We start from the raw sequence: 57,671 nt of genomic DNA, 5'->3' as shown, positions 1-57,671 counted from the left end.
AATTTCAACGGTTCAGTGCCGACTTCAATCGTCGCTTCCACAACGGAATTTGGTTTTACGAACCGTTTCGTTTCTTTGCCTTGGGAAATTTGCCCCATGATTTTACTGAACAGCACTTGCGGCAGACGCCGTTCATCCCAGGTTGTAATCGGATCTTTCCGTTTTTCGTAACCGCTCCAAATGGCAATGGAATAATTCGTCGTATAACCGACAAACCAGGAATCCGGCACGGCCGTATTTGGCAAATTATATCGCCGAAATTCTTCGGCGCTATAGTTTGTGGTACCCGTTTTACCTGCGACATCCAGTCCTGGCACCCTGGCGGCCGTACCCGTTGCGTTTGGTTTGGAACCAACGACATCCCTGAGCATGTCGGTAATCATGTAGGCTGTATAGTCGTTCATGGCTACAACCGGTTCCGGTTTGTTTGTAATTTTGGAACCGTCCCGGAAAACAATCTCTTTAATAGTGTGCGGTTTGTTATAGACACCGTTGTTTCCGAATGCCGCATATGCACTGGCAAGCTGAATCGGAGATAATTCGATCGCACCGCCGCCAATAGCGTCCGATTCATAAATTTCTTTATTTTTAATGCCTAATTTTGATACAAATTCGCGCGCCCGATCCAATCCGACTTCTTGCAATGTTTTGACAGCCGGAATATTGCGGGAAGCATAAAGGGCTTCGCGTACGGTAATCGGGCCAAAATATTTTCCGTCCCAGTTTCCTAGACTTTTTCCATCGGAGTACGTATGCGGTTCATCCACAATCGTTTTTCCGGTGGACCATTTGAAATATTCAATTGCCGGACCATAGGCGATCAGCGGTTTCATCGTTGAACCAGGAGGTCTTTTCGAGTCATCGGCAAAGTTATATGCTCTTTGGCTTCCGTAATTCCGGCCTCCGCCGACGGCTCTTAAAGCGCCTGTTTTTGTGTCAACGACCGCGATACCGGATTGAATCGTTTGGGTAGGGAAGTTATTGGCGTTATTCAAGGCGTTTTCAACGACAGTTTGCGCTTTTGGATCCAGTGTCGTATATACTTTTATCCCCTCGGATAACAAACTTGGATCTCTTTCTTCGATTTCATTCAATACAACATCCAAAAAGGCATCGTATTTTGTGCCGGCCAGTTGTTTTCTCTGTTCTTCCGGAAGAAGCCGTGAAGTTACATCGATTTTTTTCGCTTCTTCCGCTTCGGCTTCAGTGATTTTTCCGTGCTGAACCATCAGATTTAATACGATGTCGCGGCGTTTTTGAGCCTGCTCCGGATTTTTAAACGGATTATAATTGTTTGGACTTTGCGGCATTCCCGCCAAAAGGGCAATTTCATCCAACTCCAATTCATCCAGGTCTTTTCCGAAGAAATACTCGGCTCCAGTAGCAAAACCGTAGACATTGCCGGATATCAACACTTTATTGAAATACATTTCAAAAATTTCTTCTTTGCTGTACAAACGTTCCAACTGTAAAGCTAACCAGGCTTCTTGTGCTTTCCGTTTTAATGTTTTCTCATTGCTCAGAAAAGAATTTTTTACTACTTGTTGGGTAATCGTACTTGCCCCTTGGGCCCCGAAGCCGCCTGTAACGTTAGCGATGACGGCTTTCACAAGGCGGAAGACGTCGATGCCGAAATGATCAAAAAATCTTGCGTCTTCCGTTGCAAGGATGGCGTCGATCATTTGTTGCGGTATATCTTCATATTCCACATATTTCCGGTTTTCAGCACCGAAAGTGGCAAACAGTTCCCCATTCATGTCGTAAAATTCAGCAGAAATCGGATCTTTCAATAAATCTTCATTCAGTTCAGGAGCAGAACTTGCATAATAAACGAACAGCCCCGCTCCGGAAACCACACCTGCCAGAAAAAGAGCCAGGATGGTGATAAGCCCCCATTTCAACCATTTTTTCATCGGTTTTTTCTGTTTCTTTTGTTGGGATTCCCGTATTTTTCTCAACTCTGTTCGAGAACGTCGTTTTTCGCTCAATGTGATCTCCTCGCTTTATTAAAACTATCAGTTTTCGCCGGAAATTAATTTTTTAATAGCGCTTATATAATCAATTCTAGGATTATATCCCGGTATAATTTCGTAGCTTTTGCTTTCAAAGGTTCCCAGAGGGATCGATTTTCTTCCCCCTTTTTTCATATTGCTCCACGCTTCGTATAAAACTGAAAAAGGAAGCAAAAAATACCGATTAAGTTTCGAAAATCTTACAATCGTAAATGCAATTCCTTGCTGATTGACGACATTTTTCATATGGGTGATTTGATGTTCATGGACGTTTTTTAACGGAAAAGATGTTGTACTTTCGGTTTCCTTTGCCTCGAAATCGATATAGTAACCGTTCCAAACACCATTATAATCCGTTGTTGATGGAGTGCGGAAATACGCTTCCCGAATGACTGCCGCACTTCTTTTCGGGTACTCTACTTTGACGATTTGGATTGGAACAGGTTTCTTATGAATGATGGCAATCTGCCTGCTTAAATAGTATGCATTTGTCTCATTGATTTCATCTTCAAGGGTTTTCCCGCGATTTCCAAAGGAGAAATCTTTACTTTTTTTATTCATCGTATTCTTGGAAGTTATATTTTTCGGATTATAAGGTTTTCCGTTTGGATATTTCAGCACCGCAAATCACCCTCTAAAAAAAATGATATCCAAATCTAGTAATAAGTTTAACATAAAAATTTATCGAAAAAATTGTTCTTTTAGCTAACGATGTCTAGTTTTGCCTGGCGAAAGGTATTTTCCTCCGTTTATGGAATTAACAAAGAAAAGGAGGTAACCGAATGAACAGATTTCAATTTCTTATATCCCAATTAGATTGTTTGGACGAATTGATGACTGCCAGGTTTGAAAACGAGCGGGCCATGATCAGTGACTACTTTTTTGGCCAGATTGTTTCCGCTCATCAGAAAGTAAGCTTAGCAGAAAAGAATATTCATGTAAAGAATACTTGTTCCCCTTTTAATAGTGAATTAGAATAGATTTTGATAAACTGGATATTTAGAAAGGTCTGTATTCTATGGAACTGTTGGAGTTGACAAAACGGCTGCTTGAAGAGTGTGATGCGTCAAGGAATCGTTTCTTGAAAATGAGAAAACTTGACGCCACACCTAATTTTTTTGAGGAAGTAAAGCCGTATGCCGATCACATCCATGAATTGCTTGAATCGTGGGAAGCATCAGCCATTCAATGGATAGAGGAACACCGGCCCAAATATTTGCGGAAACAACAAATTCAAAGTGCCGCCGAAACGATGGACAAGTTTGTGGTTGAATCCTTTTATAAAGAAACGGGCAAGAAAAGATTTTTCCAATCCGTCCATTCCGTCCGTTTCATTCTTTCTACATTGCTAAGATATTTGGAGGAGGACCATCGTGAAGAAAATCAGGACGATTGATGAATTGATCAACGAATGGCAGCAGGATGAGGAATTAAAACAAAATATTGTCCATATTGCCACGATTGAGGGTCGGGAGGGGGAATATGAGGATTTTCCCGATTGCCTTCATCCTTCTTTGAAAAAAGCGCTGTTAGAGCGGGGCATTGAAAAACTGTATTCCCACCAACGCCAGGCCTTTGATTTGGCCCTTGCCGGCAAATCCTTTACGGCCATCACTCCGACGGCCTCCGGGAAATCTTTATGTTATCATTTGCCGGTGCTGCAAAAAATTTTGGAGGATTCTTCCACAAGAGCGATTTATCTATTTCCGACCAAAGCGTTGGCGCAGGACCAAAAGGCCGATTTGAACGACTTGATTGATTCGATGAATGAGGAAATTTATTGCTATACATATGATGGAGATACAGCGCCGAATATTCGCCAAAAGGTGCGGAAAGCAGGACACATTGTGATGACGAATCCGGATATGCTGCATTCGGGCATTTTGCCGCATCATACGAAATGGGTATCCCTTTTTGAAAATTTAAAGTTTATCGTCATCGATGAACTGCATACTTATAAGGGAGTATTTGGAAGCCATGTTGCCCATGTGCTGCGCCGCCTGGTCCGCATTTGCGAATTTTACGGCAGCCAACCAATTTTTATATGCACTTCCGCAACCATCAAAAATCCAAAAGAGCTGGCGGAAAAATTGACGAACACAAAACATGTGCTGATCGAGAAATCGGGGGCGCCTGCAGGAAAAAAAACCTTCATTTTTTATAATCCTCCAATTGTCCATAAGACTTTTGGCGTCCGGAGAAGTGCTGTGCTGGAGGCCACAAACTTGGCTGCGCGGCTTTACAAAGCGGGCATCCAGACCATCGTGTTTGCCAAATCCAGAGTTACTGTGGAACGGCTTGTTACCTATTTAAAAGAATTGACAAAAAATAAAATCAATGACGGGTCCATTCAAGGCTACCGGGGAGGCTATCTGCCGTCAGAACGTCGAAGAATTGAGAAAGGGTTAAGGGATGGGTCCATTCAAATTGTCGTCAGCACAAATGCCCTTGAATTAGGGGTGGATATTGGCCAGCTGCAAGCCTGCATTATGACCGGATACCCAGGAAACATTGCCAGCGCCTGGCAGCAGGCGGGGCGGGCGGGAAGAAGACAAGATTCCGCTTTGATTATTTATGTGGCCAATTCTTCTGCCCTTGATCAATATATCGTCAACCATCCCGATTATTTATTGGGGAATTCCCCGGAAGAAGCGTTGATCAATCCGGAAAATATCCTTATTTTAATGAGCCATTTAAAATGTGCATCTTTTGAATTGCCTTTTTCAACGGATGATACGTATGGCGAATTTGAGGTGCAGGAATTGCTGGAATATTTGCAGGAGGAAGGCGTTTTAGTAAAAACGAATGCCCATTACTACTGGATGAGCGACCGTTTCCCGGCAAAAGACGTGAATTTGCGTTCCGCTGCCGAAGAGAATGTGGTCATCATTGACCAAACGGTTCCGGGAGGTACGAAAGTCATTGGAGAAATGGATACTTACTCCGCCATGACCCTTTTGCATGAAGAGGCAATCTACCTGCACCAAGGGGTCCAATACCAAGTGGAAAAACTTGATTGGGAAGAGAAAAAAGCCTATGTGCGGGAAGTGGATGTCAATTATTACACGGATGCCAATTTAGCGGTTGAGCTGAAAGTATTAAGTGAAGATAAAGCAGCGTCATACGAAGACGTGACGGTCAGTTACGGAGATGTAAGCCTGGTGGCTGTTCCTACAATTTTCAAAAAGATCCATATGACGACTCTCGACAATATCGGATCGGGAAAAGTCCATATTCCTCCGATGGAGATGCATACAAATGCAACGTGGATTTCTTTCAGCCTCCCTGAAAATTGGTCGGAAGAAATGCTAACGGATGCATTGACAGGTGCCGCCTATGCCATCGGATCTTTCATTCCGGTCTTTATTCAGTGCGACCGGAAAGATGTGACAGTCGTTCCCCAAGTGAAGGCCGTCCACAACGGAAGACCGACATTGTTTATTTACGACAGCTATCCCGGAGGAATCGGATTAAGCGAAAAAGTTTATGATCTCCTTGTACCGATTTTAGAATTGACGATCCAGCATGTACAATCTTGTCCATGCGAGCAAGGTTGTCCTTCCTGTATCGGGGCTCAAGATCATTTAACGGACGGGAAAGAAAAAGTATTGAAAATATTAAACATTTTATTAAATGAAGTGATGTGATTGCATGGGCTACGAAACGAAAATTTTGCAGCTGAAAAAAATGCTCGGAAAAAAGAAAACGGAACAACCTGAAAAAACCGTATACAAAAAACCGGAAAGGCCAGCTTATATTGATGAATGGAAAAAAGCTGGGCTTTCCATTGTGGAAAATGATTTCGGCGTCGTATGTAAAAGACAAGTACGCTATCCGTCGGACTATCGGCATGGAAAATATGAATTGAAGCAATTTTTTCATGCGGTGGAAAAGTGGGAGAAGGCGGAAATCGAACATCCTTTTTCCATCAATCAGGAAGAAAATGTACTGTTTTTTGATACGGAAACGACCGGACTGAAGGGTGCCGGAACTCACATTTTCCTCCTCGGATTTCTTGAAGCGGATGAAGAAGAATTTGTGCTGAATCAATACGTATTGGCCGATCCGGCAAACGAGGCGGCGTTTTTATTTGAATCAAAGTTGTGGCAACCGGGGAAAACAGTGGTCACTTATAATGGAAAAAGTTTTGATTGGCCGCAGCTCGAGACCAGATGGACTTTCAATAAAAACTATCTGCCTAAATTGCAATCGCCTAGACAAATCGATCTATTTCATAGTTCAAAAAGAATATGGAAAAATCAATTAGAAAGATTAAAATTAATTAAAGTGGAAGAAGAAAAATTGGGGATTAAACGGGATCATGATATTCCCGGTTTTCTTGCGCCGGTCATTTATTCGGATGCGGTAAAAAGCGGGAACGCCTCCGGATTGGTGAAAGTTCTGCAGCATAATGAGTGGGATATCCTATCCCTGTTAACCCTATATATTCATTCCACAAGCCTTCTGCTTGACCGCGTGTTGCAGGATGGGGCTGTCACTTATACAAATATCGGCAAATGGTACAACGATTTAAAGGAGCATAAACAGAGCGAGCAGGTTTTATCGGCTGTAACGAAACAATTTGATGAAGAAGAAGCGGGGCTGGCCTACTACTATTTGGCATTTCAACAAAAGCGGAACAAACAGTTCAAGGAATCGGCCGAATCTTTTCAAAAGGCCCTTCATACAATTGAGGGGAGAAAAAAATTAAATGCATTGGAACAGCTGGCCATGATGTTTGAACATCGAATGAAAGAGTATTCAAAAGCATTGCAGTATACAATCGAAGGTATAGAAATCATCCGGAAAGCTGATTTTTTGAATGAGGAGCAAAAGAAAAGACAATTGGAGCATTGGGATAAACGATTGCAGCGATTAAAAGGAAAGCTTCGGAAATATTCCGAAGCGCCCTAAGACTAATATTTCCCGGTGAAGCGCAAATGGCGACAAAACCATATCCAGGAATGGTGTCGAAATTTGTAAAAATCGCATTTTTGCAGTGCTTTCCTGTCCTTTTATAAGTTTATATGTGGTATAATATAAAATGCGTATGTATCGATGGAAGGGCGATGTGGATGGAAATCAAATTAAATTCCAAAATGATTTTGGAGAAAGAATTCAAACGGCAAATGAAGGGTTACAATATTGATGAAGTGGATCAATTTTTAGATATAATTATGGAAGATTACGACAACTTCAACAAAATGATCAAAGAATTGCAGGAAGAAAATGAGCGTTTGAAAAAAGAAATAGAAACGCTGAAAAAACAACAGACGCCACAATATGCGGGCAGCACGAATTTCGATATTTTGAAGAGATTATCCAATCTGGAAAAGCATGTTTTTGGCAATAAATTGTACGATTGATAATATGCACAAGTTGTTTTTAAGAAATTTGTCTAGTATAATGATAGATGCACCATAGTGGTTTCGAGTAATCGCTGCAAACGTTCAGACGTTTGTAGAGGAAAGTCCATGCTCACACGGCTCTGAGATGACCGTAGTGTTCGTGCTTACCGAAACCATAAGGTAAGGCAAAGCTTCCCACAGCTTTGACGGCGGAAGGAAGACCTAAGTCGCGCTATGCGATATGGTCGACACTTCCTGAAAAGTGCCACAGTGACGTAGCTTCACTGGAAACGGTGAAGGTGGAACGCGGTAAACCCCACGAGTGAGAAACCCAAATTATGGTAGGGGAGCCCTCCCGAAGGAAATGAACGGAGGGAGGGACGGGGAGAATTCTTCTTCCCGTAGATAGATGATTACTACCTGACAGTACGAGGCGAAAGCCGCTTGAGTACGCAGGGACAGAACATGGCTTACAGAAATCACTATGGTGCATAGTGGGCAACTTTAAAATAAAATGTTTATACATAAACTTGGCCGTACAGACTCTCCTGTGAAGGAGGGTTTTCTTTTTGTATAAATGGAAGTATCGTATAAGGAAAATGAAATTTTGAAAAAGCAGGAATATATGCTGGAAGGAAAATATTTCTTGTCAAACAGATTCATGGTATAATTAATTGTTTGGAAATATGTAATAATCAAGGATGGATGTTCATGACAAATTTTCAATTAGTGGCTACTTCGGCAATGGGATTAGAGTCTGTCGTTGCGGAAGAGGTAAAAGCATTAGGATATGAAACTCGCACGGAAAACGGAAAAATTTTTTTTGAAGGTGATGAAAGAGCGATTGCCAGAACAAATCTGTGGCTGAGAGTTGCCGATCGGGTAAAGATTGTCGTCGCCCAATTCCCGGCGACCACATTCGAAGAATTGTTTGAAAACACAAAAGCTGTAGAGTGGGAACAATACTTGCCTGTAGATGCAAATTTTCCTGTCAGCGGCAAGTCGGTTAAATCCAAATTATACAGTGTTCCGGATTGCCAGGCGATTGTAAAAAAAGCGGTTGTAGAAAGGTTAAAACAGGCTTATAAAAGGCTAGGGTTTTTAGATGAATCGGGAGCAACCTATAAAATTGAAGTATCAATTTTGAAAGATATGGCAACACTTACCATTGATACAAGCGGTGCAGGACTTCACAAACGCGGCTATCGGGTTGGACAAGGGGAAGCTCCTTTAAAAGAGACGTTGGCAGCTGCATTGGTAAAAATCTCCAAATGGTCGCCCCACCGTCCTTTTGTGGACCTGTTTTGCGGCTCGGGCACGATTCCGATTGAAGCGGCAATGATTGGCCAGAACATTGCCCCGGGATATAATAGAGATTTCATTTCCGAACAATGGGATTGGATGGATAAAAAAATATGGGACGATGCCCGCATAGAAGCGGAAGACTTGGCGAATTACGACCAGCCGCTTGATATTTTGGGAACAGATATTGATCATAGAATGATAAAAATTGCAAAGGAGAATGCATTGGAAGCAGGTTTCGGTGATTTGATCACCTTTAAGCAAATGCAAGCGACAGATTTCACTACGGATTTAACGGATGGCGTGATCATCTCCAATCCCCCATATGGTGAACGGATCGGGGAAAGGGAAGAAATTGAGAGAGTCATTCGGGAACTGGGGAAAATTATGAAAAATTATCCTACATGGTCCGTCTACATGCTGTCTTCCATGTCCAACTTTGAACAATTATACGGGAAGAAGGCAACAAAAAAACGCAAATTATATAACGGGTTCATCCGCACAGATTTTTATCAATTCTGGGGACAAAAATCAAACAAAAAAAATTATTGATTGTTGTTCTATAAACCTCGAATATTGTTATTTTATGTCGGGTTTTTTATAATTAAATTATTGCAATACATCGTTTAGGACAAGGTTTAGAACATGAAGTGTCTTGAATGATTTCGAGACACTTTCTTAATGTCTAAAAATAGGCATTGAAAAAGGAGATTTGAAAATGCAATCATCAATACCTTTTGAATTATCAAAGGAAAAAAGTTTTTTTGATTCGCTCGCGGATTGGATTGGCGACGTGTTTTATGATATTTTGCCCGAAAAGGGCTTCGAATGCCGCGATGAACAGATTTTTATGTGCTATCAAGTAATCAATGCGTTAAAAGAAAAGAATGTATTGTTTGCGGAAGCGGGAGTCGGCACGGGAAAAACCTTAGCATATTTATTGCCCGCCATTGCTTATGCCCGCTATAAAGGGAAGCCGGCGTTGATCGCTTGCGCAGATGAAACATTGATTGACCAGCTGGTAAAAGAAGAAGGGGATATCGCAAAAATCGAAAAGCATTTAGGGTTGAACATCGATGTAAGGCTTGCGAAATCCCGTGATCAATATTTATGTTTGAAACGTTTGGAAGAAGCGGAAGTATATGAAGAGGGCGAATGGATCGACGAAATAGCCTTCGCGATTCCGGAAGAAGTTTATTCGGAAAGTTCCGCTGTGCAGATCCCCCTTTACGGTGCGAGAAGTGATTTTCCGCAAATCAGCGATGAAAATTGGAAAAAGGTTAATTACAATTCGATCATGCAATGCAGTGTTTGCGAGAAACGAAACCGGTGCGGCCAAACATTGCATCGGTCCCATTATCGAAAAGCAAAGGATTTAATTATTTGTTCCCAAGACTTTTTAATGGAACATCTGGCAACGAAAGAATCCCGGAAACGCGAAGGACAGTTGACGTTGCTACCTGAAGTGTCGATGATAGTTCTGGATGAAGGACATTTATTGGAGTATGCAGCACAAAAGGCCATGACATATAAAGTGCAAAATTATACAATTATGAAATTATTGGATCGGATCATGGTGGACGATATCCGAGAAAGCACTTTATATGCAATGGAAAAATTGCAGGATGATCATGAACTGTTCTTCGATCAGCTCCAGGATGATGTCATTCCGTCTGATGATGACCGCAAAAAAATCCGCAAATCGGATCGGTTACTGGCTTTAGGAAAGCAGTTGATTGAAGATGTGGAACAATTATTAGAAGAATTTGTATTCGAATCGGAAATGTATGTCATTCCGGAATACGAACTGAATATCGTCGAGGAATTTTTAGAAGACTATGAAGAAGCGTTGAAAATATTCATTTCCAAAAGCGACGCCATTGACTGGCTGGAAGATACCGACGGGGAAGATACACTGGTCATCATGCCGAGATTAATAACGGAAGTATTGGAGGAAAAACTGTTCTCCAACAAAATTCCGATTATCTTTTCATCCGCAACGCTATCTGTGAACAAAGATTTCTCTTATATCGCTTCCAGCTTAGGAGTGAAAAAATATCAGCATTTCAGTGTGCCTTCTCCATTTGATTATGATGAAGTCATGAATATTTATTTACATGGGCTCTCCGATGAAGAAAAAGTGAAAAAAGTGGAAGAATTGCTGAACCAAAATAAGAAAACATTGGTATTGTTTAAATCCAGACAATCGATGTTGAAATTTAAGGAAAAATTGCCGCTAATGTCACGTTTAACAGTCGGCTTTGAAGGGGATAGAGAATTAACATCCATTATTAAAGATTTCCAAAACGGCGCCCTAAAAACTCTCTGTTCCTATCATTTATGGGAAGGGGTTGACTTGCCGGAGGAATCTTTGACCCAAATTATCATCTATGAATTGCCATTCCCGCCGAAGGATCCGCTTTTTGAAGCGAAAAGAAAATTTGCAGGAAAACCGTTCGAAGAAGTGGATTTGCCGTTTATGTTGCTGCGATTGCAGCAGGGAATTGGCCGGCTTATTCGGACTGAGAAGGATTATGGGGATATCCATATTTTCTTGAATGAAGAAGACAATGACGTCCGTTCCGAGTTTCTAAAAGTGTTGCCGGTGCAGCCTCAAAACGTATAATGTCTCATTACAGATATATGTAAAAAGTCTATATGGATTTTTTGCATATTTTTTTATTTTTGGGAATATAATTTTATCAAATTTGTTGAAACAGGTCGTGTCATCGGCGTAATATGTCAATGATTGTCTGTTTTGAAAAAATAAAAAGAAAAGGAGAGCGTCATGAGACTAAAGGGGAAAGTTGCGATAATTACTGGTGGGGCAAACGGGATTGGCAGGGCCGCTGTGAAAAGATTTTTGGAGGAAGGCGCAAAAATCGTTATCGCAGATATCCAAAAAGAAGCCGGGGAAGAGCTGGAAAAATCCTATCGGAATCAAGGATACGATGTGTTTTTTGTCCCGGTCAACGTGGCAGTGAAAGAAGAAGTGGAAAATATGGTCGAAAAAGCGAAAGAACGCTATGGTAAAATCGACATTTTGATCAATAATGCAGGAATTACGAGAGATGCAATGCTTGTCAAAATGACGGAAGAGCAGTTTAATGCAGTCATCGATGTCAATTTGAAAGGCGTATTTTATTGTACGCAAGCGGTTGCAAAAGTCATGATTGAGCAAGGATATGGAAAAATTATCAATACATCTTCTGTAAGCGGTGTCTATGGCAACATCGGTCAGACAAATTATGCGGCAGCCAAGGCCGCCATTGTGGGAATGACGAAAACTTGGGCAAAGGAACTCGGCAAAAAGGGAATCAATGTGAATGCGGTGGCTCCGGGATTTACGAAAACCACAATGGTGGAGAAAATGCCTGAAAAAATATTAAATTATATGGAATCGATTACAAGTTTAAAAAGGCTGGGAGAACCTGACGACATCGCAAATGCTTATTTATTCTTGGCGTCCGATGAATCAAATTACATTACAGGGCACATATTGCATGTGGATGGAGGCATCATGATGTAAAGTTATAAATTGGCTGTTGAAAAAAAGTTCACAATATTTTAATATTTAAAAGGTGCAGAAAAAAATCCCTCCCCGTTTGTTCGGGGAGGGAGTATGCATTCAGTTGCTTTTTTATTACCACAATTTGTAGCCGATAGAACCAAGAGGAGAGTTTTGGATGATATCGATGATTGGAATTGTGTATGCAAAGATGATCACCGCAATCATGATAATTCCCCAAAGTTTGAAGTTTTCAAGGGCTGCAGGTACTTTTTCTGCACCTGGTGCAACTTCCGCAACAGGGAATTCTTCTTCTCCTTTCGGTGCGAAGAATCCAAGGTAAATGATTAATCCAGTAATCACTAAGATGGCGATGAATAGGATTGAACCACCAATTGCTTGCGTAATTTGGTAAGAAATCCATTCAGCTGCTTGTTCTGAACCGCCATATTCGGAGTAAGCGGAACGACGTGGCGCACCGAGTAAACCTGCAATGTGCATGGCACTTGACATGATTGTCATACCGATAGCCCATAAAATACCTGCGCAGTTAGCCATGCTGTTTGCGCGTTTTGTTAATTTTCTGCCATTTAGGTGTGGTATTAACCAGAAGGCTGTTCCGAAGAATGTTAACGCAACAGCAGTTGCTACAGTCAAGTGGAAGTGACCTGTTACCCAAATTGTGTTGTGTACAAGTTCGTTCATTTGGTAAGATGCGTTAACGATACCGCCGGCACCACCAGGAATGAAGGCAACCATACCAATGAATGGCAATAAGAATCTTGAATCGCTCCAAGGCAATTTTTTGAACCAACCGAATACGCCTTTAGCGCCAAGTTCGCGACCACGCATTTCAAATGTTGCGAACATGGAGAAGGCAGTCATTAAAGATGGAACAACAACGAAGAACGTTAAGACTGTTTGAATAAATTTCCATAATGGATCGATACCTGGTTCAGTGAATTGGTGGTGTAGACCAACCGGCACTGAAAGGATCAAGAACAACATGAAAGCCAATTTTGCCAAAGATTCAGAGAAGATTTTTCCGCCAATGACTTTTGGAATGACAACATACCAAACCATGTAAGCAGGCAATAACCAGAAATAAACCAATGCGTGACCGAAGTACCAGAATAGAGTACGGGATAATAATACATCCACACGTTCAACCAAGCCCATGGACCAAGGAATCAATTGGAATAATACTTCTATTGCTACACCCAATGTAGCGATGAACCATAAGAGGTTGTTAACTACAGCCATAAAGGATAATAATGGTGTGCTTTGACCTTTATGTTCTTTTCTCCATTGAACAAAACGCATCGCTTGTGCTAAACCTGTAATCCATGAACCTACAACCACTAATGCCAAGCCAAGGTAGAATACCCAGTGAGCTTTCAATGGCGCATAGAATGTATAAAGGACAGAAGCTTGATTTGTTAAGACCATTGCCGCTGCTGCAACTAATCCGATTGTTGCAAGCCAGAAACCTACCCAGCCGATTGTGCGTTGTTTATTTGTGAATGTACCGCTAGTTCGGCTGACAGCAGCTGTTTGGAATCCCATAATGAAGAAAGTAGTCAATACAAGTCCGAGTAATACGCCGTGCACTGTCAATACTTGATAGTAGTTTAGGAAACTTGGAAGTTCAAATTTACCTGAACGAACTAAAACTTGTAATAGTCCGGCTGTACCACCTAAAAATACTGCTATGAATGCGACATAAATGTAAGCTAATGCCAATTTTCCATCTTTTTTATCAACAAATTCAAGCTGCTTTTTCAAGCTTGAAGTTGCAGTGCTTTGCACCGTTTCCTTAGTTGTTGTCATTATTGTCCACCACCTTTAATGTAGAGTACATCAATGCGTGACCTGTACCGCAGTACTCGTTACATACGATTGTATACGTTCCGGCTTTATCTAAAGTTGTAATTTTTTCAGATACATAACCAGGTTCAAGCATCATGTTGATGTTTGTTCCTGCAACCTCGAGTCCGTGAATAACGTCTTTTGTAGTAGCGATGAAACGAACTTTAGATCCTACCGGGATTTCAATTTCAGTTGGATTGTAAGCGAATGCTTGCGCAACAAGCACAACTTCGTAATCCCAGTCTTTTCCTTCAACTTTGTGTAATCCAGGATTGTTGAATGGTTCGATTTGATCGACATTTTCGTAGTTGATCGTCCATTTGGAATTGTTTGGATGAGTTCCTCCATGGAATGCGCTTACACCGAGGATGATAAGGAACACGATCAGCGTACCTGTTCCGAAAATCATCCACCATTTCTCATACTTGTGTATTTCCATTGTTTTCCCTCCTACTCAAGTTGTTAGAAGCGAGCTTAATAGTTTAGAAACGACCGATGTACAGATCGAATGCAAGTACCCAGAAGATGATGATGACCAGCCCCACTCCGAAGGTCGCTAATAGGGTACCTTTTAAATTTTCTTCTGACGAAGGCTTTTTGTGATTTGACATGTCTCTCCCTCCTAAATATTTCAATTGTGTTACTTCACGTTCATCATAATAAAAATAAATCCTCTTAGATGTGATAAAAATCACAGTTCTTGGATGGAAATGTGAAATTACTGTGAAAAGCTAAAGATGCACTTTCGTGTTGTTGTGTGTCGAACGGAATCGAACGGGCTGAATATCCGGCTGAAGATTCATGGATTTCCGGCAAAGAACAGCTTCATTTTTTATTCATGAAAGAACACCCCTTTCTTTAAAAAGAAGCAATCAACAATTTCCGGTAGCCTTGTTTGAATCCTTCGCCTCAGTTTGTCGACAGCCGATTTGCATCTTTTGTAATTTAATTACCTTTTTTTATAAAAGAAAAACTCGAAATAAATTGAAATTTGTATATTTCATCTGTTTTGATTATTATGTATAATTTTGATAAAGATTATCATTATTAATGAAGGGGATCTTTTGGATGGTGTACGTGTTTATTGCCATGACGATTGTTGCGTACTTTGGGATCGGTGCTTATATCCTGAAAAATGTTTCGAAATAGTGCCAATCATTGGCGCTTTTTTATTTGCCAAAAAAATCTTTTTATTTTCTAGCGATTTTCCTTGAAAAGCATGATAATATTATAATTGTGACAAAATTGAGGCAAAGGGGTATTTGTTGCATGAATACTTTCGACGAGAAAATTGAAGAGCTGCTACAACAGGCCGCAATTCAATACATAGTGTTCAAACATAATGAAGATGAAGAGCGGATGGAAAAGCTTCATTTGTTTGCGAAAAAACTGTTGCAAAAAGAATATGTAATTGGATTTGCGGGCCATTTTTCCGCCGGGAAATCCAGCATAATCAACGCATTATCAGGAGAAGATATTTTGGCGTCAAGCCCCATTCCTACGAGCGCAAATATTGTAAAAGTGCACAAATCGGATGAAGATTTTGCGATTTGTTATATGAAAGATGATAAACCTGTTAAATTCGAAGCAGGTTACGATATAAAAACAGTCAAAGAATTGAGCAAAAACGGGGAACTTGTCACGCAGATTGAAATCGGTCACAAAGATTCCAAATTGCCGGCCGGGGTGACGGTGATGGATACACCGGGGGTCGATTCGACGGATGATGCCCACCGGATGAGTACGGAATCCGCATTGCACATCGCGGATATTGTATTTTACACAATGGATTACAACCATGTTCAGTCCGAATTGAACTTCCAATTTACAAAACAGTTAATGAAATATAATCCAAATGTGTATTTAATTGTCAATCAAATTGATAAACATAATGAAAATGAACTTTCCTTCGAGGAATATAAACAATCCGTATACAATTCCTTTAAAGCGTGGGGAGTGGAACCGAAAGGGATCTTTTTCACTTCGCTGAAGCAGCATGATCATCCGCACAATGATTTTGAAAAGGTAAAAAGCATTGTGATGGATTCCATGGAGCATTGGCAGGAACGGCTTTTGGAAACCGCCGAAAACACGCTGAAAAAAATGCAAAGTGAACACTTGGCATTTTTGGAAGAAGAAAAAAATGCCCGTTTCGAAGAGTTCTCCGAAGTTTTATCGGCCGATGAATGGGAAAACCGTGAAGATTTATTGGAACAATATGAGAAATTAAAACTCCAAACGAATTTGTTCTCACTTGAAAATTGGGAAGAAAGTTTCAAAGTAAAACGCAATGACATATTGGAAAATGCGGCCATTATCCCTGCCGATTTCCGCGAAAAATTGCGTCTTTATTTGGAAAGCCAGCAAGAAGGATTTAAAGTGGGGGGCTTATTCGGTTGGAAAAAGAAAACGCAGGAAGAAATCGAGCGCCGCAAGAAAGATGTTTATGACCAATATCAATCCATTTTGCAATCACAAGTTATCGGCCACATGAAATCTTTGATGAAGCAGCAATTGAAAGATGTCGGTGCGTTAACGGATGATAGGGCAAGCCAAATTGACGCCATGGCCTTTGATGCGCCGTTCAGTCTGATTGAAGAATGCGTGCAGAAAAATGCCATTGTAACGGGAGATGCGGTATTGAACTTTGCCAATCGGGTAAGGGAGGCAACACGCCGCTATTTTATCCGTGAAACGGATGCCTGGAAAGAAAGCCAAATACCGTTATTGCAAGAAATCAGCGTAACATCCCAGGCGCCTGTCCGGCAAAAATTGAAACATTTAGAGAAGAAAGTGAAGGCGATTCAAAGCATTTCCGAAATGGACGAACGGAAATCCTTCCTGGAGCGGCAGCTTGTCCATGCTTCCAAAAATATTAGGGATGAAGCGAAAAAGAAAAAGGAACAATGGGAAAAACAATTTGAACAAGAACTGAAAGAAGTCCGATTATTTGATCCGTCCATGTTGAAGAAGGAGCAAAAAGAGGAGGAATACGCTGAACTTGCACCGGAGCAAGTCAACCTATCGGTGAAAGGTGAAGAAGTGGTTGAAAACGCCGTCCGCACCGCAAACCTTGTAAAGCGGGTTGAAGGCTTTGAAGAAGTGGCCGACTTCTTGTTGAAAAAGGTGGAAAGACTTGAACATAAAGATTTTACGATTGCCTTATTCGGCGCTTTCAGTGCAGGAAAATCCAGCTTTTCCAACGCATTGATGGGCGAAAAAGTATTGCCGGTGTCCCCAAACCCGACAACGGCGGCAATCAACAAAATCCGGCCTGTCGATGCAAACCATCCTCACGAAACAGCCGATGTGCAGCTGAAGACGAAGGAGCAATTATTGGAGGATATTCAGTTTGCCTATGAAGCGATTGGAATGACTGTGCAATCGTTGGAGGAGGCTTTCAACCGCGCTGAAGAAGCTTTGAATGTTGAATTGAAGGATGAGCGGTTGAATGTCCATAAATCCTTTATCCGCGCCTATCAGGAAGGCTATCCGGAATACATCGGAAAACTCGGCGAGGTGCTCCGTGTAAACAGGGAAGAGTTTGAACGTTTTGTTGCCGAGGAAAGACGCTCCTGCTTTGTGGATAACATCAATTTCTATTATGATTGCCCGCTGACCCGCATGGGCGTGACACTTGTCGACACGCCTGGGGCGGATTCCATCAACGCCCGGCATACAGGGGTTGCATTTGAATACATCCGCAACGCCGATGCCATTCTCTTTGTGACATATTACAACCATGCCTTCGCAAAGGCGGACCGGGAATTCCTGATCCAGTTGGGCCGCGTAAAAGATGCCTTTGAATTGGATAAAATGTTCTTTATTGTGAATGCCATCGACTTGGCAAAAAATGAAGAGGAAGCGGAAGAAGTGAAGGCATACGTCCGCAATGAATTGCAGCGTTTTGGCATCCGATTCCCTAAATTGTTTGGTGTGTCCAGTTTGCTTGCGTTGCGTGAAAAGCAGGAAAAAGCGGAATATGCTTCCGGCATGCAGCCATTTGAAGAAGCCTTTTACCGTTTCTTGAACGAAGACCTTGCATCCATCGCAATCCAAGCGCTTCATGAGGAAGTGGAAAAAACCCATCAACGCTTGTCCGATTTAATCACGCAAACAGAGGAAAACTTAAAACGGAAAGATGAGCGCCTGGAAGAACTCGCCCAATTAGAAAATTATGTGGAAAAGCATTACAGCAGTGCGTCTACCAGCATGATTGAAAGCGATACGAAACAAGAGCTCGATGAATTATTATATTACGTACTGCAACGGGTATATTACCGTTATCCTGACTTTTTCAGAGAAAGTTATAATCCATCGACTTTTGCGGCATTATCGCCTCAGGAAGCTTTAAGCAAAGCATTGAAAGAAACATTGAGTTCATTGAAATTCGACTTTGCCCAGGAGCTTCGGGTGACGAATTTCCGCATCGCCCAATTCATTCAAAAACAAATCAAAGAACGTTTCAAAGAAGAAAGCCGTTCTTTGAAAGAAATGAATCCGAGCTTCTCATTTATCGCTTATGAATTCGAAGATGCGGAATTATTGGATTTTGAAGGTCCATTTGAAGACTTCAATAAATATGCATCCGTGAAATCCTACTTCAAGAACACGAAATCCTTCTTTGAAAAGAATGAGAAGGAACAGTTGAAACAAGCGTTGGAAGATATGACAAAACCGGATGCGGAGCGTTATTTGGAAGAAGAAAAGCAGCGGATGATGGACTGGGCGAAAGAGCAAATTGCGAAGGAAGCGGAAGGATTGCGCAAGCATATTTACCACCAAGCGATGAATCAAATCCACACAGAGCGTCTGTTATTGCAGGAAGAAAGCCGTTTGGAGACTTGGAAAGAAATATATCAACAATTGCAGAAGGTGGAGTTGAAATAAGGAAGAGGGGGAGATATTCCCCCTTTTTATTTTGAAAAACAACCGGAAAAAGAAATTTTTGGGGAACTTTGTAACCTTTTCCGCTTCCATTCGACTAATTGAACGAAAACAAAAAAGAAAGGAGAGAAAGCATGAAAAAAACCTTGTCAACTCTTTGTGCATTGGCATTGCTCGGCAGCTTTGCAGTGCTCCCGGACGCGCGCGTACAAGCGAAAGAAAACGCTCCCAACGAGACTGTGGAAAAAAAGGCGGAGGTTCAATTCAACTATTTTCAGGTGAGCGGAACAATCAGTAAAATCTCGAAACAAGAGAACGGCCAATTCTTTGCCACAATTGATTCGGAACAAAATCCTTTTGGTTTTTACTTCGATGATGAAACTTTGGTATTTGATAATGCCGGAAATGCGGTTGAATTGAAAGAGGGCATGAAGATAACCGCCTTTGTCGATGGTACAAAGCCGATGATCATGATTTATCCGCCTCAATATTCGCCGGATGTGGTCATTGTTAATACGGACAATCCGGGCACGGTTCAGTTGGACAAATTCGACCAAAAGTTTTTAAATGCGGCCAAAGATTTGTACATTCACTTTGATGAAAAAACGGAAATTATCAATTTATCCGGCAAAAAATTAAAGAAAGACTCGGTGATCGATAAGGAAGTACTGATTTTCTATGAAGTTGTGCTTGAATCCTATCCGGCACAAACAGGCCCGTCAAAGGTCATCGTGTTGGAACGGGATGAGAATGGGCAACAAGCATCAAATATAGAGAAAGCATATAAAATTGCGGAACAGGATCACTATTATATCAACAATGTGAAAATGGTGCCGTTAAGATTGATAGCCGAACAGCTTGGATACAGGGTGGATTCCACCGGGAATGGAGCGGTTGTATCCAAGGGCTGCGTTTTCTATATCATTACGAGAGGCAAAACAAGCTACATCCAAAACCAAACAACGAAACAGTTCGCTAAGGCGCCTGCACTGTTGGAGCCACGTAAAACATACGTGCCATACGACTTTATCGAGGAACTTGCAGGGAATTAATTAGATACATCGGGTTACCAATCATGAATGGGACACTTCAAATCATTTGGGGTGTCTCTTATTTTTTTTGTTGAAATTATGAAAATTTTATGACAACTTCATTTTTTGATCAATTGAAGTATGTGAAAAATATCATATTTGGTTTAGTAAAATAGTGTGTTTTTATCTTCACAAATAAAACATTGATTTCACAAGATTTTATTTGTGAAAAATGCGCTTTTTATTATATTTATATAATAATTCGCTATTCAAAAATATAAAAAAAAGGTCATTATCAGAAAGATGAAAACGCTTTAAAAACATCGTATTATCAACATTTTTCGGCTTTCATCCAAATTTGTTATTGACTTTAATCAAGTAAAGTAATATTATACAAAAAACAATATTTATAAAAAGAGAAATAAGGGGATGAGAAAAATGGATGTTATGAAAGAATCGTTGGAAATGCATGGCAATTTTAAGGGGAAGATGGAAATTGTATCTAAGGTGCCTGTCAATGATGCGCGGGATTTGAGTTTGGCCTATTCTCCCGGGGTCGCGGCGCCTTGTCAGGAAATCGAAAAAAGCCCAATGCGGGTCTACGATTATACAATAAAAGGGAATTTTGTTGCGGTCATTTCCGATGGAACTGCGGTGCTCGGCTTGGGGGATATAGGTCCGGAAGCGGCACTTCCTGTAATGGAAGGAAAGGCTTTGCTATTAAAACGATTTGCGGATGTGGATGCGGTGCCAATTACATTGGGCACAAAAGATGTAGACGAAATCGTAAAAACAGTAAAGTTGCTTGAACCGACATTCGGTGCCATCAATTTGGAAGATATATCAGCCCCTCGCTGCTTCGAAATCGAAGAACGGTTAAAAGCCGAGTGCAATATTCCGGTTTTCCATGATGATCAACATGGAACGGCAATCGTGACTGCTGCCGGATTGGAAAATGCATTGAAAATTGTCGGGAAACGAAAAGAAGATGTAAAAGTGGTGATAAACGGTGCAGGTGCAGCCGGAATTGCTACGTTAAAACTCTTGAGAAACATCGGATACCAAAATATTGTGATTTGTGACTCGAAAGGCATCATCTATGAAGGCCGTCCATCAATGAACCCGATAAAAGATGAAATTGCAAAAATTTCGAATCCCGAAAAATTGACAGGAACTTTGGATGACGCCATTCAAGGGGCGGATATCTTCATCGGTGTATCCGTAGCAAACATATTGACGAAGGAACATATCGAAGCCATGAATCGCGATCCGATTGTTTTTGCATTGGCGAATCCAAATCCGGAAATCACATACGACAATGCAAAACGTTGGGGAGTGCGGATCATTGGAACTGGACGATCCGATTATCCAAACCAGGTCAATAACGTTTTAGCGTTCCCTGGCATTTTCAGAGGCGCATTGGATGTTTTGGCAACAGAAATCAACGAAGAAATGAAAATGGCAGCTGTAAAAGCGATTGCTTCGCTGGTTGACGAAAAGGATTTGCATGAAGATTATGTCATTCCAAAACCATTGGATGAAAGAGTGGTTCCGGCTGTGGCGAAAGCGGTGGCGGATGCGGCGGTAGAAACTGGGGTATCCAAACTGTACAGCTTGAATAAGTAATGTGATTTAATAGAAACGATGTTGGCTTGGTTTGAAAAGGCACTTCATCCCAAGCCATATTTTCTTATGCATGAAAATCTTTGATGATCAGGATGGTTTCAGAGAAATGCATCAAATTCAGATGGAAAAAAGAAGGACGATTGGCGCGGGAACAAATCCCGCCAACCGGCCGGAAAATCTTTATTTTTTACCCCCTTTTTGTTAGATGGAATCCCCAATTTATCGAATGATTAATAAACCCCTTCAGCAATCATCCCGTCTGCTACTTTAACAAATCCTGCGACATTTGCGCCAACCATCAGATTTCCAGGTGCACCGTATTTTTCAGCGCATTCTTTGGAAGTTCTATAAATATTTCTCATAATATCGCGGAGTTTTTCATCCACTTTTTCGAAAGACCAGTATGTGCGGCTGGAGTTTTGCGCCATTTCCAACGCAGATGTTGCCACACCGCCTGCATTGGCGGCTTTCGCAGGTCCGAATAATACGCCATTTGCCAAATATTCATTGATTGCTTCTGGAGTTGAAGGCATATTAGCCCCTTCAGCAACTACTTTTACGCCATTAGCGATTAAAATTTTTGCAGATTCTCCGTCAATTTCATTTTGTGTTGCACAAGGCAATGCAATATCGCATGGAATTGTCCAGATGCCTGTGCAGCCTTCTGTATAAGTTGCGTTTGGACGATATTCCACATATTTTTTGATTCGTTCGCCTTTTACTTCTTTGATTTCTTTTACAACATTCAAATCGATGCCGTCCGGATCATAAACATATCCGTTGGAATCGGAGCAGGCCACAACTTTTGCGCCTAAATGTTGGGCTTTTTCAATCGCATAAATGGCAACATTACCGGAACCGGAAACAACCACAGTTTTTCCTGATAAAGTATCATTCGCATCTTTCAACATTTCTTCTACAAAGTAGATTAATCCGTAACCAGTTGCTTCTTTGCGGACCAAAGAACCGCCGTAGCCAGGTTGTTTACCAGTAAGAACACCTGCTTCATGCATTGCTTTAATGCGTTTATATTGGCCCCATAAATAGCCGATTTCCCGGGCGCCTACACCGATATCCCCGGCAGGAACATCGACATCAGGACCGATATGGCGATACAATTCAGTCATAAACGCCTGGCAGAAGCGCATAATTTCTGCGTCGGATTTTCCTTTAGGGTCAAAGTCGGATCCGCCTTTGGCACCACCGATTGGAAGCCCTGTCAATGCGTTTTTAAAGATTTGCTCAAAGGCCAAGAATTTCATGATGGATTCGTTTACTGTAGGATGGAATCGTAATCCGCCTTTGTATGGACCCACTACGTTATTAAATTGAACGCGGTAACCGCGGTTTACATGAACGCGGTTTTGGTCATCCTGCCAAGTGACGCGGAAAGTGATGATGCGATCCGGTTCAACGATACGTGATAAAATGTTTTGTTCAATGTATTCTGGATGTTGTTCAAATACAGGAACTAAAGTGGAGAATACTTCTTCCACCGCTTGAAGGAATTCTGTTTGATAACCATATTTATTTTTAAGCTGATTATACACAGAATCGATGTACTCTTTTGCTTTGGATTGGTTTTTTACTTCAGTAGTCATTTGCATTTCCCTCCCAAAAATCTTATGAGAAAATGTTATTATGATTTTTCAAACAATTCAATATACGATTTTTTCCTCAAGGAAAATAAATTGTAAAAAAATTCTAAATAAAATTATGTTTATATAATATTTATTTCCTGAAATTAGTGAAAGGATTGGTGCTTATCATCAACGTTCTAATTGATGCGGATGCGTGCCCAGTCGTTGATATTGCTGTATTTGTTTCATCTCAATATGAGATAAAACCATTCTTGTTTTGCGATACTTCTCATCTTATTAATAGTAAGAATGCAATAACAATTCAAGTGCCGGAAGGGCGGGATTCCGTTGATTTTGCTATAGTGAATGCGGTTTCAAAATATGATGTGGTGATTACCCAGGACACTGGTTTGGCTGCCATGTGCCTGGCAAAAGGTGCCTTCGTATTGAATCAAAATGGAAAAGAATTTACAGAAGAAAATATCGAATTAATGCTGTTTTTCAGGCATGAAAATGCAAAATTTCGCCGTGCAGGAGGAAGAACAAAAGGGCCTAAAAAACGAACAGAGAAAAATAATTTGGACTTTGAAATAAAATTTCGACAAATTTGTGAACGTGCGATTTCATTGAAAAAGGAGAGTCAGAATGGTTGATTTTCAACGCAATCTTTCGGAAAAAGAACGATATATATTCGAAAAAGTGGAAAATTCCATTCCGGTTCTATGGATAAATCCGAACAAAACGGATCGTTTTCCTGAAAATCATTCCTATTCTTTTCAGGTAGTTCTGGAAGCGGAAAAACGTTTAAAAAGGTTTAGTAGTTATATAAAGTTAGTCTTTCCGGAAACAAAAAATTTACAAGGAATCATTGAATCAAAATTAATAGAAATACCGAATATGAAGCAATTGATTGAAAAACATGCAAATAAGCCGCTGGCCGGGAAGCTTCTATTAAAATGCGACCACGAACTTCCGGTTTCAGGATCCATCAAAGCGCGCGGAGGCATATATGAAGTATTGAAATTTGCGGAACATATCGCTTTTAAACATGGATTCATAAAAGAAACGGACGATTATGCCGCTTTTCAACGCAGTGAATTTAAAGAATTATTCAGCCGTTATAAAATTGCGGTCGGCTCGACGGGGAATCTGGGGCTCAGTATCGGCATTATGGCAGCAAAATTGGGGTTTCAGGTGACGGTGCATATGTCAATGGATGCCAAAGAATGGAAGAAGAAACTGCTTCGTGAAAAAGGGGTCCAAGTCATTGAATATGCATCAGATTACAGTCTGGCGGTGGAAGAAGGAAGAAGGCAGGCGGCGGATGATTCGATGTGCCATTTTGTCGATGATGAAAATTCAATTGACTTATTCAGCGGATATGCGGTCAGTGCACTGCGATTAAAAAATCAATTGGAACAACTCAATATTCGGGTCGATCAGGAGCATCCATTGTTTGTTTATTTGCCTTGCGGGGTAGGCGGTGGTCCGGGGGGCGTGGCATATGGCTTAAAGGCGATTTATAAAGAGCATGTGCACATATTCTTCGGAGAGCCGACCCAGTCCCCTTGCATGCTTTTGGGGATGATGACAGGATTGCACGACAACATTTCGGTGATGGACATAGGTTTGACGAACCGTACCGAAGCGGATGGGTTGGCGGTGGGACGGCCTTCCAAATTTGTAGGGAAGTTGATGGAGCCGATTTTAAGCGGCTGCTACACAGTAGCGGATGATTTTTTATTCGAAAGTTTGAAGGAAATGGCCCGGACGGAGGGCATTTTTATGGAGCCTTCAAGCCACGCAAGCGTATATGGGCCGATACAGTTGCTGAAAGAAGGGAAAACGTATTTGGAACATCATGGACTGCTGGATAAGCTCAATCAAGCAACCCATCTTTTATGGGGAACCGGCGGCAATATGGTGCCTCAGGAGGAAAGGGAAAAATACTTAAATAAGACCATCTAATAAGGTTCAACATAATGTTAATTTCTTCGGGCCGTCCTGCATATCAGCCGATTGGACCTCAATCATGGCAATTATGCCTGCGAAAGATAAAAAATAGGCTTATCCAAAAGGGGAAGATGTTCATTCCCTTTTGGATAAGCTTTTTATTCGGCCAATATTTCCTTTACCGTCTCTTCCACTTCGCTCCGGCTCATTTTTTCTTTTCCTTCTTTCAAAGCGTTCAACGTTTTATGGGCAAGGGCAAGCGGCAAACGGCAGAAAAGCATAATGGATCGTTTCGTGATATCTTTCATATAGAGATCGGCTTTGCGCAAATTTTCCTCCGAATAGTTGAACAAATCCTCCAATGTCCATCCATCCGGAATGAAGCTGACGCCCCGCTTTTCGAGATCTTCCTTTTTATTTCTTAGAATATTGACAGCCTGCAAGCCGCGTCCATATCCGATCGCAAGTTCCCGGTCCGTTTTGACTTTGCTGTCCCATTCCCATAAATCCGAAAGCATGACGCCGACAAGTCCTGCGACGTAATATGTATAATCGTCGAGATCTTCCTTTGTGCGGACTTGCCAGTTGGCTTTCGCCCATTTGGCCATTCCAAAAGCCATTTCACTTGCTGCATTGCAAACTATATTTTTGGCTCCTGAAGGCAGAAGGGAAATCCAGTCGTTCATGCGCAGCGTCACTTCAGGCAAGTATTGTCTAACCGGCTCCAACAATTCCAGATAGCGGCCGTTAGGAAAAGCTTCTTCTTTTAATAAACTTCCGGTTTCCATTAAAATGTCATGCTTCAAGCCATTCGTTACTTCCGGATGTTCATTGTCCTCGATTTCATCCAGGGCGCGCATGATCAAATAGGCATTGGCAACAGCCTTTTTTAAATCTTTTTTTAGAAATGTGATGGGAATATAGAAGGTGCGGCTCGTTTCTTTCAATACTCTCATCGCATCTTTTTCAAGCGCTTTTTGGTTCATTTGTCCGATTATCCTCCGATCCGTTACTCTTCCTATCTATCCTAACATTCATTTTCCCAAAAGGAAAAACAAAACTCCTAAAAACTATTATAGACAAGGAAAAACCATTATTTGCACATCAAAATAACGATCATTGGAAAGGTATGTTATGCAAAAAAGCGTGTTTTTATCGCTGCTTTTCGATACAATGGGGTGGGACAGTTTAATAGATAAAGGTGGATTCATTCGTGCGAAAGGAAACGTATATATTTTTGGATATAGAGGCAGATGTAGTGCGCGGAAAACAACATATCATTGAAATCGGAGCCGTGAAATGGCTTCCGAATGATCGAGTGGAGTTTTTTTCCGAATTCATCCAGCCATATAAATTTAAAAAATTAAATAACCGGATTCACGAGTTGACGGGCATACATACTGAAGATCTCCTTTCAGCTCCCCCCTTTAAACAGGTCATAAAGCGCTTTAAGGAGTGGACTCAAGGGAATACCATATTCGTTACTTTCGGGGAATTTGACCGTAAATTATTGGAAGAGGAACTCCTCCGCAACCGTATCAAACGGCGTTTCATTTATCCGATCGTTGATTTTCAACAAAAATATATGATTGACAATCAGATTAAGGTGCAGCCAAGTCTAAGCGATTTAATGGCAAAATTTGATGTCGTTGCCGCAACACAACATCGGGCATTGGATGATGCCATTTCCCTTTTTCAAATTTTTAAAGCCGCCGATGGCCACGGGATGATTGAAAAGCAAAAGACGAATCAATTCGCCCTTTTGTTAAACGAAAGCCATCATGGGGAGAATGGGGCCGAAGTCTATTTTACATACGTAACCGGCGAGGTTTTTCCTTCCGATATCAAAATCCATTCGATGGATTCCATTCATCAATCCTTATCATGTATAAAAAAAGAACGGGAAGAGGTTCAAGAAGACGGCAGCATCATCAAAACGGAATGTCATGAAATTCTCCCAAGCGAAGAATTGGCAAAATTTTTGCGCTCAATCGTAAACGACTTGGATCGGAAAGTGCTGATCACCCGTTCCGGTTTAAGGCAGATTTCGCGCCTCAGCCGCCTGCACCAATGCGTCTTTCCGAAAACGGAAGTCATGACATTGCAAAATTTATTGATGGAACCTGATGCAGTAAATCAATTCACGATGAACGGCCAAACATTGGATACATATGAAAGAAAAATTTATAAATTATTATTCAAATATAAATACAAACTAATAAAAGAGTTTAAAAGGAGAAATTTAATTACGGGACAGGTAGTAAAAGTTTAATTTTATTCATAAAAATTATATAATTTTACTATAATGAATTTCTGTTTTGAATTTTAATAAAATTTTAAAAAATATTGAAATGAAAAAGGAATACGGTTAAAGTGTAGAGAGTGGATTAATAAAAGGAGAGCGTTTATGCGGAAAACAATAGGAATTGATGCAGGAGGCACTTTAACAAAAGTCGCTTACTTGAATGATCAAAATGAATTCCAATTTAAAGCGTTCCCTTCAAAAGACTTATCTATGGTGAAGGAATGGATTGAATCCTTTCCTGAAATCGAAGAAATCGGTATTACCGGCGGCAGGACTGAACAGCTATTATCCAAGCTGAAAATCAATAAGCCCATTGATTATGTTGTGGAATTTGATGCAACGATCAAAGGGGTAAAATATTTGTTAAAAAAGGAAGGCCACAATATCCAAAAAAGCATCATTACAAATGTAGGCACAGGCACAAGCATCCATTATATGGACAATGAGAAGCATGTGCGCGTCGGCGGGACAGGCATCGGAGGAGGCACATTAACGGGACTGGCCACTATCATAACAGGCCTTTCCGATTTTAAGGAAATAACGGAGATTGCAAAGCAAGGGAAAAGGGAATTCATTGATCTGTTTGTAAAGGATATTTTTGAAGGAATGGAACCTCCGATCGAAGGACATTTGACGGCAAGCAATTTTGGGAAAGTCAATTTATTGAACAATACGTCCTACAAAATCCCTGATTTGTTGGCCACAATCCAGGCGCTGGTTGGCGAAGTCATCACGACATTGAGCATCCAGTATGCGGATATGAAAAATTCCGAAACGATTATCTATATTGGATCGACATTGGCGAATAACGAACATTTAAAAGAAGTGATTGCCAATTATACGATTCTGAAAAAGCACACGCCGGTCTTTTTGAAAGATTGCGGTTTTTCAGGAGCCATCGGTGCGCTATTAAACAAAGTCGAACAAAGAGAAATCGCCAAAACATAAAAATGGGATTCTTCAAGCGGAAGAATCCCATTTGTTTTTAAACCGCTGATTACATCCCTTTGCGGATGGCTTGCCGCGCCAGTGCATCAGCGGCTTTATTTTGTTGTTCCGGTATCCATTTGATGAAAAAGAGTTCAAATTCTTCGGCCAGTTTCAGAGCGGTTTCCAAATAAGGCTTAAATTGTTCGCTTTTTACATACCGCTTTTCAATGGAATTTACTACAATTTTTGAATCCGAGCGGACAGAAACGAAAGAGGTGCCAAGTTTTTTGGCTTCTTCCAGCCCGCGGATCAGTGCGATAAATTCCGCAACATGATTGTTTGATTCGCCGATATATTCGCCGATTTGGATGGAATGTCCTTCCCCTTTAATAAATAATCCGATTCCGCTCGGACCAGGATTGCCGCTACTGGCCCCATCAATATAGACTTCCAGCATAGTTCCCCCATTTTCTTTTCACAATAAAATATATTCTAATCTTATTATAGCGCGAATATGAAAAAACGGTGAAAGGATTCAACTGCCAGTGTTTATGGAAATCGAAAAACTTTCTAATTTTTCATTAAAGCAGGTTTGCTTTTACTGTTCAACATGAACCTCAAAATGTTCAAGAATGGACAATGCATTCTATAAAAATAATAAGTTTAATTTGATTATTCCAATATTCCCATTTTCATCGCCTTGACTACTGCTCCAACCCGCGAGTTGACATCCAATTTTCTTAAAATAGATGATACATGGTGTTCCACGGTCCTTTTACTTATGTTTAAAAACTTGCTGATTTCTTCATTTGTCATATCTTCAGAAATATATTGGAGAATTTTTAATTCAGCTTTTGTAAGGGGGAAATGGTTTTTAGATGAAATGTAAATTGGAAAGTGTTTTATTCCCGAAAAACTTTGCCTAATTGCATTGGCCAATTCAAAGGCGGAATTTTCTTTTGTAACAAATGCATAAGCCCCGGCTTCGTAAGCGGCGTGAATGTATTCGTCATAGTCGTAACCCGATAAAATAACGATTTTACATGATGGATATTTTTCAGTGATTTTCTTCGTCCATTCAATCCCGTTATCGTTTTTCATTCTTATATCCATGACAATGACATCAGGGTTATGTTTGACTATTTCCTTCTCTAAGTCGGCGGGACGACAAATCGTATTTACAATTTCCAGATCAGCTTCATTTTCTAACAGTTGTTGAATCCCTAGCATCACTAATAAATGGTCGTCTACTAGTAATACTTTAATTTTCATCTTTTCCATCCTCACTCATTGGCAGAGTAATCGAAACGCAAGTCCCGGCCCCCGGTTCAGATTGTATGTCAAGTGTGCCTTTTAACTGATTAACCCTTTTTTGAATCGCAATCAGGCCTAAATGATTGTCTTGCGATAACTCCGATAAACGATTCGGTACTTTGAATCCAATACCATGATCTTTTACTTTTATGTTTAGGAGATTGTTCGTTTCTAAAACAGAAACGAAAACTTTCTTTGACGAAGAATGTTTGATGGCATTGTAAACCAATTCTTTGATCATTTGGAACACTTGAAGAGAGAGGGAAGCGGGAATGACTCTCAGATTCGTATTATAATCAATCTCAATGGTAACATTAAGGTTCGTTTGGCATTTCCTTTTTAATGAATGGAGACTTTTCTCCAATCCCAAATCTTCTACGATAACCGGATATAACTCATGGCACATTTCCCTTATTTCAAAAATACTGCTGCGGAGCGACTCTTTAATGTCTTCGAAAACACTGTTATCCATTTTTTTATATTTGCTCAAGAATTCAAGTTTATTGAAAAGGAGGATTAAATTTTGCAACACCTCATCATGGAGGAAAATTCTTTTTTTCCTTTTCTTGTTCATTCAGCAGCAGCAAATCAAATTGTTCGGAAGGGAGAGATTCCTCCACTGTTTCCTTTAGCTGTTTTTTGATTTGCAGCAACGATTTCGAGCTGGCAAATAATTCTGTCGCGTCGGTTCGGATTTTTTCTATCAGTTTTATTTCTTCTTTTTCAAAAACCGTCGCATTCGTTTTCTCCCCGATCAGGAACCATCCGATCGTTGCATCTTCCAAATTCATAGGGTACGAAAAAAACTTCTTTCCATGGATATTCATTTTTTCAGGATGGCGGCCATGATGGACGCATGTCAGCAGTTCCGTATCGTTGAAATGGAGAAAAGCCCCTGTTTTATGTAAAATCGTTGGGATGTTATCGTTTTTCCATATCAGGCATACTCCGCTAACATCAATTGTTTTGTGCATTAAATCGGCAATGAGTTTTGCGCAATATTCCAAATGCTTCCCGTTCAGTAATTGTTGAAAGATAAGCAATTTTTCTTTTTGTATTTCTTGCTTTATCAGATGCCATTTTTTCATTTTTAAAGGTTCCAACCCTTTGTGGATCAAGTCATAAACAACGAAGGTGAATGCGAGCAAAGAGTTCATAAAAATAACTGTCTTTAAGTCGAAATTGTAAAACATAAACAAGAATAGGTTAAAAACAACCAAAGCCAAAATCATCACTAATAATTGGAAACTAATTTTTCGAAAGATTTCTCGAAAATCAACAACTTCTTGCTTCGTTAATAGATATGACAATGTCATGGGAAAGACAATGATACTGCTAAGCGTATAATGAAAAGGAATGCCCGAAAAAGAAAAAAATGCATCCCGAATTAAGCTGAGAATGACAACAGGAGCAAACGATAGAATCAGACCGGCGATTAAAAGATACATTTGATTTTTGATTTTATCGGAATTGGATTGAAGGTGTAAAAAAAATAGGACAATACAGGACAGTAACGATAGAACCATGTTTGCGACAATGCATGGGCGAACGATTGTGTTGACGATGACATGGTGATGAATGCCTATTGAGAAATAAATGAGAGTCGCGAAAATGGCTATTAATAATGTAATCATACGAACCCGGCGAAAAAATGTTGGTTTTGTAGATGAAGGAAAATGCTCAAAAAAATTCATAAGGACGTAAGGAGCAAACGAAGCGGTGATCACTTCCAATTCTTTTGCCGTTTTTATATTCCAGCTGGAAGGTGCTGACAATGCAATAGCTAGTCCGCTGATGAACATTAACGTGAAAAAATGTTGAACAACGACCGAGTTCGGTTTTTGCACATAGCTATAGATGCCAATAAACAAAAATGACATTCCAATGAATATCGCGAAATAATGGTGAAAAGGAATATGCTCATTGTACATTTTTAAAAAGAGTATAACAAGTAATGAAGACGGAAATGAGCAGCATGACAAAAGGGAAGATTTTCTTGTTCATGTTATCCCTGGCTTTCTAGATAACTTTTTAAGAATTTACTTGATGCTGAATCATCACTTGTTCAAACATGTAGTTGGTGGACAAGTGAATTTGCAAAAAAGTCTTCTTCCTCTTTTCCTTTAAAATTCTTTTAACCTTGCATCCACGGATTTTCTTTTGCGTTCAATCCACTTGTAGAAACTCCACTAATGCTGGAAAAGACTTTTGGATTTCAATTCTCCTTTTCTAACGCAAGTACCGTTGTTCCAATGGAATCCTTTTCTGGCAGTGTTTATTTTACACTATATTACAATTTTTGTAATGATTTTCTAAAAAAGTATTTTCCACAATTAAATTTGCGGTAAATACGGATGTTTATCGTTTTTAAATATAGTAGATTGTAGTCGTAGGCAATGAAAGCAGATTGAAAATTTCAAGTGTAATTAGAAAATCGCAGAAATTCTTGATCAAATAATGCTGAAAATGGGCAACCGGTTATAACAGGTTATCATTACTCGCGCGAGCAGGACAATTGTAGACATGATTGCCCGTGGGGCGAATGGGCTCATTAATCATCTTTCTGTCTTATTCTATCGTTATCGAGAGGACTGAAAATACACTAGGAATACTTATTACTAATTGCTGCTACCATTGCCTATTTTATTTATCGTAACCAGTCTCCACAAAATTTTATATTTATTGCAATTGTTGTGTTGCTTTTAATATCCGTATTTAATTCAAAAGAAAAGCAAAAATAGGTGATGTTTATGAAAGCGATTGTCGAGAAAGAATTTAAAAGCTTGTTCAAAGGTTTTAAGTCTATTGCTGTGATTGCATTTTTCTTGTAGTGTGTTTCGCCGCTTCTAAATTTTTCAGTAATAACCTGGATATATTGCAAACAGATCATGCCGAATCAGCTTACGTCTCCAGTATTCGGGCGCTGGTTATGTTTTTAGGGTTTCTCTTTGTCATGTCCTTATCCCATGATGCAATCAACCGGGAAGTTGAAAACCAAACGATCCGCTTTTTGGTTACGAAATCCGCCAGAAGTTCTATTGTGATTGGCAAGTTTTTAGGGATTTTTTTGTTTTGGCTGATTTGTATTTTATGCTCATTTATTGTTATTGGTCTATTTGCCAAGCAGATCTTTGTTTTTGACTTTCTGCAAATTATGTGTTTCATTGCCTATGCTGTCAGTCTGACCATCTTGATATCTTTAGTAATAAAAAAACCGTCCCATACCACATTTGCTAGTATTTTGTTAGGTATTGCGCTGCCTGTTGTAGGATTGTGGTCTGTTATCTCGACCAAATTCATATCGGAAATCATTAAATATATACTCCCGTATTACTATATTGTGAAAGGCGGTTATTATATCATTTTTCCGTTTTTCCTCTCTATCCTTATGCTGTTGACGGCCTTGGCGATATTTCAAAGGAGAGATTTGTAGTGAAAATCATAGAGGTAAATAACCTGAAAAAGAAATTTAAAGATCATTATGTTGTGAAAGGCGTTACTTTTGATGTAACAAAAGGTGAAATTTTCGGGTTTTTAGGTAAAAATGGCGCGGGAAAAACGACAACAATGAATATGTTAACAGGTATTATTTTGCCCTCTGAAGGCAGTTTTACTATAGGTGGAAAAACGAATCAAGAAATCGATCAAATCAAGAGAATCATCGGCGTAATGCCGGATGCCGCAAACTATTACTATGATTTCACTGCCATTGAACATCTTATATTTTTTTCAAAATTAAAAAACTTAAAAATGAAAAAGAGTGATTTGCTTGATATTTTGGAGAGAGTAGGGCTGAAAGGTCATGAAAAGAAAAAGGTCGGCAGTTATTCGTTCGGTATGAAAAAAAGCTGGGAATTGCCCAGGCTATTCTGGGGAAGCCGCAAGTCGTTTTTCTGGATGAGCCTACTTCCGGTTTGGATCCGGAGTCAGCCGTTGAAGTTCAGCAACTTATTAAAGAGCTGTCCCAAGAAGGCATGACGATTTTTTTAACTTCACATAATCTTGTTGAAGTCGAGAGAATCTGTGACAGAATAGCTATTATGGAAAACGGTATAATATCTAAAATCGGGAGCATGGAAGAATTAAGAGCTCTACATCAACGTACGATACGGCTTTCCATCAAAATAAAGAAAGAGGATTCTTTTATTGCCCATTCCATGAAAAATCATTTAGTCGATCATGTATCTGACGTACAAGCGAAAGACCAATATTTATATTGTTATCTGTATAATGAAGCTGATATACCTAAATTGATTCATTATTTATCCGGCCAAAACATTGATATATATGAAGTAAAAACGGAAAAAGCCACTCTGGAAGATATTTTCTTTGATCGGGCATCCGGGGATGAGATAGATATGATCAAAACTTGTTTTTTACATTTTATGGATTGATTGTATTAAAGGATTTTCGCCACAAAATGCACTTGGCAATCATGTTGTTTTCAAAGATTTGATCGCTTTGCCAGGCTTTCGGATGAATTGAAAGACATGACCGAAAAAATCACTTCCCCCCCCCGTTGTGGAAAGGGAAGTGATTCCGCTTCAAAAAGAACGGCCTGTTCCGCTGTTTAAAACATTTTTCTTGTTTTGCAGAAGTTCCATATGAATGTCATTTATATGGAACTTCTGTTTTATTTTCCCCTTTTTGTTTCGGGTATCGAATCGATTTTTTGTGAAATACTTTGCATGGATTGTTTTCGCTTGAAATAATTAATATTTTAAATGGGGAAATTATGATAAGCGCTTTGACAAATAAAAAATCCCGATAGTAAAATATAAAAACTAGTAAAAGGGGGAGCATGTTTTGTGAATAAAATGGCAGTCATTAAAGATATAGATGAATTAATCGATACTTATTGCATTGATTGCCCGATCAAAAAGGATTTGAGACAAACAAGGGGGAAGGCGGGGGCACACCGTTTTTGCATCGAACAATGCAGCGTCGGGGAACAATTGCAATTTTTAGGTAACGAATTGTTGAAAATCCAAGAGAAGGATTCCAAAAGTAATTGAATTCCTTTTTGAGCGGATATTACAATGGTATAAAATATTATATGAGTGCTCATGATTCCATTTTATGAGCATAAATGTGGTTGGAAAACATGGCGGGCAGCTTTCGAAATGGGCTGCTTTTTATATGTGCATGTTTGAAGGGGTTTTTTGGAAAAAACGAATGAAATGAAGAAATATGGATTTTATTAATGAAAATTGAATCAAAGTTCAGTAAACTTATGCTATAACGATGAAATGACAGGTGATTGTAGTGATAACACTGAAAGGGAAAAAAGTGCTCATTGCAAGCGGGGGAACCCTTGAAAAATGGGACCAGGTCCGGGGGCATACGAATCTTTCGAAAGGAACGATGGGCTGTTTTTTGGCCGAAACGGCATATTCCATGGGGGCCGAAGTGATTTATTTGCACGGATATTTCACGAAGCTTCCCGAACATAAAGAACAAATGAGGCTCGTACGTTTCGAAGGGATTGAAGATTTAGGGGAAAAAATAAAAGAAATTCTTCGAAATGAAAAAGTGGATATCGTCATTATGGCAGCGGCCGGTTCGGACTGGATTGTGGACAAGGTCTATGACCAAAGCGGCAATTTGATAAAGGAAAAAGGGAAAATGCCTTCCGATGAACCGCCGATCATCCATTTTAAAAAAGCGCCTAAAATTTTAGGGAAAATTAAAGGCTGGAATCCTGAAGTGCTTCTCGTCGGCTTTAAACTGGAAGCGACAGAAGATGTGGGTTATTTAATTGAGCGGGCAAAACTTCGGATGAAGGAATCGGATGCGGACTTTATGGTAGCAAACAGCTCCCGGTCTTTATACGGGGATGTGCCGCATTATATCATCTCTTCTTCCGGAGATTTCATCGAAGTTCAGGGAAAAGAACAAACGGCAAGAAAATTATTGGAAATATTGGCTGAAAAAGTATACAATTAATTGATATTGAAAGACTAGTATCGCTAGTCTTTTATTTTATATGATAACGAATAATTTAAATTTGTTTTATAGGTATTGGAGGATGGGTTCCATGTCGCTTCAAAGTGTCAAAGAACATTTGAAAAAATTTAGCCGTGAACAGGATATTTTGGAATACGATGAAATCAGTGCAACGGTGGAACAGGCGGCTGCCGCCTTAAACGTCATCCCTGCGCGGATTGCCAAAACGTTGTCATTTAAAGATAAGGAAGGCAACGCTTTTCTTGTCGTGGCCGCAGGGGATGCAAAAATCGACAATAAAAAATTCAAATCCACATTCGGCATTAAAGCGAAAATGCTAAGCGCGGAAGAAGTGGAACATTTTACGGGGCATGTGGTCGGAGGAGTTTGCCCTTTTGGGCTGGCCCATGATTTGGATGTATATTTGGATATTTCCTTGAAGCGTTTTTCGACGGTGTTTCCGGCATGCGGAAGCATCAATTCGGCGATTGAATTAACATGCGACGAGTTGTTTGAATATTCATACGCCAAGGATTGGGTGGACGTCGGAAAAGACTGGGATGCATTATTGACTGACGAAGTTGCGGCTGCAACTGAAGCATAGCGGGGGATGATTATGTATTTTTTTGATCATATTGTGCACTTTGTCAAAAAGCCGATAGCCATGGTCGAAAAAACGGGAGAACTTGGCCTCCATACCGTGGAAGGCGGAAAACATGAAATGTGGGGTACCTATAACTCCCTCTGTTATTTTGGCCTTTCCTATATCGAATTTATTGGCGTTTTTGATGAAGAGCTGCTGGAACAGTCCGCAAAAATTCCATATACATTGCACGAGTCTTACAAAAAACGGAACAAACGGGATGGGTTTACACGGATTGCGATCAGAACATCTACAATTGAAGAAGATGCGGCAAAATTGCGCGCGAGAGGTTATGAAGTGATTGGGCCGGATGCTTTTTCAAGGGTACGGCCGGATGGAAGCGTGCTGACGTGGAAATTGCTGCATTTTGGAAAAAAAGATTCACCTTTTGAATTTCCGTTTCTCATCCAGTGGGACAGTTCTGACAAAGAACGGTACCATGATTTGGTCAAGAATGGGAGCATTCAAGAACATCCGGTCGGCGATGTGGCAATCGAAGAAATCTCTTTGATTGTCACTGATTTAAAGCGGGCGGACGAATGGGCCGATTTATTTCAACATGAAATTGTAGAAAAAACGGCGGCATATATTAAATTGAAAGCGCCGAATTGCCAATTCAGCTTTTATTTGGGCCAAAAAAATGAAATCGCCGAAGTGAAAATCCGCGGTGCAAAAGAAGAAAAGCAAGTGATATTGGAAAACGGGAAATATTTATTTGTTCGTTAAATTTTTTTAAAGGGAATTGCCTCCTGGATGCAGAAATGTTTTGCAGGAGGTATTTTTTATGGTGACCAATCTTTTTGTTTCAATTCTAGTTTTGGTGATTCTGGGTTTTTTCACTTTTGCAGGGGTTGTCATGGCATTGTTGATCGGATTCTTTGAATGGATTCCATTCATGATCATAATGGCCATCGTTCTTTATCTGCTTTTATTAGCCTTTTTGTTCCGTTTCTTCAAAACAAAGAGGAGAATCCTGTGGTTTGCCGGCATATCTTTGGTTGCGCTTGTTGCAGGTTCTGTGTGGCCGATTTACGAAAAATATGTGGACAGCATACCGACCGTTTCCTCGGAAGTGGATATTTTTGAATATAAGCCTTTTGAAGAAGGTTCAAAAGTCGTTTCTTTGGATGAGGAAGCAACCCTTCAATTGTCTGAACCGCTGCCGGTCATGGATGGCGCAACGGCGCTTTATCCCCTGTACTCCGCCATTGCGCAGGCGACCTATCCGAAAAAGGAATATGACCCTTATGACAGTGAAGTGATGGTCAATACAACGCCGGAAGCTTATGAAAATTTGATCAACGGCAAAGTGGATATGATTTTTGTCAATGAGCCGTCCAAAAACCAATGGAGGCGGGCAAAGGAAAAGGGCGTGGAATTAAAATTGACGCCGATCGGAAAAGAAGCTTTTGTTTTTTTCGTGAATCAGAAGAACAAAGTCGACGGGTTGACATTGCAACAAATCAAGGATATTTACTCCGGGAAAATTACCAACTGGAAAGAAGTTGGAGGAAAAGACGAGCCGATCCGCGCATACCAGCGGCCGGAAGACAGCGGATCGCAGACGGCGCTGGAGTCTTTGATGGGCGATACGCCGATTATGGATCCGCCCAGGGAAAATGTCGCCGGCGGAATGGGAGAAATCATCAAGGAAGTGGCCCAATACCGGAATTTTGAAAACGCCATCGGTTATACTTTCCGATATTATTCGCAAGAGATGGTAGGGAATAAACAAATTAAGCTGCTGTCAATCGATGGGGTTCCTCCGACAAAAGAAACGATTCGCAGCGGAAAGTATCCGATTACAGGAGAGTTTTATATTGTAACAGCCGGAACGGATAATCCAAATGTGCAAAAATTGATTGATTGGGTATTGTCTTCCCAAGGCCAACAATTAATCGAAAAAGTGGGATATGTTCCAATCAATGAAGGAGATTGATGAAGGCCGCAGTAGTCTATGATGATGTTCGTATGAAATGTTATTCTGATGGGGGCACCAAACAGGAAGAATGTTCTTGTTTGTGCCCTAAATATTTTTTGCGGAATAATTTTAGTGCAGGTGAATAGCATTAAAGCTTTTGCAGATTTTTTGGAGAAATTAGGCAGCAGAAAGTAATGTGGGTGATTTTTTGTTCAATCAATGGTAAAAGCTCAGTTGGGAAATGATCCTGAAAGAATAGTATAATAATATTTTGAGGCACAGAGTCGACGGCATGGAGTTGCTTTAACGGAGAAATACATATGCATTTCCGTTTCTAATGAACAAGGCTTTCATGAATTGAACATTGACAAAAACTAAAACATATAAAACAAAATCTTTGCCAATAATAACATTCGAACCAAAAGTATGTTGGCGAGTCACACGAATTTTCAGTATCAATATCTTTAAAGAAAGAGGAATTATGATGACAATCACAAAACCATTGACGGATTTAGACATTGCAAACAATGCCACATTAAAACCCATTACAGAAATTGCAAGAGCGGCAGGTATTCCTGAAGATGCTCTTGAGCAATTCGGACGGTATAAAGGCAAAATTGATCCGAATAAAATTCCGGGAAGACCGGACGGTAAAGTTGTACTGGTGACCGCAACAAGCCCGACTCCGGCCGGGGAAGGAAAGACGACCGTAACGATTGGCCTTGCGGATGCCTTGAAACAATTGAACCAAAAAGTCATGGTTGCGCTTCGGGAACCATCTTTGGGACCAGTTTTTGGAATAAAAGGCGGAGCAACAGGCGGCGGCTTTGCCCAAGTGCTCCCGATGGAAGATATCAATCTGCACTTCAACGGAGATTTTCATGCAATCACAACGGCCAATAATTTGGTTTCTGCGATGATTGACAATCATATCCATCAGGGGAATGAATTAAAAATTGATCCAAGAAGAATCATTTGGAAACGGGTTTTGGATATGAATGACCGGGCTCTACGAAAAGTGGTCGTCGGTCTTGGCGGGCCGACCCAGGGAGTGCCGAGGGAAGACGGATTCGACATTACCGTGGCTTCTGAAATCATGGCCGTTTTTTGTTTGGCGACAAGCCTAAAAGACTTAAAAGAACGTTTATCCAATATGTTGATAGGCTATACGTACGATCGCCGGCCGGTTTTTGTCAAGGATCTGGGAATTGAAGGGGCTCTGACCCTTATTCTAAAAGAAGCATTCAAACCGAATATTGTACAAACCATTGAAGGGACGCCCGCTCTTGTCCATGGAGGGCCGTTTGCCAATATTGCCCACGGCTGCAATTCCATTGTTGCCACGCAAACGGCGCGGAAAATGGCGGATATCGTTGTGACAGAAGCCGGCTTCGGTGCGGATTTGGGCGCCGAAAAATTCATGGACATCAAGGCAAGGGTAGGCCATTTCCGCCCCGATGCAGTGGTGGTTGTCACAACAATCCGGGCATTAAAAATGCACGGCGGAGTAGATAAGAGCAATTTGACACAGGAAAATGTCCATGCTCTTCTTCTTGGAATAAAAAATCTGGAGCGCCATATTGAAACAATAAGAAATTTTGGAATTGAGCCGATTGTTGCAGTGAACCGATTTGTTTCGGATACCGAGGCCGAAATTTGCACGCTGATGGAATGGGCTAAAAAGAACGATATACGGATTGCGAGAACGAATGTTTGGGCGGAGGGAGGAAAAGGCGGACTTGACCTGGCAAAACAGGTTTTGGAAGTATTAGATCAACCCAAACAGTTCGCACCGTTATATGATGTAACCGAGCCGATTGAACAAAAAATAACAACCATTGTCCAAAAAGTTTACGGGGGAATCGGTGCGGTCTTCACGGATCAGGCAAAAAGACAATTGAAGCAGATTGAGGAAAACGGATGGAGCGATTTGCCGATCTGTATGGCCAAAACCCAATATTCCTTGTCCGACAACCCGAAATTGTTGGGCCGCCCTGAAGGATTTACGATTACGGTAAGAGAAATCATCCCTAAATTAGGGGCGGGATTCCTGGTATGTTTGACAGGCGATATTATGACGATGCCGGGGCTTCCAAAAGAACCCGCCGCATTAAGAATGGATGTCGATGAAAAAGGCGATGCCGTCGGATTGTTCTAATAGCAGAAGCGGACTGGAATGATGCTCTCCAGTCCGCTTTTTTTGATTTGCCATTTTCATAATTATTGGAAACAAGTGCATCCAATATAGTTTATAAATTTCCTTTTTATTACAAAAAATGAATATTTTGTGAACTGTCGAAATCAGTATAGCTTAATGGAATAAAAAATGACATACTATTAAAGTGTTTCACAACAAAAAAAGCATATTGTTATGTCCTGATGTGTAACCGATTACACATTTTTATCCAGAATGTGTAACCGATTACATATTTTCATAGATAAATGTGTAACAGGTACCACAATAAATATGGCAGGTGATGGGGATGGCAACGATCCATGATGTAGCTAAACGCGCGAATGTTTCGGTTGCAACGGTTTCCAGATACCTCAACCAAAACGGGTATGTGGGTGAAAAATCAAAACAAGCAATAGAGCGGGCGATTCGGGAGCTGAATTTTGTCCCCAATAAAGTTGCCAGAACTTTATCAACGAAAAAATCGAATCTGATCGGATTAATCATTCCGGATATTGTCAACCCGTTCTTTCCGGAGCTGGCCCGGGCTGTGGAAGATATCGCCTATCGAAATGGCTATACCGTTATTTTGTGCAATTCGGATGAAGATCCTGAGAAAGAGAAACATTATTTGAAAGTGTTGTCCCAAGAATATGTGGCAGGCATCATCATTGCAACCACCTGCGAAGGAATCGTCCAAGATACGGACATACCGATTGTCGCTTTGGACCGGGTCCCAAAAACTGATCTTCCATCGGTTACTACGAACAATAAATATGGGGCGGAATTGGCAGGACGATTGCTGGTGGAGTGCGGCGCCAACGAAATTTTGATTTTAAAAGGACCGAAGCTGCTGGCATCTTCTGAAGAACGTCTTTCAGGTTTTTTAAGGGCAGTGGAGGGAAAAAATATACAACTGCACATTGTCGAAAGCCCTTATGAAATGCGTGTTGCGGAAAAGTTGACCTATGAATTTTTGACAAACCATCCTTCCATTGACGGAATTTTCGGAAGCAGCGATGTTTCTGCCATTGGAGCGCTGAAAGCGTGCGAAAGATTAGGAAAAAAAGTCCCTCAAGAAATTCAAATTGTTGGTTTTGACGGAATTCAATTGGGGGATTACACTTCTCCGAGTTTAACGACAGTTGCCCAAAAGATTTACCAATTGGGTGAAACGGCGGCGGATTTGTTAATCCGCCAAATAGAAGGAAGAACAATTGAGGAAAGACATATTGAAATTAAACCTGAGCTGGTTGTGCGGGAGACGACCCGAAAGGAGTTTTTATGATGATCACCGTTGTAGGAAGCATCAATATGGATCTGGCAGTGGAGATGGAAATATTTCCAAAGCAGGGCGAAACGGTCCAGGGAACTCTATTCAAAACGATTCCCGGCGGAAAAGGAGCCAATCAAGCCGTCGCCGCGGCAAGGCTCGGCAGCCGGGTTCGCTTCATTGGCGCCGTTGGAAATGACAGTTTTGGAAAAGAATTATATGAAAATTTAATAAAAGAAAAAGTTGATGTTTCCGGCATAGCAATGACCGAAAATTCGACCGGGATCGCAAATATTTTGCTGCATAATCGCGATAATCGCATTATCGTCATACCCGGAGCCAACTATGATGTAAGCAAGGAAATGATTGATGAAAACATCCATCACATCACCGGAAGCAAACTGGTGATGATGCAGCTGGAAATTCCGGTTGAAACGGTGGAGCACGTATTGTCAATTTGCCGGAAACAAAACATTCCCGTTTTGTTGAATCCGGCGCCTGCAAAAAACTTCAAAAAAGATTGGATGCAAGAAATCACTTATCTGACCCCCAATGAAACGGAATGTGAACGAATCTTCGGAGCGGATTGGGAATCAGTCCTGAAGGAATATCCGAAAAAAGTGATCGTCACTTTGGGCAGTGCAGGCGCCGCCTTTCATGATGGAAACAATATAGTCCGAATTCCGGGGCATCAAACAAACGCCGTCGATACGACCGGAGCCGGCGATGCCTTTAACGGAGCATTCGCCCATGCAATTTGCAGCGGAAAATCCATTGATGAGGCTGTCCGATTTGCCAATGTCGCGGCATCCCTTTCTGTTGAAAAATTTGGGGCTCAGGGCGGTATGCCGACTCTGGATGAGGTCATGTCACGATTAGGAGGAAAAGAACGTTGAAAAAGCATGGAATTTTGAACAGGGAATTAGCCGGCCGGTTCGCAAAGCTTGGCCATACCGACCAAATCGTGATCGCCGATTGCGGTTTGCCGATTCCGGAAGGCGTTCCTTGCATCGATTTATCCTATAAATTGGGGGAACCCGGTTTTCTCGCGATTTTGGAGGCCGTGTTGGATGATTTGGTGGTGGAAAGCGCAGCCCTTGCGGAAGAAATCAAAACAAATAACGAAAGGCTTTCCCGCGAATTAATGAAGTTACTTCCCGATATTTCTTATGTGTCTCATGAAGAATTCAAACGGATGACAAAAAATGCGAAATTCATCATCCGAACCGGGGAAATAACGCCATATGCCAATGTCATACTGCAATGCGGCGTAATTTTTCAATAAGAAGTGGGTGATGAAATGATTGAAATGACTGGCATTTCAAAAGCGTTTAACGGCAATGCCGTTTTAAATGACGTCCGGTTTCATTTGAAAAAAGGCGAAATCCACGCTTTAATGGGGGAAAACGGCGCCGGAAAGTCAACATTGATGAAAATTTTGGGCGGCATCTATTCAAAAGATGCGGGAGAAATCAAAGTTGATGGACAAACAGTCCACTTTAAATCGCCGAAAGATGCGGAAAAGCATGGAATTGTCATCATTCATCAAGAATTGAACATATTGCCGGATTTAACGGTTGCCGAGAATTTGTTTTTGGGAAAAGAAAAAACATACAAATTCGGCATTTTAAAAACCCGAGAAATGGAGCAGGAAGCCCGGGAATTACTTTCAAAATTGGGTTTAGAGGTTCATCCGAAAACAAGAGCCGGAGATTTATCCGTCGGAAAGCAGCAAATTATTGAGATTGCCAAAGCAATTGCAAGCGACGCCAAATACATCATCATGGATGAACCGACTGCCGCTTTGACGGACCGGGAAATTCACACACTCTTTAAAACCATTAGGGAATTAAAAGATAAAGGGATTTCCTTCGTATATATCTCTCACCGAATGGAAGAAATTTTCTCCATCTGTGACCGGATTACGATTTTAAGGGATGGCCGATATGTCGGGGAGCGGAACATACCGGAAACAACTTTAGATGAAATAGTCGCGATGATGGTCGGCAGGGAGCTGGGTGAACGCTTCCCTGAACGGAAGGCGAAAATCGGAGAAGTCAAATTCGAAGTGCGGAATTTAACGGTGAAAGGGCTGTTTGAAAATATTTCATTCAACGTCCGCAAAGGGGAAGTGGTCGGCATGGCAGGCCTTATGGGTGCCGGCAGAACAGAAGTGGCAGAGACGATCTTCGGCTACCGAAAAGCCGACAGCGGCGAAATAATCATTGACGGCAAAAAGGCGGCCATTAAATCTCCGATGGATGCCATGAAATACAAAATTGGCTATGTGACGGAAGATCGAAAATCGAAAGGATTGGTGCTTGATTTTTCCATCCAGGAAAATGTGTCTCTTGCCAATTTAAAAAAAGTTTCCGTTTCGGGCATTGTGAAGAAAGAAAAAGAATCCAGCCTTGTAAACCGATATATCAGGCAGTTGAAAATTCGTACGTCCAGTCCAAAACAAAGCGCCAAATCATTAAGCGGAGGAAACCAGCAAAAAGTGGTGCTTGCCAAATGGCTGGGAACGGAACCGGAAGTGCTGATTTTGGACGAGCCGACCCGCGGTGTCGATATCGGGGCAAAAAAAGAAATTTACCAAATTATTAATGATTTAGCAGAGTCAGGTGTCGCGATTTTAATGATTTCTTCCGAGCTTCCGGAAATCATCGGAATGGCCGATCGCGTCCTTGTCATGCATGAAGGGAAATTGACGGGGGAAGTTACGAAGGAAGACATGACTCAGGAAAGAATCATGCACTTTGCAACAGGTGGTGAACAAGTTGTCTAAATCGACGAAAGATATCATTTCAAAACTAGGGCCGTTAATCGGATTAATTCTCCTGATTATTGTTGTCAGCATCCTGAATCCCAGTTTTTTGGCTATTTCCAACATTTTTAACGTGTTAAGGCAAGTATCGATCAGCGCCATTATTGCCTTTGGGATGACCTTTGTCATTCTTACAGGAGGCATTGATTTATCGGTCGGCTCAACCCTTGCATTGACAGGCGCGGTTGCTGCCAGTTTATTGGCAGGCGGGACGGACCCGATCGTTTCCATGGGGATAACGCTGATCCTCGGCCTTATTCTGGGAGCTTTCAACGGTTTGATCATTACAAAGGGAAAAGTAGCTCCATTTATTGCCACTTTGGCGACGATGACCATTTACCGGGGATTAAACCCTTGTTTATACGGAAGGCAAACCGATTTCAGGTTTGGGAGACCATGTATCTTTTCAATTGTTTGGGAAAGGTTATGTTTTAGGCATTCCGGTTCCGGTCATCACAATGCTGATTTCTTTTTGCATTTTGGCTTTTATTTTGCATAAAACGACCTTTGGACGGCGTGTTTACGCGGTTGGCGGCAATGAAGAGGCAGCAAAATTATCAGGGATCAATGCCGGCCGGGTAAAAATTGCCGTTTATGCGGTTTCCGGTTTTCTTGCCGCATTATCGGCATTAATATTAACTTCCCGATTGAATTCCGCCCAGCCGACAGCAGGGGAGTCTTATGAATTGGATGCCATTGCTGCCGTCGTATTAGGGGGAACTAGCTTGAATGGCGGGAAAGGATGGATTTTCGGAACATTAATCGGCGCATTGATTATCGGGGTATTGAACAACGGCATGAACTTAATTGGTGTATCTTCTTTCTGGCAACAAGTCGTGAAGGGGATTGTCATACTGCTTGCTGTATTGCTCGATCGCAAAAAAGACTAATCAAGGAGTGGCTGTAATGAAAAAAATCAAACTTTTCTTTTTTGTTGTTATTGCATTATTGACGATGTCGGCATGTTCCATGGATTCTTCTTTGGAACAAAAAGATGGGAATAAAGGCACAAAAGAAGGTTCCTTCAAAATCGGTTTTTCCATTTCCACAGTGAACAACCCTTTGTGGAAGAGTTTGTACCGGTGGAGCTTGAATTGGTGAAAAAGCGGTAAAAATGAAAGGTAGAACTTAGTAGCATTTGCTCGAGTTCTACCTTTTGTGTTATTTGTTTTTCTTCTTTTTTTCTTCCACGATGAAATTATCCAGTGCGAGAAAGCGGTTGCTTGCAAACAACAAATAAGCAGCCATGGACATCAAAACCAAATCAAATTCATAGCCATGAAGGAATCCCTGTTCATATTTGACTGTTGCAATCGCTCCTGCCATAAGAAGAATGAAAAGGAAGGAAAATAAACGAATGGAAAAACCGATTACGAGGAAAATGCCTCCAATGATTTCCAGTCCTGCCACAGCATAAGCCAGCAATTCCGGGTACGGCAACTCGTAGCCGGCAAAGCGTTTCGCCACTTCCTCAAGCCCTTCCTGCCATTTTGCATATCCATGAATGAAAAAAGTGACTCCCAATACCACACGAATTATGAAACCTCCAAATTCGCTCTGCTTCAAACGGATCCCCTTTCCACTTTTTTTACTATCATATTAACGCCCGTCCATTCTTAACACTTTTTGTCCCATATTTTTTGAAGCTTCATTTCTCCATCAATTGACATTTTGGGATAGGGGATCAAATATTTATGGTCGAGAGAATTTTCATTAGTATTTTATTTATTAAATTAAAACAAATAATTTCGATAAAAATAATTGACATTAGAACAATTTTCATTTATGATTTTGTTAAAATTAAATAACTCGGCTCACTGGACAACTGGAAGCTTCTTTTAATGGTGTGCACGATCATGGAAGCTTTTTGAAAATAGAATTGCCTACTAGACAACTGGAGGCTCTTTTTATCAAATCCGATAAAAAGAGCCTCTTTATTTATTTTTCATTTATAAAACTGCTATTCTCCCAAGAATAGTGGATTGAAATAAAGGAGGATCAATATGTCTTTACAATTTGCTTATTGGGCACCCAATGTAAGTGGAGGTTTAGTGATTTCGAATATTCCGCAAAAAACGGGATGGTCATTTGAGGACAATAAACGTTACGCGCAAATCGCCGAAAAATCAGGGTTTGATTACGTATTAATACAAACACGTTTTTTGGCAAGCTACGGCGCGGAAAATCAATTGGAGGCTGCAGCCCTTGCATCCGCTTTGGCCGCTTCAACAGAAAAGTTAAATCTTATTACTGCGGTTTTGCCGGGTCTTTGGCATCCGGGGGTTATGGCAAAGATTATTTCAACAATTGATCATATCAGCAATGGCCGTGCAGCCATCAACATTGTCAGCGGGTGGTTTAAAGGCGAGTTTACCGCCTATGGCGAGCCTTGGCTAGAACATGATGAACGTTACCGGCGTTCTGAAGAATTTATTGAAATTTTGCGGGGGTTATGGACAGAAGATGAATTTACGTATAGAGGGGATTTTTATCAAATCAACAATGCCCCATTAAAGCCGAAACCGGTAAAAACGCCAAAAATCTTCCAAGGCGGCAATTCGAGAGCTGCGAAAGAAATGGCGGGGCGCGTATCAGATGTTTATTTCATGAACGGAGGTTCTTTGGAAGAAATTAAGAAGCAAATCGATGAAGTAAGAGCGCTCCGTGAAGCAAATGGCAAGGGTCCGATAGAATTCGGTGTTAATGGTTTTGTAATTGTCCGGGATACGGAAGAAGAAGCAAAACAAGTATTGCGGGAAATTGTGGAACAGGCGAATCATGAGGCGGTTCAAGGTTTCCAGGAATCCGTCAAGCAAGCCGGAAAATCGACCGAGGAAAAAGAAGGGATGTGGGCAAATTCCACATACGAAGATTTAATCCAATACAATGACGGATTTAAGACAGGATTGATCGGTACGGCCGAACAAGTGGCAGACCGCATTATTGAGTTGAAGAAAATCGGGGTCAATATCGTCTTGACAGGCTTCCTGCATTATGATGAAGATCTTCAGGCTTTTGGAGAAAAAGTCATTCCTTTAGTGAGAGAAAAGGAAGCAAAATTACAGTTGCAAAATGTGTAATAGCCGCAAGTGTTTACCCTTCCAAAAATCTTATATATAAATTTAAACCGTCGGATGACGGTTTGAGAACCGACTTTACAAAACAGAGGTTCTGCATGTCTTTGCAGGCCTCTGTTTTTTTATAAATGAATTGCTGAAACCGATTGGCCAAATCGGAATCTTTTAGGAGGTGTTAGGCGCAAAAAGGATGCAAAACCAATATTAATAATAAGTTTTTTGGTTTTATACCCATTAAAAGAACAAGAATAATAAGAAAGGGGAATTATATGACAATTCAATCAAAAATTGAAATTGTGAGAAAAGCAGGCCGCCTCGGCGCAGAGGTGCGCGGTGTGAAATTGACGCCGGATATTGACAACGAAACTTTGTCCCAAATTAAAGAAGCATTGAGCGAGCATTTAGTATTGTTTTTCCGGAATCAGCATCATCTGGACGATGCAACCCATGAAGAATTTGCAAAGCGTTTTGGTGAATTATATGTGCATCCGACAGTGCCGGCTAAAGAAAAAACAGCGGCAATTTTTGAACTGGATTCCCAGGAGGGGGCGAAAGCCAATACATGGCATACAGATGTGACATTCGTTCCTGAAGTGCCCCGCTATTCCATCTTGCGGGGTGTGGAAATTCCGTCGATCGGCGGAGATACAGTTTGGGCCAATACCCACACGGCCTTTACGGATTTGCCTGAAGAGCTGCGGGAACTGGCCGAAAAGCTGTGGGCCATCCATTCCAATAAATACGACTATGCATCCTATGCGTACATCAACCGCATCAAAGACCGGGATGCAGAAAAGTGGTCGGAACATCGCCGGAATGTCTTCTCCAGAATCGAGTATGAAACTCGTCACCCTGTCGTATTTTTGCATCCGGAAAACGGCAACAAACATTTATTGCTTGGCGGATTTGTACGGCAATTTGAAGGATATACGACGGCAGAATCCGCAGCAATTTATGAAATTTTACAAAACTATGTAACACGTTTGGAAAATACGGTCCGTTGGAATTGGCAAAAAGGGGATCTCGTTATTTGGGATAACTTGGCTACCCAACATTATGCCATTGCGGATTACGATGAACGCCGTATCGTCCGCCGCGTCACAGTATCCAAAAATATTCCGAAAAATGTAAACGGTGAAGAAAGTTCATTAATCAGCAAAAAATAAAGAAGAACGTGGAAGAAATGCTCCAGCGGTTGTTCACTGCTGGAGCATTTGATTTTATGCAGAAGTTGTCTTTCAATATTCAACCGGATTTAAATGAAAGCCTTCACCGCTATTCCGTTCTTTTGAAGCTCTTCTTTAATATATCTTGCAAAATCTGCCGCATGCTCACCATCGCCATGAATACATACGGTATCGGCGCGCAGATGCACATCAACACCTTGGCGGGATTTGACTTTGCCTTCTTCGATCATCCTAACCACTTGCTGTACGGCTTCATCTTTGTCCGTAATCAATGCATTTGGCTTGTTTCTGGAAGTCAAGGTTCCATCCATTTGATATGTCCGGTCGGCAAAAACTTCGTGAGCTGTTGTCAGCCCTATTTTTTCTCCCGCTTTTGTTAATTCGCTGGAAGCAAGGCCAAATAAAATCAGGTCAGGTGAGATGTCGTATACCGCTTTCGCGATGGCCTCCGCAATTTCAGGGTCTCTTGCCGCCATATTATAAAGGGCTCCATGGGGTTTTACGTGCTGCATCTTTTCTCCTTCAATGGCCAGAAATGCCTGCAAAGCCCCTACTTGATAGACCACCATGTCATAAGCTTCCTGATAAGTGATCGCCATTTCGCGGCGCCCAAATCCGACCAAATCCGGCAAACCCGGGTGGGCACCGATTTTTACGCCGTGTTCGATCGCCATTTTAACCGTCTCCCTCATGACGGAAGGGTCTCCGGCATGAAAACCGCAGGCAATGTTGGCGGATGTCACATATTTTAAAATTTCCTTTTGATTCGGGAGTGTATATCTTCCGAAATCTTCCCCAATATCGCAATTTAAATCAATCGATGTCACGAACAAAACCCCCTCATTAATATGAAAGTTGTTAAAGGCTGGACTGAAATGTTAAAAAGTTGTCATGAAAAGATAAACAAAAAATGGAAGTTGTTCAATGGATTTATGGAAAATATAACATATCATCATTTGTTTTGATATAATTTTTTTACTATTTTATCAAGTGGGGGGACTATCGGAGCCATGGCTGTCCAATTCAAGCCTCTCGGAGACCAGGCGGTGCTGGTCTATTTTGGCAATATCATTTCGGAAGAAGTACATAACTCGATCAAAAAGTTTATGTACACCCTTGAAAAAAACTGGGTCGACGGTCTCGTAGAAATGGTGCCCGGCTATACGAATGTTTGTGTTTATTATGATGTCATGAAAGTTGCCGGGTGGGAAATGGAAGGACATTCTCCTTACGAAAAAATAGTTTGCTATCTTCGGGCTTTATTGCATGAAGAAACGGAAATGCCGGTTGAAAACAGCCGAATCATTGAAATACCGGTTTGTTATGGGGGAATTTATGGTCCGGATTTGGAGGAAATTGCCCGTTATCATCATTTGTCAGAGCAACAAGTCATTCAGATACATAGCGGGAAGGAGTATCTTGTTTATATGCTCGGGTTTGCACCCGGGTTTGCATTTTTGGGAGGGCTGGATGAACGGATTGCGACTCCCCGCAAAGACACCCCCCGTTTGAAAATTCCGCCGGGATCTGTGGGAATAGCAGGCAGGCAAACGGGCATCTATCCCCTTGAAACCCCTGGCGGATGGCAAATTATTGGACGGACGCCTTTGCAATTGTTTCTTCCGGATCAAAATCCGCCGGCGTTGTTGCGTACAGGAGATCGGATCCGTTTTGTTCCGATTACGGAAAAAGAATTTAGGGAACTGGCAGGTGAAGCTTAAATGACATTGACGATCCTGAAACCCGGTCTAATGACAACGGTACAGGACCTTGGAAGAATCGGATTCCGGCAATATGGCGTCATTGTCGGGGGAGCCATGGATGCTGTATCCTACAGGATTGGAGAAATGCTGTTGCAGCAACAACCCCAAGCCGCTTTGGAATTCACTTTGGCCGGGCCCACCGTCCGGTTCAACTGTAATGCAGTATTTTGTTTAACAGGCGCCAATTTCGAGCCCATTTTAAATGATAGGCCATGCACGATGTGGAAACCCGTGTTTGCCGAAAAGGGAAGCATTTTGAAATTGTCTTCCTGCCGGGAAGGGGCGAGGGGGTATTTGCATATAAAAGGAGGAATTCAAGTCGAAAAAATATTAAATAGCTGCAGCACTTATATACGTGCAGGGATTGGCGGATTCAAGGGGCGTCCTCTGAAAAAGGGGGATGAACTTCCCGTCCGGGAATCCGTGCCGTCCCAAAAAGGGAAATGGGGGATACTGCCAACAAACGGTCCCTCCTTTCACCAGGATGTTGTCATTCGGGTCGTAAAGGGCACGGAATTCGACCGATTTACGGAAGAAAGCAAGAAAGCATTTTTCCAAAATGCCTATAAAGTATCAAAAGACGCCGATCGAATGGGCTATCGTTTAATCGGGGAAGCCCCCCTTGCTACAATCGAATCATTCAATTTATTATCGGAAGCGGTGACTTTTGGGACCATCCAGGTGCCTCCAAACGGCCAGCCGATCATCTTGATGGCTGATTGCCAAACGACCGGCGGCTATCCGAAAATCGCGCAGGTGGTTTCCGTAGATTTGCCGAAGCTGGCGCAGCTCCAGCCTTTTTCAAAAATTCGTTTTCAACTCATTTCATTGGAAGAAGCGCAGAGGCTAAAAATACGGCAGGAAAAAGCTTTAAAACTGCTGGAGTCGTTAATCAGTCATTCATCTTGAATTTTTTGCGGATTTTTTAATCTGGTATAGTTCTTTCGTAAATGATTTATTAATTAAATTGCAGTGGAAAAGAAAGTATGATATTAATGATAATAATAACCATTCTCAACACGTGAAGGGGTAGTATGCATGTATACTGTAACGAACCGAATCAAAGTGAAAAAAGGTTTTGCCAAAAAAATGGCTCCAAGATTTACCCAACCCGGTCCATTGTTAACTTTTAAAGGATTCAGAAAAGTGGAAGTGCTGGTCAGCGAGCAATTTGAAGATTATGATGAAATGAGCGTGGTCATGTATTGGGATACTTTGGAGGATTTCAAAGCATGGAGAGACAGTGAAACCTTCAGGGAAGCGCATAAACGGCCAGGCAACGGGGGCGGGGAAAGCCCAACCATTGACAATGTGGTAGTGATTGCAGAAGTGGCTTCCATATTAGAAAATAAATAATCATCTTGAAAGAGCCATCTTCAGGAATTGGATGGCTCTTTTGCTTTGCTGCGATATTCATTATAGACCTTATAAGCTTCATCGATGGACTGTTTGATCATTTTATCGAATGTATCGGTGGAATTTAATTCTTTCACTGCTGCTTTAACAAATTTTGATTGATCTTCCAAAAAACGTTGAATTTCTTTCTCCGAACCTAAGTGAGAATCAAAATAGATGTGGTGCTTGTTTCGCTCCGCCATATAGGACAAATGATTTTTTTTCATTACATCAAGAATCCACTGATTCAAACCTGTAGCCATTTGAAGAGAAATGATGTAATATAATAACTCAGGGCGATTTTCGCGCGCTTTTAACTGATTAAAATGGACATTTTCTTGAAGAGCATTTAAGATAACGAAATTTGAGGAGTAGTATAGGGTCTTTTCTGCAGAGTGTATGATATGATATTTTTCGGGAAGCAATAGCAGCCATATATTAAATGCAATGATCCATGCATCGATGATATTGAGTGCCCCTTCTTTTACAAAATGATTGAATTCGCTATATTTTTTTGCGAGATTGTTAAATTGGTCTATATGATATTGTTCGATATACAGGATGCTTCGATCTACGGTGATTTCCCTATACATTTCCAACACCCCTTTGCATAAAAAATTATGTTATTATCCCCCGAAAATAAATGATTACTGATAAAATAATTCTATTAATAGTTTACCAAATTAATTTTCAAAGAATAGACAAATTTTTTAAAAATAATAAAAAAGATATATTTTATCGACATTTTTTGAAGTTTTTTTTCAATATTTTATAGTAAATCTAACTTACAATTGTTAAAAAAGTATGATGACAATAATATGTTGGAAAAAAATTTGCTAGATAAATGAAGAGCGGGCATTGCAGAGGAGGAGTAAAATGCAGTCTGTTTATACATTTAAACATATTGAACCTAAGAATAAGCGCAACCAAAACCCCGCAATTTTTTTGTTTCATGGATTGGGCAGCAATGAAGAAGATTTGCTGCAAATTGTTGGGGAAATCCAGGAAGTTTGCCATGTTTTCAGTTTAAGAGGACCAATTACCCATGACCCCGGATATGCTTTTTATACATTTGAAGAGGAGGGGAAGCCGTCGCAACACATTTTTGATAAAGTTGTCGCCGTAACAAGAGATTTTATTTTGCAGGCGATAGACGAATATCGGCTAGACCCGAAAAAGATTTTTGTTGCCGGCTTTAATCAAGGGGCAGTGATCGCTCAGACCCTATGTGTGGTAATGGGGAATAAAATTAAGGGTTGTGCGGCTTTGTCCGGCTATCTGCCGGATTTTGTGAAGGAACAATATTATAGACATAATATGGATGAAACGAGCGTTTTCATTTCCCATGGGGAATATGATTACGACTATCCAATCGCCTGGAGCCGGGAGAGCAAAGATTTCTTCGAAAAAAACGGTGCGAAAGTCATATATAAAACGTACCCTGTTGGTCATGGTGTTTCGACAGAGAATATGCATGATTTTATTCATTTTATTCTTGAAGAAATCAATGAATAAAGCTGACTTTCATCAGCTTTATTTTTTTCTGGAATGATAAATAATTTGTTTTTTCAAACTCGATTGGTTTATAAAGATAATTTGCCCTATTGTTGTTTGTATTCCTTTAAGTAAAGATCGCAGAAATAATGCAGGATTTCTTCTCCTTTTTCATCCACAAGCGTCTTTTCCTTCAGTTTCATTGTTACAGCCGTTTGATCGGGGATGAGCCGGTCATTTTCAAAAATTAATTGAATCAATATTTTCCCTGTCGTGGAAAGTTCCTCTTTTTGTTTATCCGTCAGCTGCAAATCGTCAAACAGAGGCTCCTGCCAAGTGCCTTTCACCATCAAAAGATGCTCGTCCTGATTTTTTTCATATTCCCATTGGACATCACGTAGAATAGTTTTAAATAATTCTTCCACCGTAAAAGTAGCACCCTTGTATTCAATTTCAGATTCCCGCAAAGAAAAAGCATCGATCGTTAAACCGCTTTTCGCTTTTTCCGCTTGTGTTTGAATGCCAGAAATCGCATCTTTAATACTGCTGCATCCACTTAATAAAAAAATGGAACAAACCACTGCAATGAAAAGATGATATTTCCTCATGTATACCCTCCTAGAGTTCGAACTATTCATCATTCTCCATGATAACGAAAAAATCATCTTTGGATTAGGGTTTTTTAGAAAATTCCTTTAAATTTTAAAAGAGAAGGGAAGTTTTGATGAAAATCAATGATGAATTATTGGAAAAGTTAGGGGTTTATTTTGTCTATCATGATATTTACAACCGTTACGGCATACCCTTTGAAACATTTGTGGAACGGTGGGTGAGGGGAATCATCGATTTGTATATAAACAGTGAGAAAACATGAAAAAATCGCTAGGCTGTTCAAAAAACGGACAAGCCTAGCGATTGTCTTAGAAATGTCGCATAATCCATTCGTTTGCTTCTTTCCAGTCCCGCACCCGTATGACATTTGACGGAATGGCTTTCCGGTTGTACGGGGTATCAAATAAAAGTACGGGAATTTTCAGTTCTTCCGCCAGTTCCACCGCATTATCATGTTTATCTTCAAAGAAAACTTCGATGCGGTGTTTTTTCGCCGCTTCCAATTTATCATGGCTGCCAATCAGTTCAATATGATCATAAGGAACCTGGTGCTGTTCAAACCACCGTTTTGTAATATCATATAAAGTATTGTCACGGGCGGATATATAATACAATTCATACTGCTTGTGCCAGTTTTTCAAAATGCTTTGGGCATCTTTTGCAATTTGGCTTACAGAGTATAGATATGGTTCATTTTCTTTAAACCATCTTGCGAACTCTTTCCGATCCACGGGATGGGGGAATGCGCTCAAAAAATCATATTCAACGACATCATCGAGGACGATATTCGTTTTATACTGTTTATTGATATGTGGAATCAACGTATCAGGAGCAGTCACTGTTCCGTCGATATCGATCCCGAAACGAGGTTTAACCGGCTTCATTAAACCCCTCCTAATGAATTAGATTTGTTGTTTTTCCCTTTCCGCCAATTTCTCTGCCGCCAATTTGTCGATTTCTTTTTTCAATTCTTCAACCATTGTTTCTTCCGGCACCTTGCGCACGGTTTTTCCTTTCATAAAGAGGAGGCCTTCGCCTCGGGCGCCGGCAATGCCGATATCCGCTTCTCTTGCTTCACCAGGTCCGTTGACCGCGCAACCCAAAACCGCGACTTTCAACGGAACGTTTAATTTGGAAATATATTCTTCGATTTCGTTGGCGATGGAAATCAAATCAATTTCAATCCGTCCGCAAGTCGGACAAGAAACCAATGTGGCCATATTGGATGCAAGACCAAAGGCTTTCAACAATTCCCTTGCAACTTTCACTTCCTCAACCGGGTCCGCTGAAAGGGAGATGCGGATTGTGTTGCCGATTCCCCTTGAAAGTAGGGCCCCCAGACCTGCGGCGGATTTGATTGTGCCGGAAAAGAGCGTTCCGGATTCTGTAATCCCGAGATGCAATGGATAATCGAAGGTGCGGGCAGCCTTTTCATAAGCTTCAATGGCAAGGTTGACGTCGGACGCTTTCATGGAAACAATAATGTCATGGAAATCTAAATCTTCAAGTATTCTTATATGATGCAAAGCAGATTCGATCATGCCATCTGCTGTTGGATAGCCGTATTTCTCCAAAATATGCCGTTCCAAGGAACCCGCATTGACACCAATCCGGATTGGGACCCCTCTTTCTTTTGCCGCTTTTACAACGGCTTCCACTTTTTCACGGCGTCCGATATTCCCGGGATTGATGCGCACTTTATCGATGCCGTTTTCAATCGCCATTAATGCGAGTTTATAGTTAAAATGAATATCCGCCACTAGCGGGATATGGATGCGTTTCTTGATTTCAGGAATCGCAGCCGCTGCCCGTTCGTCTGGAACAGCAACCCTTACAAGCTGGCATCCTGCTTCTTCTAGCCGCAATATTTCAGCGACAGTTGCTTCAACATCATGGGTTTTGGTAGTACACATACTTTGGACAATGACTTCATTATTGCCGCCGATAGTCAAATTTCCTACACGTACCGGACGTGTTTTTGAACGATGAATAATTTCACTCATCAACAACTCTCTCCTTCTTGAGGTACTTTTCCCGTACCTTCACTTCCATTATTTTAGCAGTGTAAAAAAGTGTCGACAAGGAAGAAACATTTTATTTTTTGCATGGTCCGTTGCTGGAATAAATGGGTATTTTGATTAATTCGCCGGGTACGATGGCCTGCTTTTTTAAATGGGGATTGAATTTATAAAAATCTGCCATTCTCTCGGGCATAGAAATTCTCTCATCGGTAGGGTATTCGGCCAATAAGCTATGAACCGTATCCCCTTCTTTCGTAATGACCGGCACAGATTTGACGGCGAGCTGTTCATTGCATTCCTTTGTTTCGGAATAAGCTGCCAACGGAAGAGTTCCCTCCGTCAAATCTATTTTAATGACTGTAATGATGATGATTACAACAGCGATTGATAGAAAAAGTCTCATAAAACAAAACCTCCTTGCTCCACTATATGAAGCAAGGAGGGATTCAGAACCTCGTTTTTTCTGTTTTCGGGTATTTTAACGAAGCAAGGATTAATAGAAAAATGGTAATGATGCAATTAATGGAAGTTGCAACCCAACTAGATACAGAAAAAAAGGAAAATAGAATGGAAAGCAGCGTCGGCCAGGTAATCGCGAAAGAGGTTGTCCGCCACATGTGCCGATATTCTCCGCGGCGTTTCAAAAGTTTCAAAAATACCGTTCCAGCCGCCGCATAGATGGAGATTCGGACAAACAATAAAACGGTGGAAGTAAAAAACAATAAAAAAAGGGCAAAAGGATAAAGCAGCCATTGGATATCTTTCACATATTGCTGCAACCCTTTAATTTGGACGGCCGTTTCCGAAACGCCCGTCAAAAATTGAATAAATGAAAAAATCGTCAGGACTGTAATAAGGATAAAAACATACTGGATGACTTTGCCGATCGGCAATATCCGATAAGCCGCAAGCTTAAATGGCTGAAATAAACTGTGCAAAAATAATTGCAGATGAGTAACCATGATTTTTTCTCCTCCATTGCAAGTGTAACACGAAACGGAAAAAAGAAAAAATCAACAAATTTGTGTATTTGAAACTTTTTTCATTCTTCCCCGTAAAAACAAATATGGAGGGAAATTGATGGAAATCATTGCATGGTTGTTGATTATTCTTTGTTTTATCGTCGCATTCATTGGATTGGTTTATCCGATTATTCCGTCCGTGTTGTTTTTGCTTTTGGGATTTTTGCTTTACGGATTGTTTTTCTCCTTTGCAGAGCTTTCCTGGTGGTTTTGGCTCACGGAAATCTTGTTCGTCATCCTGCTGTTTGCGGCGGATACCCTTGCCAATCTCGTCAGTGTGAAAAAGTTCGGCGGAACGAAGGCGGGACTTTGGGGCAGCACGATCGGATTATTGCTGGGCCCATTTGTCATACCGTTTTTGGGAATTCTGATCGGGCCTTTCTTGGGAGCCGTAATCGGCGAGTTCTTTTTTGCGGGCAGGGATTTTTATCAGGCTGTCCGGGCAGGAATCGGTTCGCTTGTCGGCTTTTTAACTTCCGTTGCAACGAAAAGCATCCTGCAATTGGTGATGATTATCATTTTTCTCATTGCAATTATTTAAAAAGCGTTTTTTGTATAAAAAGCCATTGGAACGGGAAAAGTAATGTTTGGCAATAAGCATTTTATAAATGGCGGAAGTATCAATGAAACGGTTTTCGGTCAAAAGTCTGAA

At 41.0% G+C, this 57,671-nt stretch carries 56 protein-coding genes, 1 other RNA gene and 1 pseudogene (1 of these 58 cut by a window edge); 39 read left to right on the top strand and 19 right to left on the bottom strand.

Features of this window, described 5'->3' with window-relative positions:
• Together FKZ59_RS01160 and recU are read right to left on the bottom strand one after the other, a co-directional pair.
• A protein-coding gene (locus FKZ59_RS01160) for a penicillin-binding protein 1A (protein ID WP_141600898.1) crosses the window boundary here: on the bottom strand, window positions 1-1,988 show its 5' portion. The gene continues 622 nt to the left of window position 1, outside the view; only the first 1,988 of its 2,610 coding nucleotides appear in the window; the start codon lies at window positions 1,986-1,988; its stop codon lies beyond the left edge, outside the window.
• A 27-nt stretch (window positions 1,989-2,015) separates the two neighbouring features.
• Entirely contained in the window at window positions 2,016-2,633 is a 618-nt protein-coding gene (gene recU, locus FKZ59_RS01155) for a Holliday junction resolvase RecU (RefSeq protein WP_141600897.1), read from the bottom strand.
• Window positions 2,634-2,794: 161 nt separating this feature from the next.
• Between recU and FKZ59_RS01150 the strand changes: the two genes are divergently transcribed.
• From FKZ59_RS01150 to fabG, 9 genes are all read left to right on the top strand, one after another.
• Entirely contained in the window at window positions 2,795-2,992 is a 198-nt protein-coding gene (locus tag FKZ59_RS01150) for an endonuclease (RefSeq protein WP_141600896.1), read from the top strand.
• Window positions 2,993-3,030: 38 nt separating this feature from the next.
• The gene (locus FKZ59_RS01145) at window positions 3,031-3,408 is read left to right on the top strand and encodes a YppE family protein (RefSeq protein WP_141600895.1); all 378 of its coding nucleotides are present in this window, start codon (window positions 3,031-3,033) and stop codon (window positions 3,406-3,408) included.
• Complete coding sequence (locus FKZ59_RS01140) at window positions 3,383-5,659, top strand: DEAD/DEAH box helicase (protein WP_141600894.1); 2,277 nt, start codon at window positions 3,383-3,385, stop codon at window positions 5,657-5,659. Before FKZ59_RS01145 ends, FKZ59_RS01140 begins: the two co-directional genes overlap by 26 nt.
• A 4-nt stretch (window positions 5,660-5,663) precedes the next feature.
• Complete coding sequence (locus FKZ59_RS01135) at window positions 5,664-6,926, top strand: ribonuclease H-like domain-containing protein (RefSeq protein ID WP_141600893.1); 1,263 nt, start codon at window positions 5,664-5,666, stop codon at window positions 6,924-6,926.
• A 161-nt stretch (window positions 6,927-7,087) separates the two neighbouring features.
• Complete coding sequence (gene gpsB / locus FKZ59_RS01130) at window positions 7,088-7,378, top strand: cell division regulator GpsB (protein ID WP_141600892.1); 291 nt, start codon at window positions 7,088-7,090, stop codon at window positions 7,376-7,378.
• Between the two features lie 59 nt (window positions 7,379-7,437).
• An RNA gene (gene rnpB, locus FKZ59_RS01125) (RNase P RNA component class B) lies at window positions 7,438-7,838 on the top strand.
• A 233-nt stretch (window positions 7,839-8,071) separates the two neighbouring features.
• Window positions 8,072-9,214, top strand: coding sequence for a THUMP domain-containing class I SAM-dependent RNA methyltransferase (locus tag FKZ59_RS01120; RefSeq protein ID WP_141600891.1), 1,143 nt, complete (start codon window positions 8,072-8,074; stop codon window positions 9,212-9,214).
• A gap of 166 nt (window positions 9,215-9,380) precedes the next feature.
• A complete protein-coding gene (locus FKZ59_RS01115; protein WP_141600890.1) occupies window positions 9,381-11,288 on the top strand; it encodes an ATP-dependent DNA helicase in 1,908 nt (635 codons plus the stop codon).
• A 162-nt stretch (window positions 11,289-11,450) separates the two neighbouring features.
• On the top strand, window positions 11,451-12,191 hold the full coding sequence (fabG, locus tag FKZ59_RS01110) for a 3-oxoacyl-ACP reductase FabG (RefSeq protein ID WP_141600889.1): 741 nt from the start codon (window positions 11,451-11,453) through the stop codon (window positions 12,189-12,191).
• A 114-nt stretch (window positions 12,192-12,305) separates the two neighbouring features.
• Here fabG and FKZ59_RS01105 read toward each other — a convergent pair whose 3' ends face one another.
• From FKZ59_RS01105 to FKZ59_RS15065, 3 genes are read right to left on the bottom strand one after another with little or no spacing between them, the layout of a single operon-like run.
• On the bottom strand, window positions 12,306-14,000 hold the full coding sequence (locus FKZ59_RS01105; protein ID WP_141600888.1) for a b(o/a)3-type cytochrome-c oxidase subunit 1: 1,695 nt from the start codon (window positions 13,998-14,000) through the stop codon (window positions 12,306-12,308).
• A complete protein-coding gene (locus FKZ59_RS01100; RefSeq protein WP_141600887.1) occupies window positions 13,987-14,478 on the bottom strand; it encodes a cytochrome c oxidase subunit II in 492 nt (163 codons plus the stop codon). The genes FKZ59_RS01105 and FKZ59_RS01100 overlap by 14 nt, the downstream gene beginning before the upstream one ends.
• A gap of 43 nt (window positions 14,479-14,521) precedes the next feature.
• On the bottom strand, window positions 14,522-14,650 hold the full coding sequence (locus tag FKZ59_RS15065; RefSeq protein WP_281279174.1) for a hypothetical protein: 129 nt from the start codon (window positions 14,648-14,650) through the stop codon (window positions 14,522-14,524).
• Window positions 14,651-15,308: 658 nt separating this feature from the next.
• On the opposite strand from FKZ59_RS15065, the gene FKZ59_RS01095 reads away from it, so the two are divergent.
• The 3 genes from FKZ59_RS01095 (at window position 15,309) to FKZ59_RS01085 (ending at window position 21,583) form a co-directional block, all read left to right on the top strand.
• Complete coding sequence (locus tag FKZ59_RS01095) at window positions 15,309-18,929, top strand: dynamin family protein (protein WP_141600886.1); 3,621 nt, start codon at window positions 15,309-15,311, stop codon at window positions 18,927-18,929.
• Between the two features lie 131 nt (window positions 18,930-19,060).
• The gene (locus FKZ59_RS01090) at window positions 19,061-19,978 is read left to right on the top strand and encodes a stalk domain-containing protein (RefSeq protein WP_141600885.1); all 918 of its coding nucleotides are present in this window, start codon (window positions 19,061-19,063) and stop codon (window positions 19,976-19,978) included.
• 417 nt (window positions 19,979-20,395) lie between these two features.
• A complete protein-coding gene (locus tag FKZ59_RS01085; RefSeq protein ID WP_141600884.1) occupies window positions 20,396-21,583 on the top strand; it encodes an NAD(P)-dependent malic enzyme in 1,188 nt (395 codons plus the stop codon).
• 230 nt (window positions 21,584-21,813) lie between these two features.
• On the opposite strand, the gene gdhA is transcribed toward FKZ59_RS01085, so the two are convergent.
• Window positions 21,814-23,184: an NADP-specific glutamate dehydrogenase gene (gene gdhA, locus FKZ59_RS01080; protein WP_141600883.1), complete on the bottom strand. Its 1,371-nt coding sequence runs from the start codon at window positions 23,182-23,184 to the stop codon at window positions 21,814-21,816.
• A 158-nt stretch (window positions 23,185-23,342) separates the two neighbouring features.
• Here gdhA and FKZ59_RS01075 point away from each other — a divergent pair, with 158 nt between their 5' ends.
• The gene (locus FKZ59_RS01075) at window positions 23,343-23,816 is read left to right on the top strand and encodes a YaiI/YqxD family protein (protein ID WP_408057417.1); all 474 of its coding nucleotides are present in this window, start codon (window positions 23,343-23,345) and stop codon (window positions 23,814-23,816) included.
• Entirely contained in the window at window positions 23,809-25,131 is a 1,323-nt protein-coding gene (locus FKZ59_RS01070) for a D-serine ammonia-lyase (RefSeq protein WP_141600882.1), read from the top strand. The genes FKZ59_RS01075 and FKZ59_RS01070 overlap by 8 nt, the downstream gene beginning before the upstream one ends.
• Before the next feature lie 143 nt (window positions 25,132-25,274).
• Here FKZ59_RS01070 and FKZ59_RS01065 read toward each other — a convergent pair whose 3' ends face one another.
• A complete protein-coding gene (locus FKZ59_RS01065) occupies window positions 25,275-26,102 on the bottom strand; it encodes a squalene/phytoene synthase family protein (RefSeq protein ID WP_141600881.1) in 828 nt (275 codons plus the stop codon).
• A 227-nt stretch (window positions 26,103-26,329) separates the two neighbouring features.
• On the opposite strand from FKZ59_RS01065, the gene FKZ59_RS01060 reads away from it, so the two are divergent.
• Both FKZ59_RS01060 and coaW read left to right on the top strand, forming a co-directional pair.
• On the top strand, window positions 26,330-27,388 hold the full coding sequence (locus tag FKZ59_RS01060) for a 3'-5' exonuclease (protein ID WP_181733123.1): 1,059 nt from the start codon (window positions 26,330-26,332) through the stop codon (window positions 27,386-27,388).
• Window positions 27,389-27,523: 135 nt separating this feature from the next.
• On the top strand, window positions 27,524-28,369 hold the full coding sequence (coaW, locus tag FKZ59_RS01055) for a type II pantothenate kinase (RefSeq protein ID WP_141600879.1): 846 nt from the start codon (window positions 27,524-27,526) through the stop codon (window positions 28,367-28,369).
• Between the two features lie 49 nt (window positions 28,370-28,418).
• Here coaW and FKZ59_RS01050 read toward each other — a convergent pair whose 3' ends face one another.
• From FKZ59_RS01050 to FKZ59_RS01040, 4 genes are all read right to left on the bottom strand, one after another.
• On the bottom strand, window positions 28,419-28,808 hold the full coding sequence (locus tag FKZ59_RS01050) for a ribonuclease HI family protein (protein ID WP_141600878.1): 390 nt from the start codon (window positions 28,806-28,808) through the stop codon (window positions 28,419-28,421).
• 215 nt (window positions 28,809-29,023) lie between these two features.
• Complete coding sequence (locus FKZ59_RS01045) at window positions 29,024-29,623, bottom strand: response regulator transcription factor (protein WP_141600877.1); 600 nt, start codon at window positions 29,621-29,623, stop codon at window positions 29,024-29,026.
• Window positions 29,613-29,906: a sensor histidine kinase gene (locus tag FKZ59_RS14870; protein WP_246045764.1), complete on the bottom strand. Its 294-nt coding sequence runs from the start codon at window positions 29,904-29,906 to the stop codon at window positions 29,613-29,615. Before FKZ59_RS14870 ends, FKZ59_RS01045 begins: the two co-directional genes overlap by 11 nt.
• Before the next feature lie 295 nt (window positions 29,907-30,201).
• Entirely contained in the window at window positions 30,202-31,545 is a 1,344-nt protein-coding gene (locus FKZ59_RS01040; protein WP_246045763.1) for a hypothetical protein, read from the bottom strand.
• A gap of 995 nt (window positions 31,546-32,540) precedes the next feature.
• On the opposite strand from FKZ59_RS01040, the gene FKZ59_RS01035 reads away from it, so the two are divergent.
• From FKZ59_RS01035 to FKZ59_RS00965, 15 genes and pseudogenes are all read left to right on the top strand, one after another.
• Window positions 32,541-33,098: an ABC transporter permease gene (locus FKZ59_RS01035; RefSeq protein ID WP_181733122.1), complete on the top strand. Its 558-nt coding sequence runs from the start codon at window positions 32,541-32,543 to the stop codon at window positions 33,096-33,098.
• Window positions 33,098-33,643, top strand: a complete 546-nt coding sequence (locus FKZ59_RS01030) for an ATP-binding cassette domain-containing protein (RefSeq protein ID WP_181733121.1) — start codon at window positions 33,098-33,100, stop codon at window positions 33,641-33,643. The genes FKZ59_RS01035 and FKZ59_RS01030 overlap by 1 nt, the downstream gene beginning before the upstream one ends.
• Window positions 33,580-34,059 carry an ATP-binding protein DrrA1-3 family domain-containing protein gene (locus tag FKZ59_RS01025; RefSeq protein WP_408057409.1) on the top strand — a complete coding sequence of 160 codons (480 nt, stop codon included), beginning with the start codon at window positions 33,580-33,582 and terminating at the stop codon, window positions 34,057-34,059. Before FKZ59_RS01030 ends, FKZ59_RS01025 begins: the two co-directional genes overlap by 64 nt.
• A 414-nt stretch (window positions 34,060-34,473) precedes the next feature.
• Complete coding sequence (locus FKZ59_RS01020; RefSeq protein ID WP_141600873.1) at window positions 34,474-34,680, top strand: zinc-finger domain-containing protein; 207 nt, start codon at window positions 34,474-34,476, stop codon at window positions 34,678-34,680.
• Window positions 34,681-34,939: 259 nt separating this feature from the next.
• Entirely contained in the window at window positions 34,940-35,611 is a 672-nt protein-coding gene (locus FKZ59_RS01015) for a phosphopantothenoylcysteine decarboxylase domain-containing protein (protein ID WP_181733135.1), read from the top strand.
• A 91-nt stretch (window positions 35,612-35,702) separates the two neighbouring features.
• Window positions 35,703-36,215, top strand: coding sequence for a YbaK/EbsC family protein (locus tag FKZ59_RS01010; RefSeq protein ID WP_141600871.1), 513 nt, complete (start codon window positions 35,703-35,705; stop codon window positions 36,213-36,215).
• 12 nt (window positions 36,216-36,227) lie between these two features.
• Entirely contained in the window at window positions 36,228-36,980 is a 753-nt protein-coding gene (locus tag FKZ59_RS01005; protein ID WP_181733120.1) for a VOC family protein, read from the top strand.
• A 58-nt stretch (window positions 36,981-37,038) separates the two neighbouring features.
• Entirely contained in the window at window positions 37,039-38,193 is a 1,155-nt protein-coding gene (locus FKZ59_RS01000) for a PstS family phosphate ABC transporter substrate-binding protein (protein WP_141600869.1), read from the top strand.
• A 463-nt stretch (window positions 38,194-38,656) separates the two neighbouring features.
• Window positions 38,657-40,333 carry a formate--tetrahydrofolate ligase gene (locus FKZ59_RS00995; RefSeq protein ID WP_141600868.1) on the top strand — a complete coding sequence of 559 codons (1,677 nt, stop codon included), beginning with the start codon at window positions 38,657-38,659 and terminating at the stop codon, window positions 40,331-40,333.
• A 325-nt stretch (window positions 40,334-40,658) separates the two neighbouring features.
• Window positions 40,659-41,636: a LacI family DNA-binding transcriptional regulator gene (locus tag FKZ59_RS00990; protein ID WP_141600867.1), complete on the top strand. Its 978-nt coding sequence runs from the start codon at window positions 40,659-40,661 to the stop codon at window positions 41,634-41,636.
• Window positions 41,636-42,517: a ribokinase gene (rbsK, locus tag FKZ59_RS00985; RefSeq protein WP_141600866.1), complete on the top strand. Its 882-nt coding sequence runs from the start codon at window positions 41,636-41,638 to the stop codon at window positions 42,515-42,517. The genes FKZ59_RS00990 and rbsK overlap by 1 nt, the downstream gene beginning before the upstream one ends.
• Window positions 42,514-42,906: a D-ribose pyranase gene (gene rbsD / locus FKZ59_RS00980; protein ID WP_141600865.1), complete on the top strand. Its 393-nt coding sequence runs from the start codon at window positions 42,514-42,516 to the stop codon at window positions 42,904-42,906. The genes rbsK and rbsD overlap by 4 nt, the downstream gene beginning before the upstream one ends.
• A 15-nt stretch (window positions 42,907-42,921) precedes the next feature.
• Window positions 42,922-44,409: a sugar ABC transporter ATP-binding protein gene (locus FKZ59_RS00975; protein WP_141600864.1), complete on the top strand. Its 1,488-nt coding sequence runs from the start codon at window positions 42,922-42,924 to the stop codon at window positions 44,407-44,409.
• Window positions 44,402-45,338: pseudogene (gene rbsC, locus FKZ59_RS00970) on the top strand (ribose ABC transporter permease). The gene FKZ59_RS00975 and the pseudogene rbsC overlap by 8 nt, the downstream one beginning before the upstream one ends.
• A 16-nt stretch (window positions 45,339-45,354) precedes the next feature.
• The gene (locus tag FKZ59_RS00965) at window positions 45,355-45,549 is read left to right on the top strand and encodes a hypothetical protein (protein WP_141600863.1); all 195 of its coding nucleotides are present in this window, start codon (window positions 45,355-45,357) and stop codon (window positions 45,547-45,549) included.
• A 60-nt stretch (window positions 45,550-45,609) separates the two neighbouring features.
• Here FKZ59_RS00965 and FKZ59_RS00960 read toward each other — a convergent pair whose 3' ends face one another.
• Window positions 45,610-46,014 carry a DoxX family protein gene (locus FKZ59_RS00960; protein WP_141600862.1) on the bottom strand — a complete coding sequence of 135 codons (405 nt, stop codon included), beginning with the start codon at window positions 46,012-46,014 and terminating at the stop codon, window positions 45,610-45,612.
• Window positions 46,015-46,451: 437 nt separating this feature from the next.
• Here FKZ59_RS00960 and sfnG point away from each other — a divergent pair, with 437 nt between their 5' ends.
• Window positions 46,452-47,528, top strand: a complete 1,077-nt coding sequence (gene sfnG, locus FKZ59_RS00955) for a dimethylsulfone monooxygenase SfnG (RefSeq protein ID WP_141600861.1) — start codon at window positions 46,452-46,454, stop codon at window positions 47,526-47,528.
• Window positions 47,529-47,794: 266 nt separating this feature from the next.
• Window positions 47,795-48,691, top strand: coding sequence for a TauD/TfdA dioxygenase family protein (locus FKZ59_RS00950; RefSeq protein ID WP_141600860.1), 897 nt, complete (start codon window positions 47,795-47,797; stop codon window positions 48,689-48,691).
• Between the two features lie 89 nt (window positions 48,692-48,780).
• On the opposite strand, the gene pxpA is transcribed toward FKZ59_RS00950, so the two are convergent.
• On the bottom strand, window positions 48,781-49,539 hold the full coding sequence (gene pxpA / locus FKZ59_RS00945; protein WP_141600859.1) for a 5-oxoprolinase subunit PxpA: 759 nt from the start codon (window positions 49,537-49,539) through the stop codon (window positions 48,781-48,783).
• Window positions 49,540-49,722: 183 nt separating this feature from the next.
• Between pxpA and pxpB the strand changes: the two genes are divergently transcribed.
• The 3 genes from pxpB (at window position 49,723) to FKZ59_RS00930 (ending at window position 51,831) form a co-directional block, all read left to right on the top strand.
• Window positions 49,723-50,433, top strand: a complete 711-nt coding sequence (gene pxpB / locus FKZ59_RS00940; protein ID WP_141600858.1) for a 5-oxoprolinase subunit PxpB — start codon at window positions 49,723-49,725, stop codon at window positions 50,431-50,433.
• Complete coding sequence (locus tag FKZ59_RS00935) at window positions 50,434-51,384, top strand: 5-oxoprolinase subunit C family protein (RefSeq protein WP_141600857.1); 951 nt, start codon at window positions 50,434-50,436, stop codon at window positions 51,382-51,384.
• A 129-nt stretch (window positions 51,385-51,513) separates the two neighbouring features.
• Window positions 51,514-51,831 carry a heme oxygenase gene (locus tag FKZ59_RS00930; protein WP_141600856.1) on the top strand — a complete coding sequence of 106 codons (318 nt, stop codon included), beginning with the start codon at window positions 51,514-51,516 and terminating at the stop codon, window positions 51,829-51,831.
• Between the two features lie 20 nt (window positions 51,832-51,851).
• Here the strand turns inward: FKZ59_RS00930 and FKZ59_RS00925 are convergent, their stop codons facing one another.
• The gene (locus FKZ59_RS00925) at window positions 51,852-52,463 is read right to left on the bottom strand and encodes a hypothetical protein (RefSeq protein WP_141600855.1); all 612 of its coding nucleotides are present in this window, start codon (window positions 52,461-52,463) and stop codon (window positions 51,852-51,854) included.
• Between the two features lie 283 nt (window positions 52,464-52,746).
• Here FKZ59_RS00925 and FKZ59_RS00920 point away from each other — a divergent pair, with 283 nt between their 5' ends.
• Entirely contained in the window at window positions 52,747-53,385 is a 639-nt protein-coding gene (locus tag FKZ59_RS00920) for an alpha/beta hydrolase (RefSeq protein WP_141600854.1), read from the top strand.
• A gap of 86 nt (window positions 53,386-53,471) precedes the next feature.
• Here the strand turns inward: FKZ59_RS00920 and FKZ59_RS00915 are convergent, their stop codons facing one another.
• Window positions 53,472-53,972, bottom strand: coding sequence for a 23S rRNA methyltransferase (locus FKZ59_RS00915; protein ID WP_141600853.1), 501 nt, complete (start codon window positions 53,970-53,972; stop codon window positions 53,472-53,474).
• Window positions 53,973-54,088: 116 nt separating this feature from the next.
• Between FKZ59_RS00915 and FKZ59_RS14590 the strand changes: the two genes are divergently transcribed.
• Complete coding sequence (locus tag FKZ59_RS14590) at window positions 54,089-54,238, top strand: hypothetical protein (protein ID WP_181733119.1); 150 nt, start codon at window positions 54,089-54,091, stop codon at window positions 54,236-54,238.
• 46 nt (window positions 54,239-54,284) lie between these two features.
• On the opposite strand, the gene FKZ59_RS00910 is transcribed toward FKZ59_RS14590, so the two are convergent.
• The 4 genes from FKZ59_RS00910 to FKZ59_RS00895 all read right to left on the bottom strand — a co-directional run bounded on the left by FKZ59_RS00910 (window position 54,285) and on the right by FKZ59_RS00895 (window position 56,959).
• Entirely contained in the window at window positions 54,285-54,860 is a 576-nt protein-coding gene (locus tag FKZ59_RS00910) for a hypothetical protein (RefSeq protein ID WP_141600852.1), read from the bottom strand.
• A gap of 18 nt (window positions 54,861-54,878) precedes the next feature.
• Window positions 54,879-55,979 carry a flavodoxin-dependent (E)-4-hydroxy-3-methylbut-2-enyl-diphosphate synthase gene (ispG, locus tag FKZ59_RS00905; protein ID WP_141600851.1) on the bottom strand — a complete coding sequence of 367 codons (1,101 nt, stop codon included), beginning with the start codon at window positions 55,977-55,979 and terminating at the stop codon, window positions 54,879-54,881.
• Window positions 55,980-56,070: 91 nt separating this feature from the next.
• Entirely contained in the window at window positions 56,071-56,400 is a 330-nt protein-coding gene (locus tag FKZ59_RS00900; protein WP_141600850.1) for a hypothetical protein, read from the bottom strand.
• 43 nt (window positions 56,401-56,443) lie between these two features.
• Window positions 56,444-56,959, bottom strand: a complete 516-nt coding sequence (locus FKZ59_RS00895; RefSeq protein WP_141600849.1) for a DUF1189 family protein — start codon at window positions 56,957-56,959, stop codon at window positions 56,444-56,446.
• A 118-nt stretch (window positions 56,960-57,077) separates the two neighbouring features.
• Here FKZ59_RS00895 and FKZ59_RS00890 point away from each other — a divergent pair, with 118 nt between their 5' ends.
• The gene (locus FKZ59_RS00890) at window positions 57,078-57,560 is read left to right on the top strand and encodes a DUF456 domain-containing protein (protein WP_141600848.1); all 483 of its coding nucleotides are present in this window, start codon (window positions 57,078-57,080) and stop codon (window positions 57,558-57,560) included.
• The last annotated feature ends 111 nt before the right edge of the window (window positions 57,561-57,671 follow it).

Origin of the sequence: Ureibacillus terrenus, assembly GCF_006569205.1 — a bacterium.
Taxonomy (GTDB): domain Bacteria; phylum Bacillota; class Bacilli; order Bacillales_A; family Planococcaceae; genus Ureibacillus; species Ureibacillus terrenus.
The sequence above is the reverse complement of the archived record's forward strand: the minus strand, read 5'-3'. Positions and strand labels throughout refer to the sequence as shown.

Bases quoted from the DNA above. Each gene is read 5' to 3' on its own strand.
- FKZ59_RS01150 (WP_141600896.1), top strand. From the start codon at position 2,795: ATGAACAGATTTCAATTTCTTATATCCCAATTAGATTGTTTGGACGAA.
- FKZ59_RS01145 (WP_141600895.1), top strand. From the start codon at position 3,031: ATGGAACTGTTGGAGTTGACAAAACGGCTGCTTGAAGAGTGTGATGCG.
- FKZ59_RS01135 (WP_141600893.1), top strand. From the start codon at position 5,664: ATGGGCTACGAAACGAAAATTTTGCAGCTGAAAAAAATGCTCGGAAAA.
- gpsB (WP_141600892.1), top strand. From the start codon at position 7,088: ATGGAAATCAAATTAAATTCCAAAATGATTTTGGAGAAAGAATTCAAA.
- FKZ59_RS01120 (WP_141600891.1), top strand. From the start codon at position 8,072: ATGACAAATTTTCAATTAGTGGCTACTTCGGCAATGGGATTAGAGTCT.
- FKZ59_RS01115 (WP_141600890.1), top strand. From the start codon at position 9,381: ATGCAATCATCAATACCTTTTGAATTATCAAAGGAAAAAAGTTTTTTT.
- fabG (WP_141600889.1), top strand. From the start codon at position 11,451: ATGAGACTAAAGGGGAAAGTTGCGATAATTACTGGTGGGGCAAACGGG.
- FKZ59_RS01105 (WP_141600888.1), bottom strand. From the start codon at position 14,000: ATGACAACAACTAAGGAAACGGTGCAAAGCACTGCAACTTCAAGCTTG.
- FKZ59_RS01100 (WP_141600887.1), bottom strand. From the start codon at position 14,478: ATGGAAATACACAAGTATGAGAAATGGTGGATGATTTTCGGAACAGGT.
- FKZ59_RS15065 (WP_281279174.1), bottom strand. From the start codon at position 14,650: ATGTCAAATCACAAAAAGCCTTCGTCAGAAGAAAATTTAAAAGGTACC.
- FKZ59_RS01095 (WP_141600886.1), top strand. From the start codon at position 15,309: ATGAATACTTTCGACGAGAAAATTGAAGAGCTGCTACAACAGGCCGCA.
- FKZ59_RS01090 (WP_141600885.1), top strand. From the start codon at position 19,061: ATGAAAAAAACCTTGTCAACTCTTTGTGCATTGGCATTGCTCGGCAGC.
- FKZ59_RS01085 (WP_141600884.1), top strand. From the start codon at position 20,396: ATGGATGTTATGAAAGAATCGTTGGAAATGCATGGCAATTTTAAGGGG.
- gdhA (WP_141600883.1), bottom strand. From the start codon at position 23,184: ATGACTACTGAAGTAAAAAACCAATCCAAAGCAAAAGAGTACATCGAT.
- FKZ59_RS01070 (WP_141600882.1), top strand. From the start codon at position 23,809: ATGGTTGATTTTCAACGCAATCTTTCGGAAAAAGAACGATATATATTC.
- FKZ59_RS01065 (WP_141600881.1), bottom strand. From the start codon at position 26,102: ATGAACCAAAAAGCGCTTGAAAAAGATGCGATGAGAGTATTGAAAGAA.
- coaW (WP_141600879.1), top strand. From the start codon at position 27,524: ATGCGGAAAACAATAGGAATTGATGCAGGAGGCACTTTAACAAAAGTC.
- FKZ59_RS01050 (WP_141600878.1), bottom strand. From the start codon at position 28,808: ATGCTGGAAGTCTATATTGATGGGGCCAGTAGCGGCAATCCTGGTCCG.
- FKZ59_RS01045 (WP_141600877.1), bottom strand. From the start codon at position 29,623: ATGAAAATTAAAGTATTACTAGTAGACGACCATTTATTAGTGATGCTA.
- FKZ59_RS14870 (WP_246045764.1), bottom strand. From the start codon at position 29,906: ATGATCAAAGAATTGGTTTACAATGCCATCAAACATTCTTCGTCAAAG.
- FKZ59_RS01040 (WP_246045763.1), bottom strand. From the start codon at position 31,545: ATGTCATTTTTGTTTATTGGCATCTATAGCTATGTGCAAAAACCGAAC.
- FKZ59_RS01010 (WP_141600871.1), top strand. From the start codon at position 35,703: ATGTCGCTTCAAAGTGTCAAAGAACATTTGAAAAAATTTAGCCGTGAA.
- FKZ59_RS01005 (WP_181733120.1), top strand. From the start codon at position 36,228: ATGTATTTTTTTGATCATATTGTGCACTTTGTCAAAAAGCCGATAGCC.
- FKZ59_RS01000 (WP_141600869.1), top strand. From the start codon at position 37,039: ATGGTGACCAATCTTTTTGTTTCAATTCTAGTTTTGGTGATTCTGGGT.
- FKZ59_RS00995 (WP_141600868.1), top strand. From the start codon at position 38,657: ATGATGACAATCACAAAACCATTGACGGATTTAGACATTGCAAACAAT.
- FKZ59_RS00990 (WP_141600867.1), top strand. From the start codon at position 40,659: ATGGCAACGATCCATGATGTAGCTAAACGCGCGAATGTTTCGGTTGCA.
- rbsK (WP_141600866.1), top strand. From the start codon at position 41,636: ATGATCACCGTTGTAGGAAGCATCAATATGGATCTGGCAGTGGAGATG.
- FKZ59_RS00975 (WP_141600864.1), top strand. From the start codon at position 42,922: ATGATTGAAATGACTGGCATTTCAAAAGCGTTTAACGGCAATGCCGTT.
- FKZ59_RS00965 (WP_141600863.1), top strand. From the start codon at position 45,355: ATGAAAAAAATCAAACTTTTCTTTTTTGTTGTTATTGCATTATTGACG.
- sfnG (WP_141600861.1), top strand. From the start codon at position 46,452: ATGTCTTTACAATTTGCTTATTGGGCACCCAATGTAAGTGGAGGTTTA.
- FKZ59_RS00950 (WP_141600860.1), top strand. From the start codon at position 47,795: ATGACAATTCAATCAAAAATTGAAATTGTGAGAAAAGCAGGCCGCCTC.
- pxpB (WP_141600858.1), top strand. From the start codon at position 49,723: ATGGCTGTCCAATTCAAGCCTCTCGGAGACCAGGCGGTGCTGGTCTAT.
- FKZ59_RS00935 (WP_141600857.1), top strand. From the start codon at position 50,434: ATGACATTGACGATCCTGAAACCCGGTCTAATGACAACGGTACAGGAC.
- FKZ59_RS00930 (WP_141600856.1), top strand. From the start codon at position 51,514: ATGTATACTGTAACGAACCGAATCAAAGTGAAAAAAGGTTTTGCCAAA.
- FKZ59_RS00925 (WP_141600855.1), bottom strand. From the start codon at position 52,463: ATGTATAGGGAAATCACCGTAGATCGAAGCATCCTGTATATCGAACAA.
- FKZ59_RS00920 (WP_141600854.1), top strand. From the start codon at position 52,747: ATGCAGTCTGTTTATACATTTAAACATATTGAACCTAAGAATAAGCGC.
- FKZ59_RS00915 (WP_141600853.1), bottom strand. From the start codon at position 53,972: ATGAGGAAATATCATCTTTTCATTGCAGTGGTTTGTTCCATTTTTTTA.
- FKZ59_RS14590 (WP_181733119.1), top strand. From the start codon at position 54,089: ATGAAAATCAATGATGAATTATTGGAAAAGTTAGGGGTTTATTTTGTC.
- FKZ59_RS00910 (WP_141600852.1), bottom strand. From the start codon at position 54,860: ATGAAGCCGGTTAAACCTCGTTTCGGGATCGATATCGACGGAACAGTG.
- ispG (WP_141600851.1), bottom strand. From the start codon at position 55,979: ATGAGTGAAATTATTCATCGTTCAAAAACACGTCCGGTACGTGTAGGA.
- FKZ59_RS00900 (WP_141600850.1), bottom strand. From the start codon at position 56,400: ATGAGACTTTTTCTATCAATCGCTGTTGTAATCATCATCATTACAGTC.
- FKZ59_RS00895 (WP_141600849.1), bottom strand. From the start codon at position 56,959: ATGGTTACTCATCTGCAATTATTTTTGCACAGTTTATTTCAGCCATTT.
- FKZ59_RS00890 (WP_141600848.1), top strand. From the start codon at position 57,078: ATGGAAATCATTGCATGGTTGTTGATTATTCTTTGTTTTATCGTCGCA.